At 52.3% G+C, this 57,671-nt stretch carries 43 protein-coding genes (2 of these 43 only partly in view); 33 read left to right on the top strand and 10 right to left on the bottom strand.

Annotation, left to right across the window (positions count from 1 at the left end; translation table 11 throughout):
* The 3 genes from wecB to J4E05_RS21830 form a co-directional block, all read right to left on the bottom strand.
* Positions 1–54, bottom strand: partial view of a non-hydrolyzing UDP-N-acetylglucosamine 2-epimerase gene (gene wecB / locus J4E05_RS21840; RefSeq protein WP_349600145.1) — the beginning only. The gene continues 1,098 nt to the left of window position 1, outside the view; 54 of the gene's 1,152 nt are visible here — the first part of the coding sequence; it begins with the start codon at positions 52–54; its stop codon lies beyond the left edge, outside the window.
* 561 nt (positions 55–615) lie between these two features.
* Positions 616–2,574 carry a 3-hydroxyacyl-CoA dehydrogenase NAD-binding domain-containing protein gene (locus tag J4E05_RS21835; protein ID WP_349600142.1) on the bottom strand — a complete coding sequence of 653 codons (1,959 nt, stop codon included), beginning with the start codon at positions 2,572–2,574 and terminating at the stop codon, positions 616–618.
* Between the two features lies 1 nt (position 2,575).
* The gene (locus J4E05_RS21830; RefSeq protein WP_349600139.1) at positions 2,576–3,424 is read right to left on the bottom strand and encodes a hormone-sensitive lipase; all 849 of its coding nucleotides are present in this window, start codon (positions 3,422–3,424) and stop codon (positions 2,576–2,578) included.
* 217 nt (positions 3,425–3,641) lie between these two features.
* Here J4E05_RS21830 and J4E05_RS21825 point away from each other — a divergent pair, with 217 nt between their 5' ends.
* From J4E05_RS21825 to J4E05_RS21780, 10 genes are read left to right on the top strand one after another with little or no spacing between them, the layout of a single operon-like run.
* Positions 3,642–5,936 carry a bifunctional salicylyl-CoA 5-hydroxylase/oxidoreductase gene (locus J4E05_RS21825; protein WP_349600136.1) on the top strand — a complete coding sequence of 765 codons (2,295 nt, stop codon included), beginning with the start codon at positions 3,642–3,644 and terminating at the stop codon, positions 5,934–5,936.
* Between the two features lie 3 nt (positions 5,937–5,939).
* Positions 5,940–6,701, top strand: coding sequence for an SDR family NAD(P)-dependent oxidoreductase (locus J4E05_RS21820; protein ID WP_349600134.1), 762 nt, complete (start codon positions 5,940–5,942; stop codon positions 6,699–6,701).
* Positions 6,702–6,703: 2 nt separating this feature from the next.
* Complete coding sequence (locus J4E05_RS21815; protein WP_349600131.1) at positions 6,704–7,195, top strand: MarR family winged helix-turn-helix transcriptional regulator; 492 nt, start codon at positions 6,704–6,706, stop codon at positions 7,193–7,195.
* Positions 7,188–8,000, top strand: a complete 813-nt coding sequence (locus J4E05_RS21810; protein WP_349600128.1) for an enoyl-CoA hydratase family protein — start codon at positions 7,188–7,190, stop codon at positions 7,998–8,000. Before J4E05_RS21815 ends, J4E05_RS21810 begins: the two co-directional genes overlap by 8 nt.
* On the top strand, positions 8,000–9,160 hold the full coding sequence (locus J4E05_RS21805; protein WP_503012361.1) for an acyl-CoA dehydrogenase family protein: 1,161 nt from the start codon (positions 8,000–8,002) through the stop codon (positions 9,158–9,160). The genes J4E05_RS21810 and J4E05_RS21805 overlap by 1 nt, the downstream gene beginning before the upstream one ends.
* Before the next feature lie 15 nt (positions 9,161–9,175).
* Positions 9,176–10,801, top strand: a complete 1,626-nt coding sequence (locus tag J4E05_RS21800; protein WP_085591310.1) for an AMP-binding protein — start codon at positions 9,176–9,178, stop codon at positions 10,799–10,801.
* Positions 10,798–11,991, top strand: coding sequence for a kynureninase (kynU, locus tag J4E05_RS21795; protein ID WP_349600125.1), 1,194 nt, complete (start codon positions 10,798–10,800; stop codon positions 11,989–11,991). The genes J4E05_RS21800 and kynU overlap by 4 nt, the downstream gene beginning before the upstream one ends.
* On the top strand, positions 11,988–12,833 hold the full coding sequence (gene kynA, locus J4E05_RS21790; protein WP_349600122.1) for a tryptophan 2,3-dioxygenase: 846 nt from the start codon (positions 11,988–11,990) through the stop codon (positions 12,831–12,833). The genes kynU and kynA overlap by 4 nt, the downstream gene beginning before the upstream one ends.
* Entirely contained in the window at positions 12,833–13,321 is a 489-nt protein-coding gene (locus J4E05_RS21785) for an acyl-CoA thioesterase (protein ID WP_349600119.1), read from the top strand. The genes kynA and J4E05_RS21785 overlap by 1 nt, the downstream gene beginning before the upstream one ends.
* The gene (locus J4E05_RS21780; RefSeq protein ID WP_349600116.1) at positions 13,311–13,709 is read left to right on the top strand and encodes a RidA family protein; all 399 of its coding nucleotides are present in this window, start codon (positions 13,311–13,313) and stop codon (positions 13,707–13,709) included. Before J4E05_RS21785 ends, J4E05_RS21780 begins: the two co-directional genes overlap by 11 nt.
* A gap of 488 nt (positions 13,710–14,197) precedes the next feature.
* Here J4E05_RS21780 and J4E05_RS21775 read toward each other — a convergent pair whose 3' ends face one another.
* The 7 genes from J4E05_RS21775 to J4E05_RS21745 all read right to left on the bottom strand — a co-directional run bounded on the left by J4E05_RS21775 (position 14,198) and on the right by J4E05_RS21745 (position 23,452).
* On the bottom strand, positions 14,198–15,892 hold the full coding sequence (locus tag J4E05_RS21775) for a hypothetical protein (RefSeq protein WP_349600113.1): 1,695 nt from the start codon (positions 15,890–15,892) through the stop codon (positions 14,198–14,200).
* A 180-nt stretch (positions 15,893–16,072) separates the two neighbouring features.
* On the bottom strand, positions 16,073–17,125 hold the full coding sequence (locus J4E05_RS21770) for an ABC transporter ATP-binding protein (RefSeq protein ID WP_349600111.1): 1,053 nt from the start codon (positions 17,123–17,125) through the stop codon (positions 16,073–16,075).
* Between the two features lies 1 nt (position 17,126).
* Positions 17,127–18,428 (bottom strand): MGH1-like glycoside hydrolase domain-containing protein, encoded by a 1,302-nt coding sequence (locus tag J4E05_RS21765; protein WP_349600108.1) that lies wholly within the window; start codon positions 18,426–18,428, stop codon positions 17,127–17,129.
* A gap of 3 nt (positions 18,429–18,431) precedes the next feature.
* Positions 18,432–19,661 (bottom strand): carbohydrate ABC transporter permease, encoded by a 1,230-nt coding sequence (locus J4E05_RS21760; RefSeq protein ID WP_349600105.1) that lies wholly within the window; start codon positions 19,659–19,661, stop codon positions 18,432–18,434.
* Between the two features lies 1 nt (position 19,662).
* Positions 19,663–20,979, bottom strand: coding sequence for a carbohydrate ABC transporter permease (locus J4E05_RS21755; RefSeq protein WP_349600102.1), 1,317 nt, complete (start codon positions 20,977–20,979; stop codon positions 19,663–19,665).
* Between the two features lie 66 nt (positions 20,980–21,045).
* On the bottom strand, positions 21,046–22,392 hold the full coding sequence (locus J4E05_RS21750) for an ABC transporter substrate-binding protein (RefSeq protein ID WP_349600100.1): 1,347 nt from the start codon (positions 22,390–22,392) through the stop codon (positions 21,046–21,048).
* 1 nt (position 22,393) lies between these two features.
* Positions 22,394–23,452, bottom strand: coding sequence for a LacI family DNA-binding transcriptional regulator (locus tag J4E05_RS21745; RefSeq protein WP_349600098.1), 1,059 nt, complete (start codon positions 23,450–23,452; stop codon positions 22,394–22,396).
* A 1,627-nt stretch (positions 23,453–25,079) separates the two neighbouring features.
* Between J4E05_RS21745 and tssB the strand changes: the two genes are divergently transcribed.
* From tssB to J4E05_RS21630, 23 genes are all read left to right on the top strand, one after another.
* Positions 25,080–25,607 (top strand): type VI secretion system contractile sheath small subunit, encoded by a 528-nt coding sequence (gene tssB, locus J4E05_RS21740; RefSeq protein WP_085591336.1) that lies wholly within the window; start codon positions 25,080–25,082, stop codon positions 25,605–25,607.
* A gap of 66 nt (positions 25,608–25,673) precedes the next feature.
* Positions 25,674–27,155: a type VI secretion system contractile sheath large subunit gene (tssC, locus tag J4E05_RS21735; RefSeq protein ID WP_085591338.1), complete on the top strand. Its 1,482-nt coding sequence runs from the start codon at positions 25,674–25,676 to the stop codon at positions 27,153–27,155.
* Entirely contained in the window at positions 27,155–27,610 is a 456-nt protein-coding gene (tssE, locus tag J4E05_RS21730; RefSeq protein WP_085591340.1) for a type VI secretion system baseplate subunit TssE, read from the top strand. The genes tssC and tssE overlap by 1 nt, the downstream gene beginning before the upstream one ends.
* Positions 27,611–27,612: 2 nt before the next feature.
* Positions 27,613–29,385, top strand: a complete 1,773-nt coding sequence (gene tssF / locus J4E05_RS21725) for a type VI secretion system baseplate subunit TssF (protein ID WP_085591342.1) — start codon at positions 27,613–27,615, stop codon at positions 29,383–29,385.
* Positions 29,349–30,368, top strand: coding sequence for a type VI secretion system baseplate subunit TssG (gene tssG, locus J4E05_RS21720; RefSeq protein WP_349600093.1), 1,020 nt, complete (start codon positions 29,349–29,351; stop codon positions 30,366–30,368). The genes tssF and tssG overlap by 37 nt, the downstream gene beginning before the upstream one ends.
* A gap of 14 nt (positions 30,369–30,382) precedes the next feature.
* Positions 30,383–31,810: a type VI secretion system-associated FHA domain protein TagH gene (gene tagH, locus J4E05_RS21715; RefSeq protein WP_085591346.1), complete on the top strand. Its 1,428-nt coding sequence runs from the start codon at positions 30,383–30,385 to the stop codon at positions 31,808–31,810.
* On the top strand, positions 31,807–32,334 hold the full coding sequence (gene tssJ, locus J4E05_RS21710; RefSeq protein WP_085591347.1) for a type VI secretion system lipoprotein TssJ: 528 nt from the start codon (positions 31,807–31,809) through the stop codon (positions 32,332–32,334). Before tagH ends, tssJ begins: the two co-directional genes overlap by 4 nt.
* Before the next feature lie 8 nt (positions 32,335–32,342).
* A complete protein-coding gene (tssK, locus tag J4E05_RS21705) occupies positions 32,343–33,686 on the top strand; it encodes a type VI secretion system baseplate subunit TssK (protein WP_349600090.1) in 1,344 nt (447 codons plus the stop codon).
* A gap of 5 nt (positions 33,687–33,691) precedes the next feature.
* Positions 33,692–34,555, top strand: coding sequence for a type IVB secretion system protein IcmH/DotU (gene icmH, locus J4E05_RS21700; RefSeq protein WP_349600087.1), 864 nt, complete (start codon positions 33,692–33,694; stop codon positions 34,553–34,555).
* Positions 34,555–37,335, top strand: coding sequence for a type VI secretion system ATPase TssH (gene tssH, locus J4E05_RS21695; RefSeq protein WP_349600084.1), 2,781 nt, complete (start codon positions 34,555–34,557; stop codon positions 37,333–37,335). The genes icmH and tssH overlap by 1 nt, the downstream gene beginning before the upstream one ends.
* Before the next feature lie 2 nt (positions 37,336–37,337).
* Positions 37,338–38,894 carry a sigma-54-dependent transcriptional regulator gene (locus J4E05_RS21690; RefSeq protein ID WP_168184885.1) on the top strand — a complete coding sequence of 519 codons (1,557 nt, stop codon included), beginning with the start codon at positions 37,338–37,340 and terminating at the stop codon, positions 38,892–38,894.
* Entirely contained in the window at positions 38,873–39,682 is an 810-nt protein-coding gene (locus J4E05_RS21685) for a type VI secretion system-associated protein TagO (protein WP_349600080.1), read from the top strand. Before J4E05_RS21690 ends, J4E05_RS21685 begins: the two co-directional genes overlap by 22 nt.
* A 13-nt stretch (positions 39,683–39,695) precedes the next feature.
* A complete protein-coding gene (gene tssM, locus J4E05_RS21680) occupies positions 39,696–43,331 on the top strand; it encodes a type VI secretion system membrane subunit TssM (protein ID WP_349600078.1) in 3,636 nt (1,211 codons plus the stop codon).
* Positions 43,328–44,719, top strand: a complete 1,392-nt coding sequence (locus tag J4E05_RS21675; protein ID WP_349600075.1) for a WD40 repeat domain-containing protein — start codon at positions 43,328–43,330, stop codon at positions 44,717–44,719. The genes tssM and J4E05_RS21675 overlap by 4 nt, the downstream gene beginning before the upstream one ends.
* 1 nt (position 44,720) lies before the next feature.
* Complete coding sequence (locus J4E05_RS21670) at positions 44,721–46,100, top strand: type VI secretion system domain-containing protein (protein ID WP_085591361.1); 1,380 nt, start codon at positions 44,721–44,723, stop codon at positions 46,098–46,100.
* A gap of 337 nt (positions 46,101–46,437) precedes the next feature.
* Positions 46,438–47,811 carry a DUF4123 domain-containing protein gene (locus J4E05_RS21665; protein ID WP_349600071.1) on the top strand — a complete coding sequence of 458 codons (1,374 nt, stop codon included), beginning with the start codon at positions 46,438–46,440 and terminating at the stop codon, positions 47,809–47,811.
* Between the two features lies 1 nt (position 47,812).
* A complete protein-coding gene (locus tag J4E05_RS21660; RefSeq protein ID WP_349600068.1) occupies positions 47,813–50,560 on the top strand; it encodes a toxin VasX in 2,748 nt (915 codons plus the stop codon).
* Positions 50,560–51,405: a hypothetical protein gene (locus J4E05_RS21655; RefSeq protein WP_349600066.1), complete on the top strand. Its 846-nt coding sequence runs from the start codon at positions 50,560–50,562 to the stop codon at positions 51,403–51,405. The genes J4E05_RS21660 and J4E05_RS21655 overlap by 1 nt, the downstream gene beginning before the upstream one ends.
* A gap of 97 nt (positions 51,406–51,502) precedes the next feature.
* A complete protein-coding gene (locus tag J4E05_RS21650; RefSeq protein WP_349600063.1) occupies positions 51,503–54,238 on the top strand; it encodes a toxin VasX in 2,736 nt (911 codons plus the stop codon).
* The gene (locus J4E05_RS21645) at positions 54,238–55,101 is read left to right on the top strand and encodes a hypothetical protein (RefSeq protein ID WP_349600060.1); all 864 of its coding nucleotides are present in this window, start codon (positions 54,238–54,240) and stop codon (positions 55,099–55,101) included. Before J4E05_RS21650 ends, J4E05_RS21645 begins: the two co-directional genes overlap by 1 nt.
* A 109-nt stretch (positions 55,102–55,210) precedes the next feature.
* Positions 55,211–55,711 (top strand): toxin VasX, encoded by a 501-nt coding sequence (locus J4E05_RS21640; protein WP_349600170.1) that lies wholly within the window; start codon positions 55,211–55,213, stop codon positions 55,709–55,711.
* A gap of 376 nt (positions 55,712–56,087) precedes the next feature.
* Positions 56,088–56,603, top strand: coding sequence for an Hcp family type VI secretion system effector (locus J4E05_RS21635; RefSeq protein ID WP_085594625.1), 516 nt, complete (start codon positions 56,088–56,090; stop codon positions 56,601–56,603).
* 235 nt (positions 56,604–56,838) lie between these two features.
* A protein-coding gene (locus J4E05_RS21630; protein WP_085594627.1) for a type VI secretion system Vgr family protein crosses the window boundary here: on the top strand, positions 56,839–57,671 show its beginning. The gene runs 1,273 nt beyond the window's last position; the window shows 833 of its 2,106 coding nt (coding positions 1–833); its start codon is at positions 56,839–56,841; the stop codon falls past the right edge of the window.

Here is a 57,671-nt window from a genome sequence, read left to right as displayed (position 1 = left end):
CATCTTGATCGCTTCCGGGCGGGTGCCAAAAACCATCATGATTTTTAATTTCATTTGTCTCTCAATTATTGATTGCGACACTGTATTTTTTGCAATCATTGCAATTTCAGGAAGTATCGATGTTTGTATTTAAACCTGTGTTGATTCGTTAATTTGATACGGGCACCAAAATTGATTGGTTCAATTTAACGGGTTTAAATATTTATTGTTCCATGTTCGGCGAAATAATGGCGATAACCGACTTTAAATTGCCAAATTCTTGGCAACCTTAAGTTTGTATCGGTAAATGTGATTTTTCTGATGTATCGCGCAGGATAAGGATTTTGTCAAAATAGCAATTCTGACAAATTATTACAAAAGTATCGCTAAAATTTGAGAATCCGAATTTATTATTGGAACAGATGTTCCTATATGGCAGCTTTACACGGAATACATGTATTTTTATTTCTATTTTTTGATGGTGTTCCGTGGTTCCAAAACTTTATATTCGATCTAATACTATTTAAGGTTTCGGGGGCTTCGCCTGGCCCTGTTTTGTCGGGCCGGCAGTTTTTAATCGGCTACCTGCAGGGGATTCATCTTTGCCCGTGGTCGCAAAAACCGAATTGGGGCAAATCATAGCTCCATAAACATCGGGCCGCCCCGCCAACGTGGAAAGCCGTAACCATTGATCATGACCACATCGATTGCGTCGGGGCTTGAGGCGATTCCTTCTACCAATATTTTGTGCCCTTCGTTTTGCATGGCCCCAATAATGGTTGTCATGATCTGATCGTGGGTAAAATGACGGCGGAGAATGCCTTTTCTAGCTGATTCCTGTTCGATCATTTTGGCAACATCAGGGTCAGGGACAGGAGCAGCTTTTGGACTGTTATATAAAAACCAGCCCGCACCGGATTTGCGACCAAACCGGCCCCGTTCACACAGATAATCGCCCAGTGCGACATAGCGTTCGTTCGGATCGCGGGTATTGGATTGTCGTTTGCGGGTATTCCATGAAATTTCCAGTCCCGCCATGTCTTGCATGGCAAACAGGCCCATTGGAAAGCCAAATTCTGTCATGGCGGCATCAATTTGTTCGGGATAAGCGCCATCCTCGATCATATATTCGCATTGTTTGCGATAGGCCGACATGATGCGGTTGCCAATGAAGCCGTCACAAACACCGGTAGGAACTGCAATTTTGCCAAGGGAACGGGCAAAGGCCAATGCTGTTGCCATTGTTTGCGAATTGGCCGTATCGGTGCGGACGACTTCCAGCAATTTCATGATATGGGCGGGTGAGAAAAAATGCAGGCCAATGACCCGTTCCGGATGGTTGACCATCGCCGCCAGCGCATTAATATCAAGATAGGATGTGTTCGATGCAATCAGGGTTTGAGGGCTGACAACTGCATCAATGGCGGCAAAAACCGCTTTTTTGATCTCGAAATCCTCAAACACGGCTTCGATAACCAGTTCGCAGTTTGCCAGTGCCGTATAATCAATGCTGCCCCGAAACCGGCTTAGGTGCTGGTCGTAAACCGTGTCGGAAATAATGTTTCGATTCCGGCTGCTTTGTAAATGGTGTGTCACCATTTGCCGCCCTTTTTCAAGGGCATTTTCGTCGCATTCGATCAGGGTGACAGTGTAACCTGCCAACAGGCACGCGGTGGCAATACCTGCCCCCATCATGCCGCCGCCGATAATACCAACGGCGTTCATTTGCGCCGGTTTGATGCCGTTAAGACCGGCCAGTTTACCAACACTTCGTTCAGCCATAAAAACATGGCGCAAGGCACGGGATTGCGCGCTATCGCGCAGCTTTAGAAATTGTTGGCGTTCCTGGGTTAAGGCATCATGTTCTGGCAGGGACAAACCGTCACGGATGGTTTCGATCGCTATTATTGGCGCATGTGCACCACGCGCTTTGGATGCTGTTTTTTCCAAAAGCTGGTCCCAGTTTATTGGGGTATTCGACGTATCCGGGGTCTCGCGGTTTGTTAATGCCGGGGGTAATGGTGCGTTGGCGATTGTTTGTGCGAAGGCAATGGCTGCCTGCCGTAAATCCTGATCCGCGATTTGGTCAATCAAACCCCAGTCTTGCGCCTGGGCGGCGGAAACCGGTTTACCTTCGGCAATAAGGGTGCAGGCATGTTGTGCGCCAATCAGCCGGGGTGTCCTTACGGTACCACCAGCACCGGGAATTAAACCCAGCTGAACCTCGGGAAATCCAAGTTTTGTGCTGGCCGCCGCGATGCGATAATGGCAACCAAGGGCAATTTCCAGTCCGCCGCCAAGAACGGTTCCGTGTAATGCAGCGACCAGCGGGACTTGCAAGGTTTCCAACTGCAAAATAACATCGGGCAATAGCGGTGGCTGTGCCGGTTGGTTAAATTCGGTTATGTCGGCCCCTGCGATAAAGGTTTTGCCGGTGCAATATAAAACGGCAGCCGTAACGGTGGTGTTTTGCGCAATCTGGTTAATCGCATCCATCAAACCTGCCCTTACTGCATGGCTCGTGGCATTGATGGGCGGGTTATCAATGCAAATAAGTGCAACAGATCCTGAAAACTCTACCGAAACGACAGTCATTTTATTCTCCATCCTCGATAATTCCGGCCAAAAGGCAGCAAGTCATGTCTGATTGCGGGTCGGCAAGGTCATCAATGACATTGAAATGGTGCTTGTCCGGGGCATGAATGCTTTGGGTGGTTGCGCCAAGGCCGGTCCAGATATTTGCGAGAAGGTCATTCTGACGGATAAATTCGGGGCGTTCGTTTGCCCCGACCCAGCAGGTTATTTGTATTGGCTTGCCCGGTGGTTGTGCAGGCCTCAGCAAGGCTGCACTTTCAGCATTTGCTTCGTAGTCATCAATTTTCAGGGTGTCATTCATTGCTGTTCGGCACAGTGGGCGTAGATCGTGAAGGCCGCTGATCGACATGACATGGCCAATGCGCGCCAGTGTTGTCAATGATACGGGGGTGTTGGCGCAAACCATGCGGCTTACCAGATGCCCGCCCGCCGAATGACCGGTTAAATGAATGGGGCCATTGATCGTGCCTGCGACATGGTCAATCGCGGTGCCGATCTGACGGGTTATGTCTGACAGTCGCGCCTCGGGAGCCAGACTGTAACCGGGCAGGCAAACCGCCCATCCCTGTTTAAGGGCGCCATTCGCGAAATGGGACCAGTATGATTTGTCAAACGCCTTCCAGTATCCGCCATGCACAAATACAACTACGCCTTGGGGTGTCCCGGCGGGTAAAAACAGGTCGTATTTTTCGCGATCACTGATGCCATAGGGTACATCCAGCCGTGCCTGATTGCGCGTCAACATGTTGGTGCGAAAATCGGCCGCCGCCGTTGCCCATGCGGGCGGATAGCTGGCAGCGTCTTCAATATGGTCACCGTTGGCATAGGCGTCGTCCCAGTCCGTAATCATGGCGGGTCCTTAATTTTTATATTACTTACGATGGCATCTGCTGGTGGCACTGCGTGACACTGGTAATTTTGCCTATTCGCATTTGCCCTGTTGCATACAGCCTAGCCAGTTCTGAAATTAGTTTAAACATAAAATATTTATGCTTGAACTAAATAAAATCCGGGCGTACCGTATTTTCATTCATCCCGCATCATAGCGACAACAAAAGGGGGATCAGGTGAGGATAGCATGTCTGGGTGGCGGTCCGGCGGGGCTGTATTTTGCTATTTCAATGAAGCTGCGCGATCCTTCGCACGAGGTCGTTGTTTTTGAGCGTAATCAGCCCGATGACACTTTTGGCTGGGGGGTCGTTCTGTCGGACGAAACCCTGACCAATCTGGCGGAAAATGATGCAAAAAGTGCGGCCGCCATTCGGGAAAATTTTTCCTATTGGGACGACGTTTCTGTTCATTTTCGGGATCAGGCCATTGTTTCAACCGGGCACGGGTTTTGTGGCATTGGCCGTAAAAAACTTTTGATTTTGTTACAGCAACGCGCCCGCGATGTGGGGGTTGACCTGCGCTTTGGCGCCGAGGTTGAAAGTGCCCGTACTCTGGCTGCGGAATATGACCTGGTTGTGGCGTGTGACGGCCTGAATTCGCGTACCCGCACCGAACTGGCCCCGCATTTCCAGCCCGATATAGATACCCGGAAATGCAAGTTTGTCTGGCTTGGCACTCATCAAAAATTCAACGATGCCTTCACCTTCATTTTTGAAGAAACCGATAAAGGCTGGGTGTGGGCGCACGCCTATCAGTTTGACGACGATACAGCGACCTTCATTGTTGAATGTTCCGAGGAAACCTGGGCCGCCTATGGCTTTGCTGCCATGAGCAAGGAACAATCCATTGCGACCTGCGAAGCAATTTTTGCCAAACATTTGGGTGGCAATGCCCTGATATCGAATGCCAACCATATTCGCGGGTCGGCCTGGCTGAGTTTTCCGCGTGTGTTGTGCAAAAGCTGGTCGCACGAGAATATCGTTTTGATGGGTGATGCAGCGGCAACCGCGCATTTTTCCATCGGATCGGGCACAAAACTGGCATTGGAAAGCGCAATTGCACTGGCGCAATATGTACACACCGAAGCCGATTTGCCCGCTGCCTTTGCCAAATATGAAGATGAAAGACGGCTGGAGGTTTTGCGTCTGCAATCGGCGGCCCGCAATTCGATGGAATGGTTCGAAGAAATCGAACGTTATTTCAGCCTTGATCCGGTGCAGTTTACCTATTCATTGCTAACCCGGTCCCAGCGTATTAGCCACGAAAATTTGCGCCTGCGCGATCCTTCATGGTTGGGGCAGGCCGAAAACTGGTTTCAGCATTCAGCCGGTATTACCACGGTTGAAGCCCCGCGCCACCCGATGTTTGTGCCCTTCAAGCTGCGCGACATGATGCTTAAAAATCGCATTGTTGTATCGCCCATGGCCCAATACAAGGCGGTTGACGGTACCCCGACGGATTGGCATCTGGTGCATTACGCAGAACGGGCCAAAGGCGGGGCCGGGCTGGTTTATACCGAAATGACCTGTGTGTCGCCCGAAGGCCGCATTACACCGGGTTGCCCGGGCCTTTACGACCCCGCTCATGAAACGGCCTGGGCCCGCATTGTTAATTTTGTTCACGCAGAAACCGATGCAAAGATATGCGCGCAAATTGGCCATTCCGGTGCCAAGGGGTCAACCCAACTGGGTTGGGAAGAAATGGATGCGCCGCTTTTAAGCGATAATTGGCCGATTATGGCCGCCTCAGACGTTGCATGGTCGGCGCGTAATCAAACCCCGCGCGCCATGACCCGCGATGATATGGACCAGGTGCGTGACCAGTTTGTGGCATCGGCGCAAATGGCGGATCGTGCCGGGTTTGACATGGTCGAAATTCATGCCGCGCACGGTTATTTGCTGTCATCCTTTATAACACCGCTTAGCAATCGTCGGGATGATGCCTATGGCGGTAGCCTTGAAAACCGGATGCGTTATCCGCTGGAGGTTATCCTGGCGGTGCGCGCGGTTTGGCCCGATCATAAGCCGCTTGCAGTACGTATTTCGGCCAATGACTGGGTCGGTGACGCCGGTATTACGCCTGAAGACGCAGTTGAAATTGCCAAAATCCTGAAAGCAAACGGCGTTGATATTTGCGATGTTTCTGCCGGACAAACCACCACGGATGCTCGTCCGGTTTATGGCCGCATGTTCCAAACCCCGTTTTCCGACCGTATCCGCAATGAAGCCGACATTGCGACAATGGCGGTGGGTAATATTTATGAACCGGACCATGCCAATTCGATATTGATGGCCGGTCGGGCAGACCTTGTATGCCTTGCGCGTCCGCACCTTGCCGATCCGTATTGGACCTTGCACGCTGCCGCACAACTTGGCAACCGCACCGAAGAATGGCCCAAACCCTATCACCCGGGGCGCGATCAGATGTGGCGTTTGGCCGAACGCACCGATCAAATGACCGGAAAGGTGTAAGTGATGGCTGATCTGGCCGTGAAAACAGCCCTGATAACGGGCGGTGGCAGTGGTGTTGGTGCCGAGATGGCTCAATTTCTGGCCGCTCAGGGTATGCGGGTGGTGATTACCGGGCGCAACAAAGATGCGCTTGGCAAAATTGCCGCCTTACATGATGCCATTGTGCCGATGGTGGCCGATGTGACCGACCAGGCATCGATGGTCAACCTGTTTGACGGCGTGGTAAAACAGGTTGGTATGCCTGATGTGGTGGTTGCCAATGCCGGTATGGCGACAAGTGCCCCTTTTGGTAAAACCACATTTGATAGCTGGCAGGAAACCATCAACGTCAACTTGACGGGAACATTCCACACGTTTCAACAAGGCCTGCGGGTGATGGACAAAGCCAAACCGGGCCGGTTAATTGCCATTGCGTCAACGGCCGGGCTTAAGGGGTATGGCTATGTTGCGCCTTATTGTGCGGCCAAGCATGGTGTTGTCGGTTTGGTGAAGGCATTGGCGGCCGAACTTGCGGGCAGTGCCATTACAGTTAATGCTGTTTGCCCCGGTTTTACCGATACGCCGATGCTGGCACAGTCGATTGCCAATATCGCGCAGAAAACCGGTATGAGCATGGATGATGCTCGTGCGAACCTGGCAAAAATTAATCCACAGAATCGCTTTATCACGCCTCGCGAAGTTGCCGAAACCGTGCTGTGGCTGTGCCAGCGTGGGGCAGGGTCGATGACCGGGCAGGCGATTTCGGTGTCAGGGGGGGAAATATGAAAATGGATGATCCGAACCTTTCGCGCCCGGAAACAGGCGAAGAAACCAGCGACCTTTCAAAGGCGCGTTTGCGGGCCTGGTTGCAAATATTGCGGGTTTCGCGCCAAATCGAAGGTGAGTTACGCGAAAAAATGCGGGTGGAATATGACAGCACCCTGCCCAGGTTTGATGTGATGGCCGCCCTTTACCGCGCCAAAGACGGCCTGCGCATGAGTGCGCTGTCAAAATCGCTCATGGTGTCGAACGGTAATGTCACCGGCATTGTCGAACGGCTGGTGAATGAAGGCATGGTGACGCGCGTGGCGGTGGAAAATGACCGTCGTGCCCTGATTGTAAAACTGACCGACGAAGGCCGTGCCGATTTTGCCCGCCGCGCCCTGGTGCATGAAGGCTGGGTCAGCGATTTGTTTGACGGCATGAATGCCGAGGATGCCAACGATTTGATTGCCATTTTACGGCGTGTGCAAAGCCGAAAGGGACAGACCCATGACTGATATGAGCCATTTTCAGCCCCTCCATTTTAGATGGCGGATGGAAGGTGATGTTGCGGTGGTGTCGCTGGACCGGCCGGATCGCAAAAACCCGCTAACATTTGAAAGCTATGCCGAACTGCGCGACATGTTTCGCGCTTTGCCGCAATGCGATGATGTGAAGGCGGTTGTTTTTGCCTCGAACGGGGGCAATTTTTGTTCGGGTGGTGATGTTCACGATATTATCGGCCCGCTGATCGACAAGGATATGAAGGGTCTTTTGGCCTTTACCCGGTTAACGGGCGATTTGGTTAAATCGATGGTGGCTTGTGGCAAACCCGTAATTGCGGCGGTGGACGGCGTGTGTGTGGGGGCGGGCGCGATTATTGCGATGGCGTCGGATCTGCGGCTGGCGACGGTCAATGCCAAAACAGCGTTTTTGTTTACCCGTGTTGGCCTGGCGGGCTGTGATATGGGCGCATGTGCCATATTACCGCGCATTATTGGCCAGGGTCGGGCGGCAGAACTGCTGTATACCGGACGTTCCATGAGCGCCGAAGAAGGCGAAAAATGGGGGTTTTATAACCGGATTGTCGATGTCGAAATACTGGAAAGCGATGCCATTGCACTGGCGAAGCGCATTGCCGCAGGCCCCAATTTCGGCCACATGATGACCAAAACCATGCTGGTGCAGGAATGGAATATGGGCATTGAACAGGCAATAGAGGCCGAAGCCCAGGCGCAAGCCCTGTGTATGCAAACCGCCGATTTCAAACGCGCCTATGATGCTTTTGTTGCCCGCGAAAAGCCGGTTTTCAAAGGGGACTGATGATGGGCGATACATCATGGCGCGATTGGCCGTTTTTTAACGATACCCACCGGGAATTGGCCGAAAGGCTGGATGTTTGGGCAATCGAAAATCTTCAAGCGGTTGATCATGGTAATGTGGACGACAGTTGCCGCGCCCTTGTTGCCAAGCTGGCACGGGGCGGCTGGTTAACCAACGCCACAATAAACCCCGATGATGCGCAATCGCGCCTTGATGTGCGCAGCCTGTGTATCATCCGCGAAACATTGGCCCGCCATGATGGTTTGGCCGATTTCGCCTTTGCCATGCAGGGGCTGGGCAGCGGCGCGATTTCATTGTTTGGCACGGATGCACAAAAGGCCGAATGGCTACCACAGGTGCGCAATGGCACGGCATTGGCGGCCTTTGCCCTGACCGAACCGCAATCGGGGTCGGACGTTGCAAATATCACCTTATCGGCCACCCGTGATGGCGACAGCTTTGTGTTGAACGGTGAAAAAACCTGGATTTCCAATGGCGGCATTGCCGGTTTTTACGTTGTTTTTGCGCGCACGGGCGAAGGGGACGGAGCCAAAGGGCTGTCGGCTTTTATCGTGCCGGGTGATACGCCAGGGCTTGAAATTGCCGAGCGACTGGAAACCATTGCCCCGCATCCATTGGCGCGGTTGAAATTCACCGATTGCCGCATTCGCGCAAGCAACCGCATTGGCGCGGGCGGGCAGGGCTTTAAAATTGCCATGTCGGTGCTTGATGTTTTTCGTTCAACCGTTGCTGCGGCGGCCCTTGGCTTTGCCCGGCGTGCGTTAGATGAAACCGTAAATCGCGTGCAAAACAGGCATTTGTTTGGTGCGCCCCTGTTTGATTTGCAAATGGTGCAGGGGCATGTGGCCGATATGGCCCTGGATGTCGATAGCAGCGCGCTTTTGGTGTATCGCGCCGCGTGGCTAAAAGACAGCGGGGTCGCGCGCATCAGCCGCGAAGCCGCGATGGCGAAACTTTTTTCAACCGATCATGCTCAAACCGTCATCGACAAGGCGGTGCAAATTCATGGGGGCGATGGTGTGCGATCAGGGCACATCATTGAACGCCTGTACCGGGAGATCCGTGCCCTTCGGATTTATGAAGGCGCATCTGACGTCCAAAGAATAATCATCGCACGGCAAACGCTGGCACAGACATAATTCAGGGGCTTCATCATGCTTGGACCATCGGCGCATACAGATACCTTCACCCGCGATAATTTACCGCCAGCAAGCACCTGGCCGGAATTTTTGCTGGATGGCTTTGACTATCCCGACCATATCAATGTCGGGGTCGAACTGACAGACCGCATGGTTGATCTGGGATTTGGCGATAACACTGCCCTGATCGGCAATGGCCGCCAGCGCACTTACAAGGAATTATCGGACTGGACCAACCGTATCGCCCACGCCCTGGCCGAGGATTACGGGGTTGTACCGGGCAACCGGGTGTTGATCCGCTCGGCCAATAATCCGGCAATGGTGGCGTGCTGGCTGGCGGCGACGAAAATTGGCGCAGTGGTGGTTAATACCATGCCGATGTTGCGTGCAGGTGAACTTGGCAAAATTGTTGATAAGGCCGAAATTGCCTTTGCCTTGTGCGATACAAGGCTGATGGATGAAATGGTTGCCTGTGCCAAGGACAGCCGGTTTTTACAAAAGGTGATCGGCTTTGACGGCACCGCCAACCACGATGCCGAGCTTGACCGCGTTGCCCTGACCAAATCGGTGAAATTTACCGCTGTGAAAACCGGGCGCGATGATGTGGCCCTGCTGGGTTTTACATCCGGCACGACTGGCGACCCCAAGGCCACCATGCATTTCCATCGCGATCTTTTGATCATTGCCGATGCCTATGCCAAAGAAGTTCTGGCAGTGACGCCCGATGATGTGTTTGTCGGGTCGCCGCCCCTGGCCTTTACCTTTGGCCTGGGTGGTTTGGCAGTATTTCCATTGCGTTTTGGGGCAACCGCAACGCTTTTGGAAAAGGCATCGCCACCCAACATGATCGAAATTATCGAAACCTATAAGGCGACCATTTGCTTTACAGCACCCACGGCCTATCGGGCGATGTTGGCGGCAATGGAAGACGGGGCTGATTTGTCGTCGTTGCGCGCCGCCGTTTCAGCGGGCGAAACCTTGCCCGCCCCGGTTTACAAGGCATGGATGGAAAAAACCGGCAAACCGATGCTTGATGGCATTGGGTCGACCGAGATGTTGCACATCTTTATTTCCAACCGGTTTGGCGATAGCCACCCCGCCTGCACCGGGCGGCCGGTGACGGGCTTTCAGGCCCGCATCGTTGACGAAAACATGGATGATGTTGCGGTGGGGGCGGTGGGCCGCCTTGCAGTGCGTGGGCCAACCGGGTGTCGCTATTTGGCTGATGACCGACAGGGCGATTATGTACGCGATGGCTGGAATGTGACCGGGGATTCATTTTATTGCGATGAAGACGGTTATTTTCATTTTGCCGCACGCAGCGATGATATGATTATTTCAGCGGGTTATAATATTGCCGGGCCGGAAGTTGAGGCCGCATTGCTGGGGCACCCTGATGTGGCCGAATGTGCCGTGGTTTCGGCAAATGATGCCGATCGCGGGCAGATTGTGCAGGCCCATGTGGTGTTAAACGCCGGGGCCAATCCCTCGCCGGAAATGGCAAAACTGTTGCAAGACTATGTTAAGGCGACGATAGCGCCCTATAAATATCCCCGATCCATAATTTTCACCGACGCCCTGCCAAAAACGGCAACCGGCAAAATTCAGCGTTTCAGACTAAAACAGGAGCCCGCAGCATGACGGACTTTGCTGCCAGCAAGGCACTTTTTCATATGCCATCCGATGTGATTTATCTTGATGGCAATTCCCTTGGCCCGATGCCAAAGGCCGCGATAGAACGTGCGCGCGCCACCATTGCCGATCAGTGGGGCGAAATGCTTATTCGCGGCTGGAACGATGCTAACTGGATGGCCCTGCCGGGACGGGTGGGCAACCGCATTGCCCGCCTGATCGGCGCGCCAAATGGCAGCGTTGTCATGGGTGACACCTTGTCAATCAAGGTCTATCAGGCGCTGGCAAGTGCGCTGGAGCTTAATCCCGGTCGCAAGGTGGTTTTGTCTGATAACGGCAATTTCCCAACCGACCTTTATATGGCCCAGGGCCTGATTGACAGTTTGAAACAGGACCATGTGTTAAAAACGGTCAATCCCGAAGATGTGGTTGAAACCTTAAGCACCGATATTGCCGTGTTGATGTTAACCCAGGTCGATTATCGCACCGGGCGTATGCACGACATGGCGGCAATAACCAAGAAGGCTCAGGCGCTGGGCATTGTTGTCATTTGGGATCTGGCCCATTCCGCTGGGGCGGTGCCGGTTGATTTGACCGGGTGTAACGCCGAATTTGCCGTTGGCTGCACCTATAAATATTTTAATGGTGGCCCCGGTGCGCCGGCCTTTATTTATGTGCGCCCCGATCTGGTTGATCAGGTGCGCCCGGCCCTTTCGGGTTGGTTGGGGCACGCGGCTCCCTTTGCGTTTGAGTGCGATTACAAACCGGCCCCGGGTATTGAACGGATGCGCGTGGGTACGCCGCCGGTTATTCAACTGGCCATTCTTGATGCCGCACTTGATGTTTGGGATGATGTGGAAATGGCCGACATTCGGGCCAAATCCATTGAATTATGCGAACAGTTTATTGTCGGTGTTGAAAAAAGCTGCCCGATGCTTGAACTGGTTAGTCCGCGAAATGCCGAATGTCGCGGATCGCAAGTCTCTTTCCGGTGTGATGATGGTTATGCGGTGATGCAGGCCCTGATCGCGCGGGGTGTGATCGGCGATTTTCGCGCCCCCGATGTGATCCGTTTCGGGTTCACACCGCTTTATCTTGATGAAGCGGATGTGGAAGCCGGGATTAACATTTTGGCCGATATTATGGAAAACCGCCTGTGGGATGTTGCAGAATATAAAAAACGTCAGGCTGTGACATGAAAACCAAAAACACCCCCTATGATCCGTCTTCCGAAGGGGCGGAAACCGAGTTTTCCCGCAAAATGTCCTATGGCGATTATTTGTCGCTCGATGCGATTTTGACCGCGCAGCACCCCAAAAGTGACGCCCATGACGAAATGCTGTTTATCATTCAGCATCAAACGTCTGAGTTATGGATGAAACTGGCCATTCGCGAAATTGATGCGGCCCGCACGGCCATGCGGGCCGGGCAGTTGCAGCCGGCCTTTAAAATGCTGGCCCGAATATCGCGCATTTTTGAACAGCTTAATAACGCCTGGGATGTTTTGCGTACCATGACGCCCAGCGATTACACCACCTTTCGCGATGCGCTGGGGCCGTCATCCGGGTTTCAGTCGTGGCAATATCGCATGGTTGAATTCATGCTGGGTAACCGTAACAAGGCGATGCTAAAGCCCCATGCTCACCGGCCCGATATTTTGGCGATACTGGAAGCTGAATTGGCGAAACCCAGCCTGTATGACGAAGCGTTGTTGCTGCTCGACCAGTCTGGTGTTGCGGTGCCCGAGCTTGTTTTGAAACGTGATGTATCCGATGCTTATCAGCCCTCCGACGATGTGATTACAGCCTGGCAACAGGTCTATCAGTCGCCGCAAGATCATTGGCAATTATACGAGCTTGCCGAGAAGCTGGTCGATTTCGAAGATTATTTTCGCCGCTGGCGTTTTAACCATGTCACCACGGTGGAACGGGTTATTGGCTTTAAACGCGGCACGGGGGGCACAGGCGGGGTGTCCTATTTGAAACGGATGTTGGAGGTCGAACTGTTCCCCGAATTGTGGCGTGTGCGGACGGTGTTGTAATGGGGCAAAAGCTGGCTGGTGCTTCCATCGCTACATCGTCGTTTCGGTCCGCTTTTTGCTGCCGTCATAAGGTTGGGTTTGCGCATTGCGACCCGGCGGGGATTGTTTTTTATCCGCGTTATTTTGAAATGGTTAATGCCACGGTCGAAGAATGGTTTGAAACGGCATTGGGCTTCAGCTTTGCCAAAATCCACGGCGATATGGCCGCAGCAGTGCCAACCGCAGCCATCAATATCGACTTTCGGCATCCCAGCCGGTTAGGCGATGTGCTGGAATTTCGGCTTTATGTGACGCGGTTGGGGCGCAGCAGCATCGATTTATACATCACGGCGGCACCGGCTGATGACCAGGATGGACCGGATCGTTTTACCATGACATCGACGCTGGTTTTTACCCGCAAGGATGTTGCCGGGTCGGCACCCTGGCCCGCCGATTTGCGCACAGCGTTGCAACATCACATTAACAAACAGGACCAACATGATACATAAAATCGTGCAGCCCGAAGGCTGGACCGCACCGAAAGGTTATGCCAATGGCGTGCTGGCAAGCGGCAAAACCCTGTTTGTCGGTGGGCAGATCGGCTGGAACGAAAAGCAGGTATTTGAAGCCAGTGATTTTGTCGGCCAGATGGAGCAGGCCCTGCGCAATATCATGGCGGTAGTTGAGGCCGCAGATGGACGAGCTGAACATATTTGTCGCCTGACCTGGTATGTCACCGAAAAGCAGGATTATCTGAGCCATCAGCGCGAAGTCGGCGAAGCCTATCGCCGGGTTTTGGGCAAGCATTTCCCGGCCATGACAATGGTGGTGGTACGCGCTTTGGTTGAGGATGAGGCGTTGGTCGAGATCGAAGCAACGGCGGTTGTTCCCGACTAAAGCGCGTCATATTGCGAAAATGAAAATCGATACCGGCAATGGCAGGATATGCTTTTGCCGGTATTTTTGTGTTTGGCTCTGGATTGGGTGTGAAGGACATAAAAATTTTATCAGATAATTTTAAATGATCTTAAATGAATACTTTTGCAGAAAATATGCGCCGGAATTGCCTATTAGGCCGCTCGCGACGTGTCTAACGAGATTTTCAGGTTGTGTCGCCGTCACGACAGGCGTACGCAACTGCAATTGTTGTTTTAACCGTATTTTTGTTTCGTAATTAAATTGAAAACCACTGTCTTGCAGCAGGCGGCTTTTGCGGTCGTGCGCTACATTCTTGTTAATCAACGTTAGAACTGCTGTATTTCCGATACCGTTTCGATATCGATTCTATAATCGGCGTTGTTTGCTCGCGGCTTTTCCTTGTGCGGGCAAACTGTCGGCAAGGTTAGATTTTCGACATATGTTGCCATCGCTCTTAAAATGCCGGGTTATGTGCCATCCGGCTTCGGGACCTTGATTGTAAACGTCGCAGATTTTCCGGCCTTGTCGACCAGCATGAACGTTTGGATTGTTTCTTCGCCGATGCCTGCCTGATCCAGTTTCAGGGTGATCGGCTGGTCATTTATGGCGGTGCCATATGCGTACTCGGAGAATTTATCGCCTTGTTTTCTTTGCAAGCCAAAACCGGTTTCGTCACCCTGATAGAAAAGGTGAAATGGGGGCGTGCTTTCACCTTGGTTAGTCAGGGTAAATTCATCGCCGTTTTTCAGGGTGAATTCTGTTTCAGCCAAGGCAAGGCCGGGCGATAATTTCAGCAGCAGCACATTTCCCGCACCATGATCATCAATGAACCGGACTTGATAGTCGCCATATTGGTTGCCTGACCCGTTCCAGCCAAAAGCAAATTCAGTGTCGCCGTCTTCATTGAAACTGCGATCAATGGTTAATCCGTTCGGGCGGTGTGTCATGGTTGCACGGATGGGACGTTGGCCGCCAATGATGCTGACATTGGCAACCTTGCCAGCTTGCAATGAAACTTCGCTTTCGGTGAGGATCAACTGCGTTTCGATGCCGAGATTATTGCAATTGGCGAAATTAAAACTGTATGGCGTGAGCAGCGCTGCTTGCAATTTTTCGTGCAGTTCTTCCATCTCGGAATTCAGGGCATTGTATTCGTAAATGATTCCTAAAACTCTAGGCGCCGTATCTGCTGGGTTTGTGCCATCCTTTTGTGCTGTTAGCCTCTGGATATTGGTTTGCAATGCAGTTGAAACATCTAACGCCTTGTTTTCAAATCCTGAAAATGATGTGGCACGCGTCAGATAGCTTGTGGTGGTTCCTTGTACAGTTTCAAAAATTGTTGCCGGGTTAGGAAGGGTTTGATCCAAAAGGTCGCGCAGCTTGTCATCAAGCTCGATCAATGATTGGCTTATTTCCATGGCAGCTTTGTTGCCTTGCACATTGTGTTCGTCAATTGCACTTTGATCTTTGGCAACGGCTGTTTCAAAGTCGTTCATTTTTTGAGTAAGCGGCGTAAGTTCGTCGCGTAACGTCGGATATGATGTGATGATACCTGAGACTTTGTTTTTAAGCTTGGTATGTTTTGCAATAATATCAGATAGTTGTTGTTGATACTCTACGACTGGATCAGCCAGCAATCCGTTCGCACGGCGCATGATGCAGGCGGCGGCTTTGGCGCCGGCGCGGTAAATTTCGCGTTTTTGTTCGGGGGCCAGGATACTGGAGCCGGAATACAGCACAGCCGTACCTATGCCCAGCCCGGCAATCAGATTGTTGGAGTTATCGTCAATCGCCGCCCAGATGGTGCCTGCCGCAAGTCCGAGAATGCCCATATTAACAATGGTTTCACTGGTCGTGATGTCGTCGGCAGCATCGCGATAGCGTTTCCAGGTGATCAGGGCTGAGGCAAAGGCGAGACAGCCTTGTTGCGGGTACAGATCAGCAAGAATAATATTCCTGGCTTTGGTTGGTTGCTCGGTCCTGACACCACACAATTTGCGTTCCCACAAAGTTTCTTTTTTGCCAATGCCAACATTATCTGAAATGGGGGTATCGACGTTAGAAATCATTGCACAGCCCGAGACAGATAAAACTGCCAAAGTAAAAGCACTGCTGCGGATAAGCCGTGATCTATGCATGATATTCCCCTGTAAGTAGATCAACCCCAAGGTGTATTATTCCGGATTTTAATTCTTAAATAAACAAAAAATAGATTGAATAATGGATCTAATTTGAATCAATTGGAATTGGGGTAGTTAGCAGCAATTGGGGTTAGTCTGCTCACCTGCCTACATAATACAGGGCTGGCAGGTGAGTGGCATCAACATGCAATGCGCCATCCGCTACAGGATCGCCTGTGCTTTGCTGTCAAACAGATGCAGGTTCTCGGCATAAAAGGACAGGCCGACAGTTGCGCCGCTTTCAAGTTCGGAATAGCCGACAATGCGGACGGTAAACAGGCCGACATTTTCGATTTGGATATAGGCAAAGCTGTCTGATCCCAGATGTTCCATTACTTCGATTTGGCCGGTCAGAACGCCGTTGGCGGGGTCGGTCAGGGTGATATGTTCGGGGCGGATGCCAAAGCGGGTGGCGGTTTGTGCATTGCGCCCGGTGGCAAAGCGGCCACCCCCGGCAAAGATGATGGTTTCGCCCTCACCTTTGCATTCCGCGACATTCATTTTGGGCGAGCCGATGAATTGCGCGACAAAGAGATTGGCCGGGTGCCGGTACAGTTCCAGCGGGGTGCCAACCTGTTCGATCTGGCCTGCCTGCAATACAACAATTTTGCTGGCAAGGGTCATGGCCTCGACCTGATCATGGGTCACATAGATCATGGTGGCGGCCAGCTTTTTGTGCAGGCGGGCAATTTCCAGGCGCATTTCAACCCGTAACCCGGCATCCAGGTTTGAAAGCGGTTCGTCAAACAAAAATGCCTTGGGTTCACGCACGATGGCGCGGCCAATGGCAACGCGCTGGCGCTGCCCGCCGGAAAGTTCCTTGGGTTTGCGATCCAGCAACTGGTCGAGTTGCAAGGTGGCGGCGGCTTCATCGACCTTGGCTTTAATGTCGGCCTTGGCCATATGGGAAACTTCCAGCGCAAAGCCGACATTTTCGCGCACGGTTTTATGCGGGTAAAGCGCGTAAGACTGAAACACCATCGAAAGTTCGCGTTCTGCCGGCGGCTTGCCGGTTACATCATCGCCATCAATCAGGATTTGGCCGTCGCTGGCTTCCACAAGGCCGGCAATAAGGCGCAACAGGGTAGATTTGCCACAACCCGACGGGCCGACAAAAATCATCAAATCGCCTTCGTCGATGGTCAGGTCAATGCCCTTGATCACCTCGACATCGCGGAAGGATTTGCGCACATTGCGAAGTTCGATCTGACCCATTTTAGTGTGTCTCCGTTTGTTGCCGGGTATTGGGCGAAGCCCAGTAAAGCCACATGGCGGCGGTCCATGAAAAATCCTTGCCGCCGCCACCCTTGCCGGTGACGGGGCTGAAATATTCGCGAAAAGCGGATTGTTCGATTAAGGCGGCGGTATCGTCGGCCAGTTGGTCAGCCAGGTCGGGCCGGCCATGTTCGGCAAGGCCGGTCGCGATCATCCAGTTGATCATGGCCCATACCGGGCCGCGCCAATAACGAATGTCGTCAAAGGCCGGGTCGCCGGGGGCAAAGCTGGGCATGGTAAAGCGAACTTTTTGCCGCCATTCCATTAACGTCGAATAATGAATTTTCGCCCGGATATCGTTTTCCGGACCTCCGTATAATGACAACCAACTACCTGATGATAAACGATGTTCTATTTTATTTTTCCGCAAATCAAGTGTGGTATAGCCTTGGGCGATGTCGGACCATAACTGGTTAAAACCGTGATCAAGCCGGGCCAGACGCGTATTGGCCCGGGTGGCAATGTCGGGCAGGTTAAAGTGTAATGCCAGGGCAACCAGATCGCGTTCTGCACGGCGTAAAATGGCATTCATGCCCGGTTCGGCCACCCAGAACGGGCATTTTTCGGCAATGGTTTTAACATCCCATTGGCAGTCCCGACCAAATTGCACCAGCGCCATATAGTGATCATAATCGTGGTTCAGCGGGCGTTCGGCCGCGTTTACCAGTTGGGTGTCACGGCGCATAAAGGCACGAACATTTGATGTATCAACCTGGGCCAGTGGCGCGTCCCAGTCCGGAAGGTTGTCGCGTCCGCTTTCCCACGGGTGCATAATGGCAACCACGCCAATGCCGTCGGGGTCGCGGGCATCGGCAAACCACTGGTGCCAACGGTCAAGCGCACGAAGCATCGGTGTTACCCGCGTACGATGATCACCGGGCAGGAAGTTTGTCAGTTGGCGTACAACCGTTGCCGCCACGGGCGGCTGGGTGATGCCCGATGTTGGCGGCGTGCGCTCGCTTTGCCATTCGCTTGGGCCGGGAAAATAGCCTTCTTCATGCTGCCAAAATACAATATGGGGCACCATGCCGTTATCCCACTGTGCGGACAACAGTTTTTCAATTTCCTGCCATGCACGATCAGCATCAAAACAGGCAATGCCCAATGTAGTAAGGGCTGAATCCCAGTTCCATTGAAACGGGTAAAGCCCTTTGGTGGGGACGGTATAGCCCCCTCTGTCGTTGGCGCGCAAAATTTGCTGTGCCTGGGTATCAAGCCGGGCAACTGTTTCGGCGTCGATCATGGATTATCCTTTCACGCTGCCAGATGTCAGGCCCTGAACCAGAAACCGTTCGAACCACAAAAAGATCACCAAAATCGGGATGGTGGCGACAACGGCACCGGCCATCAGGTGCTGGCGGGGGACTTCGGATGAATTAAGCGAGACAACGCCGCGTGACAGGGTGAAAATGTTGGGGTCGTCAAGGAACATGAAAGCAAATAAAAATTCGTTCCAAGCGATCATGAACACATAAAGCGAAACGGATGCCAAAGCGGGCAAAGCAAGCGGCAGGGTAATTTTCCAGATCACCCCCAAACGGCCCAAACCATCCATCAACCCGGCTTCTTCAAGTTCAACCGGCAAACCGCGGAAATAGCCCTGCAACATGTAAAGGGCCACCGGGACGGTGGTGGCAGGATACACAATCAGCAAGCCAATGATGGAATTGCGCAGGCCAACCTGGCTGAAAACCGAATAAAGCGGAATCACCAGCACGATCATGGGCACCAGATAAATCAGCAAAACCGATTTTGACAGCACGTTTTGCCCGGGAAAGCGCAGCCGCGCAACGGCATAGGCCCCGGGAATGGAAAATGCCAGCGTGATCAGAACGGTAGAGACCGAAACAATGGTCGAAATCAGTAAAAACCGTCCAAAATGGAACTTGGTAAACAGTTCGACATAACTGTTAAACAGGCTGCCTGTTCCTTGAGACAGATCGACCGATAAATCCAGCGGGTTTTGAAACAGGCTTTGCTGGCTTTTAAGGCTGGTCATGACCATGACGTAAAAGGGCAGAACCACGATGACAGTAAAAAAGACAAACCCGAAACCGTGTAATACCCGCACAATGACAACATCAAGCGTATAGCGTTTAAGCATACCGCTTTCGATGCCATCCAGGCAGGCACGGTTTGCAAGCGTGACGGCCCCGGCGATAACAGCAATAGCAATGGCCTGTCCCACCGGGGCCGTTGCGAACGGTTCGGTAAAGGGGGTGGCAAACGATGCGGCCAGCATGGCGATAATGGCCCCCATAAAGGCCGCCAGATAAAGTCCGTTTGTGCGTAATTTGGGCGCGCGCAGCATGATAATGGCAGCACTGACCGCCCCGGCAATGGCCCCGGCGGAAAGTACGGGGGCAGATGGCAAGCCGGAAATCAGCGTTAACGATATGCCCGCAATGGCAATGGCGATTATGCCCCACAGCAACCCGGAAAGAATGGCAAGAAGAAAACCGGTTCCGATACGCATGTCAGGAATCCTCGCGGTGGACGAAACGGAAATAAACAACGGCGAAAACCAGCAGCATCAGGAAAATCACCACAGCCACAGCCGCCCCCGCGCCCAGGTTGGACAGTGCAAAGCCCTGTTCATAGACATCAACCGTTAAGGTACGTGTGCCTGCCGCCCCGCCAGTGAGCAGGAAAATGTCGTCGAATTTATTAAACGTCCAGATAAAGCGCAGCAGGAACAGGGTTGATAAAATACCAATCAGTTGCGGCATGGAAATGTGCCAGAATTGTTGAAGCGGTGTCGCCCCATCCACCTCGGCGGCTTCGTACATGTCTGATGAAATGGACTGCATCCGGGCCAGAATGAACAAAAAGGATAGCGGGAAATAGCGCCATGCCTCGAACGCGATAACAGTGGCAAGGGCGAGGGGGAATTCAAAGGTGATGCCAAAAAATGTTAGCGGAACTGATCGGCTGCCAAAGAAATTGATGCCTTCATTCGCGATATTCATTTTTTGTAAAACGGCGTTAAACGTGCCAGAGAACGGGTCCAGCAGGATCAGCCAGGTGAAAGCCACGGCAATAACCGGGGCGACATAGGGAAACAGAAATAATCCGCGTAATATTGACCGACCGGGGAATTTTTTATTGAGCAACTGTGCAGCAAACAAACCCAGGATCAAGGCACCGCCCGTGCCAAAAACCGTATAGGCAATCGTTACCCATAATACGGACCAGAATTCACGTGAGTTGAACACATTAATGAAGTTGTCAAAGGTGAATTCAAAATTGGTCAGGATGTTATCTGCTGTACCGGTCAGTGTGGGGTCGCTGTCTCGTGGTTTGACGGGATTGTCGATATAGGCCTGTTCGGCCTTGACCCCGATTGAAAAGCGTTCCCGGCTGCCCCCTTCCCAGTTTCCCAGTTCGCATAAAATTTTACGGTCTGTTACCCGGCAATGGGAATCCGGTTTGGTCAGGGTTAATCCTGCCGGCAGGGTATCAGACAGGGTAACGTTGTTTATTTCTTCGGTTTGTGACGAATTGCGCACCCGGTATTCGATGCGGGCCTCATCACCAGCTTTTTCCAGATCGCCGCGAAGCCGTTCGGACGCAATAATGCGCGGCGGTCGCAGGTCGCCAAGCGTGACCGGCTTTGCCGAGATCCAGAAATTGGCGATCAGCGGAAACAAAACAATGCCTAGTACAATGGCAAAGGTTGGCGTCAGCAGGCTGTAAGCCAGCCGTGCTTCACGTCGCTCCATCGGGCCGATGCGGCGTTTTTTACGTTGCGGGGTATGGCGTTGTGGCGGGGTATCGGATGTTGCGGTGGTCATGCTGGCCTGCCTGTTCATACCGGTCAGGGATGTCCCTGACCGGTTGGTTGGCGCAAAACGGATCGCTTATTGAATTTTGGCGATTTCTTCGTTGATCATGTCGGCGGTGGCATCAACATCGCGTTCGCCATCGATAAATTCGCGTGTCAGGCGGTTAATTACCTGCGAGTTTATAATGCGCGATGCCTGTGCCAGTTCACCTTCCTTGACCCCCCAGCGGTCCGCGTTATCCAGACCCTCCATGATGTTATCAATCACTTCTTTGGCGTAAATATCGGCCAGCGGTTTTTTGCGATCGACCCCCGCAGGCAGCGTCATCCATGCCTTGCGAAATTTCTCGGGGTCGTCTTTGGTGCCCGGGCGCACGGGGAACTTGCCTTCGGGCGCAATCGACAGGGTTTGGGTGTATCCCTTATCAAGCGAGAACTTGACAAATTCCATTGCCGGGTCGGTATCGGCATCGGCTGTGACGCCAAAATAACGCACATCGCCCCATGCGGCGCCATCCTTGTTTGACGGTCCTGAAAGGCGGGTCACAACTCCGGTTTTCTCGGCCAGTTCGGTCGATGTCGGGTCGTCATTGATGGTGGGCGGGTTGCTGTCACGCAGGCCAGCCAGTTCATCCAGAATAAACGGCGACCAAATGATCATGGCTGCTTGACCGGCAAAATATACCTGACGCGATTGTTGCCAGTAAAGGTCGCCAGGGGGGGATGCTTCGGCCAGTGTTTTATAAAAATTCAGGGCCTCGACCAGTTTCTTTTTATCAAAACCGATACTGCCGTCAGGCTTGATCGGGGTGGCACCATTGGCCAGAAACACATGTTCGAGAACCTGGCTCATGAAGTTTTCATCAACCTTGGTCGCGGCGACAAAACCATACATATCTGGCGGATTATTCAGCGCCTTGATCGCAGCCTCGATATTGGCGTAGCTGGTAGGCGGCTCCAGCCCCTTTTCTTTAAACAGGTCCTTGCGATACAGAACCATCTGGGTCCAGCCATCGGACGGGACTGCAGCCGTTTCACCGTCAAAATCGGCCATTTCAAGGGCTTTTTGGGTGAAGGTTTCAGGGCCCAGTTCCTTGACAATCTCGTCATTGGCAACCGTATCCAGGATGCCAGCTTCCGACCAGGGCAGCACATATTGCAGGGTCAGATAAATCACATCGGGTAAATCGCCTGCGGCAAAGGCGGCCGTCGCACGTTTGCCAAGGTCGGTTTCCGTGACCGGAATAACTTCAACGGATGTTCCGGTTTCCTTTTCAAACTCCTTGGCCATTTCCTGCTGCTTTGCCAGCCGGTCGGGTTGTTCCTCGGTGGTCCAGAAGCGAAGCTGGGCATTGGCAATGCTGGTACTGGCCATCAGGCCAATCGCGGCAACTGCCAGAATACGGGGAAATTTCAATGTCATTTTAGCCTCCCTGGTTTTGTTGGGCCGGGCTTGTGCCCGGCGGATTGACCGACGCACGAGGCGTCAGTTTGGCTTGCCACAAGGTTTGTCGGGGCGACGGGGAGGGAGACGTTGCACTGCTGGTGCAAAGTTCCAAAACCATACGCCCGGCTTCGCGGCCGATTTCATAACTGTCCTGGTGAAGGGTGGTCAGCGCTGGCTGGACGGCCAGGCCAATGGGCAACCCGTCAAATCCCATCACCGACATATCGCGCCCTACCGTTAGTCCCGCGCCATTAAGGGCCTGCATCGCGCCGATGGCGACGGCATCGGTGACGCATAAAAGGGCGGTGGGGCGGTCGGATTTCGAGATGGAAAGTAGGTGGGCTGTGGCATTTTTCGCCGAAACCGCATCAGTTATGCCGTCAATCAGATAGCCCACACCAATATGGCCGCCCTGTTGCGCCATGGCGCGCAAATAACCACAGCGGCGTTGCCATGCGAAATTCATTTTCGGGTCGCCACCCAGACAGGCAATTTTGCGATGGCCCAAACCGCGTAAGTAGGTAACGGCATCAACAAAGGCCTGTTCGTTATCGATATCAAGCCAGGAATAATCAGACGGGTCATCGGTTCGGCCCTGCACCACGAAGGGAACATCGCTTTGGCGGAGATAATCTACCCGCGCATCCTGACGGTAGGTTCGGGCTATAACAAACCCGCCAACCTTGCCAGAGCTTACCAGCCGGTCGATTACTTCTATCTCGTCCTGGCCCTCTGGTACGGCGGATACCAGCAAGTCCCAGTCATGGCGGGCCAACTCGGAGGCAAGGCCGTTAAGGATTTCGGCCAGAAACGGGTCTGAATGTTGGGTGCGGCAGGTGGGCAACACAAAGCCAATGGTTTCGATAACGCCGCGCGCCAGGCGCCTTGCACTGGATGACGGGCGATATCCAAGGTCGCGAGCGGCCTTTTGGACACGTTCACGGGTTTTTTCGGCAATGTCGGGATAATTGTTTAACGCACGTGAAATAGTCCCTTCCGACAGGCCAAGATGGCGGGCCAGTCGGGCGATTGACATGGTTTCATTCCGTGGTGTTGAACGTGACACGCAACCTCCTGATCGGATGAAAAAGGCAACCTACATCTTGACGCGTATAAAATTTGCGCTTGTCTCCGATAACGCGCATTACGCTACCGAAAGCGCTTTCGGAAGTCAAATAACTGTATTTTTTTGGTTTTGTTCCCGCCGTCCGACTATTTTTTATCTGATAAGGATCGAAAGATGCATTTCGAGACGGTGGCATCCGCATGGATGAGGCAGCAAAACCGGCACCAAACGCTATGAAGAGAAGTTCGGGCTGAGGGAGAGCGAAATAGCGGCGGTGGCATATCAGCTTTCGGCGAGATGATTTGTGTTGATCTGGCCAATCGTGAAAGACGTGATGCGATTGGGGGCAACTGGCAATGGTTCGATAAGGTCGCCCGCCGACACATCCCCCAGGGACTGGTCGCGATCAGTGAGGGGTGGAATAACGGAAATCCTGACGAAAATATGGAGCCCTTACATAAGGGCCGTTTGCGTGGTGCCAGCCTGACAAATTCCTTGTGCGCACGACACGATTTTACACCGCCAGCCGAGAATGCGCGCAGGATATATGACGGAATCGATGGAACAGCTGTTGCTATCTCTGGTGGCATATGACGAATCCTGACCCGGATTCGACGTATTTGCATGCGGGAGTTTGTAAATTTCCCGTTTACGATGCATTTTTATTCGCGGGTGCCCGTTTGGCAGATTTTATACAATATTGATCGGCACTTAGCGGTTGCTGTGGTTTCGGTTGGTCTGAAACCTAATGAATTCTGCGCGTTTCAGCGATGGAATACCCATTCCAGAATAACTAAGTATTGGTGAGGTTTTGTGTTGCCGTTGCGTTATAAATCTACGGGATTCCACTAGTTTCAGCAATAATTCGAATTTCATCACATTTTGGACATAAAGTTTGAACATTAAAGTATTGTCCAGACGAGTTAAATGCTTGTAGGTTCATATACAGAACGATCTGTCACGAGTTCTTGTGAATGGATTGTCTATAAAACAACGGAAAAAATTCCGTAGAATATTTGGTTGGGAAAAGACGGGTTAACAAAGTTGGATGGGAATAGGTTATCTAGACTTATACATATGATGTCCTACACTTTTAGACTTTCCATTAGGATTGTTAACTAACCGTTTGAGTGGGTTCTAATACTATCTTCGGTTAGTTTAGGTTTTATTGAAGTTTAACGGTTCTGACATCACATCCGGCATGTTGCCAAACATATAACCGTAAACCGGTATCGCACAGGTTGAGTCAATTGCTTGACCTGTCGGTGAGGGCTGACGGCTGACGTTATCTTGGCTTGTGACCTTTGGTCATGCCGCAACAGGATGATGACGACGTGTGTCCGGGTTTTCGGGGTTTGATGATTTTTGGTGAAAACTGAAAACATGCAGGCCGAATTGTGCGTAAACCGTGAGATTGCAGGATTTGCTGTGTCCGGTTTTCCGTCTGACTAACCAATCGCGATTACGGGGGGCTATGGCTGTGATGCTGTGTCCCTTGGTCCGAAAGGACTGAAATAGTGGCTGTCCTTACTTATCGCTGTTTTCAGCGCAAAGGCAGCGCCAGCCACGAGGTTTTGTGTTCGAGATTGGAGACGGCATGAGAGATTCTTCTGTAGCGCCTAAAGAGCGCATTAACGTTAAATTCGTACCGGCAACGGGGGACCAGAAAGAAGAAGTCGAACTGCCGCTTAAGATGGTGGTGATGGGGGATTTCGCCGGCAAAGCCGACGATACACCCCTTGAAAGCCGGAAAGCGGTGGAAATTGACAAAAATTCTTTTGGTAATGTTCTGCGTGAAATGAAACTGGAGCGCACGCTTCAGGTTGATGATGTTTTGCGCGGTGATCCTGATGCCACACTTAGCCTGAAGCTGAAATTTGAATCCCTTCAGGACTTTTCCCCTGATTCCATTGTCGAGCAGGTGCCCGAGCTTAAGAAGCTGGCGGATCTGCGTGAAGCATTGACGGCTTTAAAAGGCCCGTTGGGGAATTTGCCGGCATTTCGCCGTGCGCTGAGTGAAATCGTCGATGATCCGGAAAAACGCGACGCCCTGCTGGCCGAACTTGACGGTGCAGACAAGGCAGAAGCAACCGCCGAAGGCAAAACGCCCGGCGACAAAAGCTGATCATCCCAAAACATGACAAATGCCAGGCGTTAAAACGCCGAACATAGTGTTGGAAAGACGAGAACCATGAATACCGAAACACTTGATCCTGTTGCCCAAAGTCATGGACATGCTGAAGATTCACTTCTGGATCAGATCATGGCAAAAAGCAATCTGGTCCCTGAAGATGATGGCTATGATGTTGCGCGCAAGGGTGTTGAAGCCTTTATTGCCGAACTTCTGGCTGGCGACAGCACCGCTGAACCGGTTAACAAGGCCCGTGTTGATCGTATGATCGCCGAGCTGGATCGCAAGATTTCCCATCAGATGGATGAAATTTTGCATCACCCGGAGTTTCAGGACCTTGAATCAACCTGGCGCAGCCTGAAACTTTTGGTGGATCGCACCGATTTTCGCGAGAATATCAAAATCGAACTGCTGTCGATCCGTAAGGACGAATTGCTGGAAGATTTCGAACTGTCACCGGAAGTTCCGCAATCGGGCCTTTATAAACATGTTTATTCCGCCGGTTACGGCCAGTTTGGTGGCGAACCTGTCGGGGCCATGATCGGCATGTATGCGTTTAACGCTTCCTCGCCGGACATGAAACTTCTGCAATATTGTGCGTCGGTTGGTGCAATGGCGCATGCGCCGTTTATTTCGTCGGTTGGGCCAAAATTTTTTGGTGTTGATTCCTTCACCGAGATTGGCGAAATCAAGGAATTGTCGTCGCTGTTTGAAGGCCCGCAATACGCCAAATGGCGCGGCCTGCGTGAATCAGAAGATTCCCGTTATGTTGGCCTGACGGCACCCCGTTTCCTGCTTCGCACCCCTTATGACCCGCTGGAAAATCCCACCAAAACCTTCCAGTATCGCGAAGCCGTTGAAGACAGCCATGAAAATTACCTGTGGGGTAATACAGCGGTTCTGTTAGGTGAGCGTATCAATGACAGCTTTGCCAAATTTCGCTGGAGCCCGAACATCATTGGTCCGCAATCGGGCGGGGCTGTGAATGACCTGCCGGTTCATGTTTATGAATCCTTTGGTCAGCTTGAACAGAAAATTCCGACTGAAACCCTGATTACTGACCGTCGCGAATTTGAACTGGCCGAAGAAGGCTTTATTGCGCTGACCATGCGCAAAGGTTCGGATAATGCGGCATTCTTTTCGGCAAATTCGATCCAGAAGCCCAAACGCTTTCCCAATACCAAGGAAGGCAAGGAAGCCGAAACCAATTACAAATTGGGCACCCAGCTTCCTTATATGTTCATCATCAATCGTCTGGCTCATTACATCAAGGTGCTTCAGCGCGAACAGATCGGGGCGTGGAAAGAACGGTCTGATCTGGAACGCGAACTGAATGCCTGGATTGTTCAGTATGTTGCCGATCAGGAAAACCCGCCTGCTGATGTGCGTTCGCGCCGTCCGCTGCGTGCCGCCAAAATCGAGGTTTCGGATGTTGCCGGTGATCCGGGTTGGTACCGGGTTGGCATGTCGGTTCGTCCGCATTTCAAATATATGGGCGCGAATTTCGAACTTTCCCTGGTTGGCCGGTTGGATAAAGACTGATGAATCATCCCCTGGCACGTCAACATGTTGAAGCGGTGCGGTCGCGTTCCTTGATGGAACGCATCCGTGCCGACGATCTGGGGCAGACCTCGCATGTAAGCGACAGGTTTGCCGCCCGCGTCGCATCGATCAAACATAACCTTTTACAGGTTTTGAACGGTCGTAGCGGCGGGTCACAAAGTGCGCCGGGTTATGGGCTTGCCGATTTTAACGATGCCTCGGTCGGATCTTCCGACATGTTGCGCATTGTCGCCAATGATATCCGTACCGTGATTGAAACCTACGAGCCACGTGTAAGTAACGTGGCCGTTCGTTTCGATCGTGAACAGGAAAGCGGGCTTGAACTGTTTTTCCAGATATCGGCGCGAACCCAGATCGGTACAGCACGTGAGCAGGTCACAATTGATCTTGTTTTGTGTGAAGGTCGTTCCTTCGCCTTGAGAATGGGTAGGTAGTTTTGTCTACAGCACGTTATTTTCAGGACGAACTGGATTACTTGCGGAATTCCGGGCAAGACTTTGCCCGGCATTTCCCCAAGCTGACAAATTATTTGTCCGAACGCAGTACAGACCCCGATGTCGAACGGTTACTGGAGGGCTTTGCCCTTCTGACCGGCCGCCTGCGTGAGAAAATTGACGATCAGTTACCCGAAGTCACCCAATCCCTTTTGATGTTGCTGTGGCCTAACTTTTTGCGCCCGGTGCCGTCAATGGTGGTTCTGCAAATGAACCCGCGACAGGGCGCCATTAACGAAAGTCAGACATTACCCGCCGGGCTGGAAGTTGAAAGTATTCCTGTTGGTGGCACGGTTTGCAAATTCCGCACTGCTTATGACACTGAAATCCTGCCCATCGGAATCCGCGATGTTCATCATGGTGTCTCGAAGGAAAAATCGGTTATCACCATGCAGGTTGAAAGCCTGGCCGAAGAAGAAATTCGCGGCATTAATCTTACCAAATTGCGGTTCCATCTTGGCGGAAGTGACTATTCGGCCTTAACCCTTGGCCTGTGGCTGCATCGCTATTTAAAGATGGTGAAAATTCGCGATCGGGCAACCGGTAATGAAATTGCCCTGGGTAAGGACTGCGTCCGCCAGGTCGGGTTGCAAAAATCCGAAGAAGTTTTGCCCTATCCCGATAACAGCTTTGTCGGCTATCGCCTGTTGCAGGAATTTTATGCCTTTCCGCAAAAGTACTATTTTGTCGATCTTTTAAATATTCCGACCGCGCATCTGGGGCAGGATGCCACACAGTTTGAAGTGGTATTTGAATTTGAACGTCCGCTTCCGCCTGATGTGCGCATTGGAAAACAAAGTTTTCTGTTGCACTGCGTGCCAGCGATTAACCTGTTTGAACATGATGCCGAACCCATTTTGCTTGATGGGCGGCGTACTGAATATCACATTCGCCCCACCCGGCGCGATGCTGGCGAGATCGAGGTCTTTTCGATTGACGGCGTTACCGGCTGGCGGCCCTCTGAAGAAGGGCATTCAGGTGGCATTTCACGCGAATTTAGCCGTTTTGAATCCTTTATGCATGAAATTGAACGGGTTGATGGCCGGGCTGCGGTTTATTTTCGTGAAAAGGTGCGTCAGTCCCTGTCGGGGGAAAAACTGGACCGGCTGATATCGTTTGTACGCGAAGATGAACTTTATCAGGTCAATGACGGCGAAACGGTTTCGGTGCGCCTGACCTGTTCAAACGGGGCAACACCGCGTGATCTGGCGGTGGGCGATATTTGTATTCCGACCCATATGATCCCGTCTTTTGTAAACCCGACCAATGTGACCCGGCCAACACCGCCGCGGTATCCGGTTGTGGATGGTGCCCTGCAATGGCAGCTGATTTCGGCTTTGTCGCTAAATTACCTGTCGCTGCAAAGTGTTGAGGCGCTGCGCACCATTTTAAATGTTTTCGATTTTAACGCCAAGGTCGATCGCCAGCGCGAACGCGAAGCCGTGATGCGCCTGGAAGGGATCGCCAATATTTCATCGCATACGATTGATCGTCTGTTTAAAGGGCTGCCGGTGCGCGGCATGCGTTCGACGATTGATATGCGCGAAAGCAAGTTTGCCAGCGAAGGTGAAATGTATCTGTTTTCGACCGTGCTGGCCGAGTTTTTTGCGCTGTATGCCACCATCAATTCGTTCCACGAACTTGTCGTACGTGGACTTGAAGCAGGGGAGGAATACCGATGGACGGCCCGTATCGGCAACCAGCCCCTCATATGATTGATGATTTAAAGGCCAACCCGCAGCGGTATTCGTTTTTCCGGGCTGTCGAGATCCTGTTGAAGGCATCAGGACAGCAGGTAGAAGAACGTGCCTTGCAAACCCAGCGCGTAGAAGACCTGATTTTTCGGGTCGCACCGGGCCTCGGTTTTCCGGCATCCGATGTGGTGTCGCTGCGCCCGGTGGATGAAGACGGTGATTGTAGCGAACTGGAAATGACAGTCTCGTTTCTGGGGTTGCATGGTCCATCTTCCCCCTTGCCGTCGCATATGCTGGAAACCGCCGCCTGGAGCGAGGGCGAAGAAGGTGTTCAACAGGCGTTTAACGACTTTTTCTCGAACCGGCTGGTGTGGCTGTTTTATCTGATCTGGCGCAAATACCGGTATTACGTGCGCTATCACGCCGGTGCATCGGATCAGTTTTCGGACTGGATGTTTTCTCTGATCGGAATTGGCGGCGATGAAAGCCGTGGCAAGGCCGATGTGCCCTGGGCAAAACTTTTGACCTATTTGGGCGTTGTGGCCGGGCGGGTGCGCTCGGCGGAAATGGTTAGCGGTGTTATCGCCCATGCTTTTTCCCTGCCTGATGTATCGATCCGCCAGCTTGAACTGCGCAAGGTTGAAATTCCGCAAGATCAGCGCGCCCGGATGGGGGCCACCAACATGTCGCTGGGGCAGGATTTTGTTATTGGCCGGTTTGTCGAGGACCGCGCAGGCAAGTTTACGGTGGTTTTGAAAAACCTGACATTTGAGCGTTTTCGCGACTTTTTGCCTAGCGGCAAGGATTTCGCCCGCTTGAAGGAACTGGTCGAGTTCTTGCTGAAAGATCAGCTTGCCTATGACGTTGAACTGAATTTGCAACGTAACGAAGTCCCGGCATTCAAGCTGGGCTGCCCCCGGACGGCCAGTCTGGGATGGACAACATTTATCGGAAATACGCAGCGCGAGGGGCTTAAGCCCGTGGTGTTGCAGGCACGAGGGTAAGAACGGGACAAACGATGAAAGCAAAGTTTCAAATCGAAAATGTGCATGACGCGGTACCCGCATTTCCCGTCAGTTTTGTGTTTTCACAGCGCGGCGGCCTGATTGGGTCGGCATCCGATGCTACCTGGCGGATTCAGGATAGCGAAGGGGCCATTCCGGAAACGGCGGCGCGTATTATGGTATCGGACGGGCATTTTACCATTGAACGGGTGTCGAATGCCAATATCCGGGTTAACCGGGCCAAAGCACCGATCCCCACCGGGCGGCCGGTGATTTTATCTGACAAGGATGAAGTGCAGATCGAAAATCTGAAATGCACTGTTAGCACCGGACAAACGGAATATCTCGACGCCCGCCCGGTAAGTGTTCATTCCATGGTTGGGGCCGATCATGGCAAGCGTGACCGTCTGGTGCGCGATAGTGTTTATGTTGAAGCCCGGCCGGTAGACGAAGCCCCGGCCCGCGAAACCCGTGATGACCCGCTTGATGTTCTTGATGAACGCCGGGTTTCCCGCCAGCAAACAGACCCGTTATCGGCGTTTAGCGATGCCCAGCGCGCCCGCCAGACTGACGATGAAATCCTGCTTCAGGACGATGTTAATCTTCATCGCGGTGCCGAGCCACGGGTTACCAACAGCCAGCAGGATGATGCCAATATGCATTTTGCCTCGATGCCTAATACCCGCATCCGGCGCGACCGTTATGGTTTTGAAGAACCGGTTCAGTCTGACAACACCACATCAGCACGATCATCGCGCGCCAGCGAAAGCCCGATTGACGCCGTTTCGGTGGATTTGCCCCACGCGGTTGATCATGTGGCACTACGCCCCCTGGCCAAAAGCCTTGGCATTCATCTGGGTGAAATGAGCACGGAGCAAGCCGCCCGGGTCCTAAGCGATATTGGTGCGTCCCTTCGTGCGGCTCTTGAAGGTTTGAACCAGATTTACAAAAGCACGTCGGAACGGTCGGCCAATTTCCCGCTTGCAACCATGCATTTGCACGCGCTGGAAGATAACCCGATCCGTTTTAGCAGTGACACCGACGAAGCACTGCATGCGTTTTTTTCCAAGCGCGGGCCGGTTCACCTTTCAGCCCCCGCGGCAATGCAGGAATCACTTGATCATTTGAACTCCCATCAGGCGGCAACGGAAAAATCCATTGACCGTGCCCTTGATGCTGTTTTGGCAGCGTTGTTGCCCCGCGCGCTTGAACGCCGGTTCAAGGCCTATGACGCCGCCGGTGTGCCTGAAAGCCAGGAAGCCTATGACGCGTGGTGCTGGCGAATGTACCGGGCTTATTTTTCGGAATTGCGGTCCCAGCGTCAGCAGGGGTTGCAGATGCTGTTTTGGGAAGTTTTTGGCAACGAATACCGTGCGACGCGCCGCCACGAACAGATGCAGCGCGATCTGGGTGAAGAAAACGAAAGGGATATCGAACAATGAAGCGTTTGGCGGGCTTTTTTCTGGTGGCCGTGATGGGATTGTCGCTGGCTGCATGTGAAACGTCAGAAAAGATTTATGACGTCATTTCCGACCCTGACATTCAGGTGGGCGCTGCGGAGGTACAACCAACCAAGGTTTCGTTGCAGGCCTATGCAGCAGCCGATGTGAACAAAAACTTTGAAGGTGAACCCTCGCCGGTTGTGGTGCGGGTGCTGGCGTTAAGCAGTGATCATCGGGTGTTTAGCTATGACTATTTCTCGCTGACGGACTCAATGGAAAAAACCCTGGGATCGACGCTGAAGGCCGATCTGGGGGAAACCATGATCAAGCCTGACAGTTATCAGGTGCTTGGCCCCTATGAGGTTCCCGAAGGGACCAAAAAGATTGCTGTGATTGCTGAATATCTCGATCTGGAAAGTGCCGTGTGGCGAACTTCGGTCAGCGTACGCGACCTTGGCGACAATGATCAGTTTTTGTTGTTGTTGCTTGATGAAGAAGTTCGTCTGGTCAAGCAGGAAGGGTAACCGCGTTTATGGCTTCGAATAATAAAGTGGCATGGTCTGACGGCCTGTTTGTCAAACCCCATCATTTCCAGCAGCAGACCCGCTATCTGGAAAACCTGGCGCAACGTTACGCGTCAGGCAGTGAGGCCCACAATTTTGGCTTTCATCAGCTGATCCTGAACGAGGAACTTTTGTCCCTTGGCAAGGTGGCCGTGGTGAATGCCAGTGGCATCATGCCCGATGGTACGGTGTTTGATATTCCCGGGAATGACGTGTCGCCGCCGGTTCTTGATATTTCCGAAGGTTTGACGGCCAACGAAATTATCTATCTGTGTGTGCCATTAATGATTGATGGCGGCATTGAGGTAGACAAGAACCGCAAGTCGACCACCGGGGTTGGCGCACGTTACGTGACCGATGAAATTGCCGTGCGCGATAATACCGTGCAGGCAGGCGAACTTGCCGCCATCGATATCGCCCGTGCCTGCCCGGTGTTGCTGCCCGGGTCGCAAGACCTGTCGGCATATTCGAAGCTGGCGGTTGCCCGCATCGTCGATAAAACCGGCGAAGGGGCCATTGTGATCGACAAGGGGTTTTACCCCACCATGCTGTCAATCTCGGCGGCCCCTTCACTACGTCGGTTTTTAGGTGAACTGGCCGACGGGGTTGAGCAACGTGCAGCCACCATTGCCGGGCGCATTGGCAAACCGGATCAAAACGGCGTTGCCGAGGTAGCCGACTTTTTGTTGCTGCGCGGGTTAAATTCGATGTCACCCTTGTTGCGCCATTACGTGCGCATGTCGATGGTGCATCCGCGCCCGGTTTATGAACTTTTGCTGCAAATCATTGGTGAATTGTCGACTTTCCTTAACGAAAGCAAAATTTGCCCGGACCTGCCGGTATATGACCACGCCTTGCCCCATCAATGCTGGCCGACTGTAACGCAACATTTGCGCCAGCTGGTCACGGCAACATTAGTGGCCAATGCCATTCCGATCCCGCATGAACATAAATTGCATGGTTATGTGGTGGCACCGGTTCATGAACGTGAACTGATCCGCACGGCGGAATTTGTGTTGGCGGTGAAGGCCAACGTACCGCAAGAACGCCTGCACCGCGATTTTGTCGCGCAATCCAAAATCAGTTCGATCGAAAAAATTCGCGAACTTGTTCACAAGCAGCTGCCGGGTATTCCGCTGCGTTTGATGCCGGTTGCCCCGCGTCAGCTGCCTTATCATGCCGGATATTCCTATTTTGCGCTCGAACGGTCTTCGCCGCGCTGGGGACATCTGGAAAATTCCGACGGATTTGCATTTCACATCGCCGGGGAGTTCCCGGAACTTGAACTGCAATTCTGGGCAATCATGGGATAATGCAAATGACCGATATTGCCGTATCACCATATGATTCAAGGCGTTCGGCGGCTTTGCCTGCCAATGCCGGCGGTGTGGCCGCAGCAAGACCCTATGGCAACAAGTCCGATGACATGATCGATTCACTGATGTCGTCGCGCGAAACGATGGATTTTCAACTGTCGGCCAAGGGTAAAAACCGTTTGCTGGAAGCGGCGGTGCCGTTGCTGGGCCTTAGCGTGCGTATTCGTAACCTGCACGATTTTGACGATATCGAAAGTCTGCATAGCCGCCTGGTTAATGAAATTCCGGTTTTCCAGCAGGAACTGGAAAAGATGGAATATGACGAGGCAACCGTTTTGGCAGCCCGTTACATTTTATGCGCAACCCTGGATGAAGCGGTGCTGTCGCAGGTTTGGGGGGCCGAAAGCCTGTGGCCGGAACGGCCGATGTTGTCAATTTTCCATAACGAAACCTGGGGCGGGGAAAAGGTTTTTGCCATCCTTGACCGGGTAATGGACGAAGCGCACCGCTTTCTTGATTTGCTGGAGCTGCTTTATTACTGCCTGGCGTTGGGGTTTGAAGGCAAATACCACGTGATGCACAACGGGCAAGCCAAGCTGGAACAGCTGTTGCTGGCTGTTCATGGCATTCTTGAAAAGCATCGTGGCGAAGCGCCCGACAAACTGGTGAATCCGGAACCCAATATTTACGACAGCAAGGAACGCATGGGATGGCGTTTCCCGGTGTGGGGCGTAGTGCTGGTTTGTGTCGTCATTCTGGCGGGCGTTAACATTGTCTTTAATCATAATTTATCCGCTCAGATTGACCGGATCGGGGCAGAGATCGAGGCCTCCCTCGGTGGTAACAACATGGCAGGGAGGCCCTGATGTTAAAGGTTTCCAAAGAACGTATTCTTGCAAAACTGAATAATTACAGCCGTGAGGCCCTGAAACGGGCCAGCGAAATGGCGATTGAACAAAACCAGTTTGAAGTCACCGTCAGCCATTTATTGTTGGCGATGATGGAACAGCCCGGCGGCGACATTGGCAAACTTTTGTCGGTGCTGCGCATTCAGCCTGAACGGCTGGAAGCCAAACTACGCAAATCGCTGGATCATGCACGCCGGGGCGCACAGGACCTGCCCGAATTTGCCACCTTGTTGCTTGAATTATTGCAAGACGCCCTGATGCTGGGCAGTGGCGAATTGGAAGAAGAAACAATTCGGACCGGGACCATTTTTGCCGCTATCGCGCAAAACCCGGATCGGTATTGCCATTTTTATGCATTTTCCGAATTTGAAGCCCTGGATAGCCGCGCCATTCTGGCCGGGTTTTACGACCTGGTAAAAGGCAGCATGGAAGGCAATGGCGACCCCGACAACCCCGCGAACGACGCCCGCAATAACCGCGCCGAGGCGGCGGCCATCCAAAGCGAAAGCGCGCTGGCAAAGTTTGGTCGCAACATGACGGAACAGGCAAAAAACGGTGAAATTGACCCCGTTTTTTGCCGCGATACCGAAATTGCCCAAATGACTGATATTTTGTCGCGTCGGCGCAAAAATAACCCCATTCTGGTGGGGGATCCTGGCGTTGGTAAAACGGCCCTGGCCGAAGGGTTGGCCCTGAAAATTATCGAAGGTGATGTTCCTGCTGCCTTGCAAGGGGCTGCATTATGGGAACTTGACCTTGGCGCGTTACAGGCCGGTGCATCGGTTAAAGGTGAATTTGAACGGCGACTGAAAGCGGTGCTGGATGAAGTGATCAGCGCGCCTGAAAAAATTGTTCTGTTTATTGATGAAGCCCATACCCTGATTGGCGGGGGTGCTGCAGCGGGCAGTTCGGATGCAGCCAACCTGCTGAAACCTGCACTGGCACGCGGACAAATTCGCGCTATTGCGGCAACCACCTGGTCGGAATACAAAAAATACTTTGAAAAAGATGCTGCCTTAACCCGGCGCTTTCAACTGATCAAGCTGGCGGAACCCACCATTGATCAATGTGTGACGATTTTGCGTGGCCTGCGCCCGCAATATGAAAAACAGCACAATGTATATATTTCCGATGTTGCCCTGCATGCTGCGGCTTCCCTGTCGGTGCGCTATCTGACCGGTCGGCAATTGCCCGACAAGGCGTTTGATGTGCTTGATACTGCCGCTGTTCGTGTGGCTGCCGGGCAATCGGCCCAGCCGCGCGAACTGGACTGGTTAAACAAACGCATTATGATGCTGGAACGTGAATTATCAGATCGGGATCGTGACAGCCGCATGGCTGCAATTGGTGCGCTTACCGGCAGCGACCAGATCGAGGAAACCATTGCCCGCTTAAAGGCCCAGGCCGAAAAATTGCAACATCGCTGGCAGATGGAAAAGCAAAAGGTTGATCGCGTGATCGAGCTGCGCACCCTGATTAGCGATGGCCATAATGCCGCCAATGATGACACCATTGTTGATCCCGCGCAGGATGATGACGCCGCAGAAACGAGTGTCGCAGAAGAAGCACAACATGACCCCGATGTGTTGCGTGCCGAGATTGTGACCCTGCTGGCTGAATTGCGTGATGCACGACGCAATGAAACTGCTTTGGTTGAATTTGAGGTTGGCGAAGCCGTTATTGCCGATGTGATTTCGGACTGGACGGGTGTTCCTGCATCGGCCATGTCAGATGACGATGCCGACCGTATCCTTGGTTTGGGCGACGCCCTGCGCGGTGTGATCAAAGGGCAGGCCCTTGCGATTGACGTTATTCATGACCGCATGAAAGCTGCCCGGCTTGATCTGGTGCGCGATACGGCACCGCGCGGCGTATTTTTGCTGGTTGGCCCATCGGGTGTGGGTAAAACCGAAACAGCTGAACAGGTTGCCCTTCACCTTTTCGGCGGGCGCCAGTTTTTAAGCGTTATCAACATGTCCGAATATCAGGAAAAACACACGGTTTCGCGGCTGATTGGGTCGCCTCCCGGTTATGTTGGCTATGGCGAGGGCGGTATCCTGACCGAAGCCATTCGCAAAATGCCCTATTCGGTGGTGCTGCTTGATGAGGTTGAAAAAGCCCATCCCGATGTGATGAACATTTTCTATCAGGGCTTTGACAAGGGCGTCATCAATGACGGTGAAGGTCGTGAAATTGATTGCCGCAATGTTGTGTTTTTCATGACATCAAACCTTGGCTCCGACGCCCTGATGCAGAACCGCGAAACGGTCGAGGATGCCTCGATGGAAGCGTTGGAAAAGGCCCTGCGCCCGCATTTGCAGGAACATTTCAAACCGGCCTTGCTCGCGCGGATGCGTATTTTGTGCTTCAAACCGCTTTCAAGCGAAAGCATTCGTCAGATCATTGATTTGAAACTGAATGCCCTGGCACATCGCCTGCAAAAAGTACGAGGACTGGAACTGAGCTGGAACGATAATGTTCTGGCCCTGATCGAGGATCTTTGTTCGCACGCGGATAACGGTGCCCGTATGGTCGAACAGGTGATTGATCGCTGGATTTTACCCAGCATTGCCGAGGAAGCCCTGCAACGCATTTCGCTTCATGCCAGCCTTGATGCGCTGGAACTTGATGCGGCAGATGGCGGCTTTGTCATGACATTTCTGCCTGAACTGGAAACGGCCGCCACGGAACAGGCTGAGGATGCCGTGTTGCCTGAAAAAGAGGCCAGGGCAGGATGAACATGATCGATCAGTTCAATATTCGGGATCACTTTGTTTCGCTGTGCAATCTGGTGAACCAGACACGGCTGGACGGGGTGCTGGTCCAAAGCGGTGAGCTGGTCGCGAATATGACCGGTGGACGGATTGCGCTGATTTATCTGCTCGATGCGACGGGGCGTAATTTTGTGCTGTCGGGCGGGTATGCTCATGGTTTTTCGACATGGGCACCCAAATCGCTGGTGCATCCTTTGCAAGGCAGTGGCGGGTCGCCTGTCTGCCCGTTAACCCAGGTTGCCTTTACAGGTAAAACCCTGTGTCTGGATAACGGGATGGCAGGTTATGACATATCGCCCGTTACGGCTGCGACCGATGGTTTGTCGTTACCGTCGCATATGGTGGTATTACCCCTGGCACGCGCCAACGAGGACTTTTTGGGTGTTGCCGTCGTTTTGTCCGACGGTGCCATTGCACCGTGGTTGAACCGCAGCGTTACCCGCCAGATTTTACGTGCGGTTTCATCCTCTATTGAAACCCGGCAATTTGTGGCAGGACAGGAAACCGAAAAAGCCGCCCTGGAAAAATCGCTGGCCCGTGCCGAAGGCGACCGTGTGTCGTTGCGTCGCCGGGTAACGGGGCGTTTATCCAAACGGTTGATTGGCCGGTCCCGCTCGATGCAAATTCTGCGGGAGAAGGTGGCCCATCTTGCCGGTAAAACCGGCCCCGTCATGATTTTGGGCGATGACGGTGTGGGGAAGGAAAAGGTTGCCCGTGCCCTGCATGAACATTCCGTGCAGGCAGGTGCGCCGTTTGTGTATGTTAATTGCGCGACCTTGTCGGCCGATATTTTTGCCCCCGAATTGTTTGGTCATAAACGTGGTGCAATCAAAGGGGTGGCCAGTGCGCGCAAGGGATTGCTGCGCAAGGCGGGCAATGGCGTTTTGTATCTTGATGGCATTGACCGGCTTTGTGGTCCCTGTCAGGAAATGTTGTTGCGCCTGCTTGAAACCCGGCAATATCGCCCGTTGGGCAGCGAGCGCGACATGCCGCTTTCGGCCCGGATTATTGTTTCGGCCCGCTCCGACCTGGCGACACGTGCACAGGACAATACGTTCCTTCCGGGCCTTTATTACCGGTTGCGTGAAACGACATTGGCGGTGCCTTCGCTTAGCGAATGCCGCGAAGACATTGGTGATATTGTTCATGCCGTTCTGGCCGGTATCGAACGCGAAGAAAAACGTCATCTTAAATTGCATCCTGCGGCGTTTGCCTTTTTGGCACAGCGCCCGTTTACCGGCGATCGTCGGGAACTGGAAGGGCTGACACGCCTGGCTGCCAGCAATGCCGAAGACGGGGCGATGTTGACGGTGGCACATTTTCAGGCGGTGGATGCCGATGCTGTACCGGAAAATGCATCTTCGACCGGAATTTTGCCGTTACCCGAAGCAATTGCACTGTTTGAACAGGACCTGATCACCCGCGCGTTGGCGCAAACCGATGGCAACCGTGCCACGGCGGCGCAAATGCTGGGTGTTCCCAAAAGAACACTGGCTGATAAATGCAAAAAATACGGACTGTAAGCGTGATGGCGTTAATGATGGTGTGTGGTGGCATCAGCGTTGATGCGCAGGCGCAAACTGTAATTGATGATACGGCCCTTGGGGCCTGTTTTGCCAAGGCGAACCGGCTGGATCGGTTAGGCTGTTATGACAGCCTGTTGGGTCGTCCCAATACCGGGGACGAAGGTATTACTGTGTCCCGTGCGGTGGTGGAAGAGGATGAAAAAACACCGGTTGCCGTTTCGTATGTGAACGGTTTTTTACGATCAGCCGATGTTACGCCACAAGGTGTCGCTGTGACCCTGCTGGATCATAAAAGCGGCGCGAAAATAACCGGTGGCAAGGATGGCAGTTTGCTGGACCGTATTAATCCGCCCCGTGATCGTGCCGCGTTTGATGCGTTGCGCCGTAAGGCAGATTTGTATCTGGCGTTGTCATCGCTGGCTGATGCCGGTGAACAGGGCGCGATGCTGGTAAGCTGTGAAAACAATATCACGCGCCTGCGTCTGATGTGGAAAGACGCCTTTTCCGGGCGAACGGCTGATGCGCGATTTTTGTATGGCGGCAGCATCGCGCAGGAAAATGCCACCGGCACGGTTTTGCGGGTAAATGGCCAGGGACATATCCTTGAAACGCCGCGCGGGCTGGAAAGCATTCGGCTTTTAAAAACGATATCGGACGGCAGCAGAATACAGGTGTCGGTGGATGCCGGGCAGGAACAGCGGTCGCTGTTTTTTGATGCTGACGCATTGCGTGGCGCGCTTCCAATGATGGGGCGGCACTGCGCATGGAAAATGGATAGCAGGTAGGCAGGTCAGAAAAATGATTAGGCGATTATTCACAATTCTAAAAAAACTGCTCAAGCCAATGGTGCTGATCGCAGTCTTCAGCCTTATTATGGCGCCGGTCATCTTCTTTTTCGGCGAACGCATTGGAACGCACGGCGTTTATCCTTTTAAGGATGAAGGTATCCGGTTCGTTGTGGCGGTCGGGTTGCTTATCCTGTCGATTTGCCTGTTTCTGTTTATGGCGGTCCGTGCGGCCATTCGCTGGTGGTTGTCTCGCCGTAATGCCAGTGCGCGCCAGCCCTCGGAAGAGGAAATGGAAAAGGCGGCCATGGCCCAGATGTTTGACCGGGCAATGTCGGTTATTCGCAATCGCTGGTCGGGCGAGGGGCGCGGTGTGTATAGCCTGCCTTGGTATCTGGTGTTGGGCCAGCCTGGCAGCGGTAAAACCAGCCTGATCGAAAATGGCGATCTGCGGTTTCCGATTGATCATGAAATCGATATGGAACTGCGCCAGTTGCCCTCTCGTCAGGCCAATAGTTTCTTTACCTGGCGTGTCGCGGGGAACGAGGCCGTTTTGCTTGATATGAACGGGATGTATTTCCGTCCGCATCAGCGTCGGTCTTCGGTCGAAAATGCCCTGTGGGATGCCTTTTACAGCAATTTGCAGCGCATTCGCCCACGCCGCCCGGTAAATGGCATCATTCTGGCGATTGACCTGTCCGAATTTATGGGCATGTCATTTAACCAACGCGAAAACTATGCCCTGGAAACGCGGCGCGTCATTAACGATATGGTCGACCGTCTTGGCACGCGTATGACCATTCATCTGGCCTTTACCAAACTTGATCAGGTTGCCGGTTTTAGCGATTATTTCGCCACGTTAAGTGCGGCTGACCGCGAAATGCTGTATGGGTTTCACTTCCTGTATGAAGGGCGCCATACCCCGGACTGGCTGGACCAGTTTGACAAGCAATATAGCGAATATCTGGACCGTCTGCATTTGCGCCTGAAAAAGCGGGTTCTGGAACTTAAATCCGCGCATAGCCGCCAGGAAGCATTTTCGTTTTACCGCACCTTTTTGGGGCTTGAAGCACCGTTACGGTCTTTTCTTGAAGGCGCACTTTCGCCAGATAAATTTACGACACCGCCTTTGGTGCGCGGCCTGTATTTCTTTAGTAACCGTCAGGAAAACGCACCGCGAAACGTGTTTCTTGAAGCCGTTGGGCAGCGTTATGCCTTGCCTGCCCCGCTTTATGGGACCAGTCAAAACACGTCCTATCCCTATTTTGTAACCGCGTTTTTGAAAAAGGTTGTTTTCCCCGAAGCGGGCCTTGCGGGTAACAATGTGCGCGTTGAAGAACGCTATCGTCGTCGTATTTTGATGTCGTTTGGGGTCGGGGCTGCGGCCTGTCTGGTCGGGGCGTTTTACTGGAACGACCGCTACCAGGTTAACCTGGAACGGGCCGAGGATGTGCTGGCAAAAACCCAGGCGTTTAGCAAGGTCAATACGCAAGCCAGCCTGGACCCGACCGGTAAGCAATATTTGCAGCCCTTAAACGAATTGCGTGCTGCCATTGATGAATTCGGCGATTACCGTGATGTCGGGGCGGTGCAGGCCCAGATGACCCTGTATCAGGGGCGCGATATTGGCCCGATCGTGGATCGTGCCTATAACCTGGAACTGCACCGCGAATTTGCCCCTGCACTGGTGGCCGGGCTGGCGCGTAACCTGCGGTCCGTGTGCCCCAAAGGGGGCGACAAGGAACTCGATTATTTACGTATTTATCGCATGATGTCCGAACTTGAGGGCCGCGATAACCAGATCGTTGATGGTTACTTCAACCAGCTTTGGGAAACGCGGCTGAAACGTGACGATGCCGCACGCCAGCAATTGGCCGGCCACCTTGCCTATATGCTGAACCAGAACCCGCAAGCCTACGAGGTTGATAAGAACCTGGTCGCACAGGCCCAGCGTGATTTAAGCCAGCAAACACCTTTCCGTCGCGTTTATAGAACCATTCGCGCCCGGACCAGCCAGAAACTGGCAAAGCCGCTTGAATTGCCAATTGCGGCAGGGGCACCGTTTAACGTGGTGTATGAACCTGTTGACCTGCAGCAGGAAGCGGCAGCCGAAAATGCCGAAGGCAATGGCCTTGCTGCTGCGCGTGATTGCAGTGTGCAAAGTGTGAGCGATCCGGATCAGGGTCCGTTTGAAATCCCGCGTTTTTTCACCAAGAAGCAGTATCACGCCATGTTCGTGCCACAGCTTGAACAGGTTGCCAAGGTTGCCGGTGACGATTTGTGGGTGTTGGGAAAACTTGAAACCAGCAATGTCAGCGAAGCCGATTATGATGATATCCGCAGCCGCGTACGTGAAAGTTACGTCAATGACTATATGGGGTCGTGGCATCACAGCCTGAATTCCATGCAGGTGCGCCCGTTCGGCGATATCAGCCAGGCGACAGAAATTTTACATACCCTGGCCGATGGCAATAATCCCATTCGTCGCGTGGCTGAACTGGTGCAGGACAATACTGTGTTGTACGAGCCAAAAGAAGACCCGCAAGACAAAGGCGGGGACGGCGAAGATATTACCGACCAGGTTGATTTTGATACCCCCGAAGACCCCAACCGTGTTGCCGCGCGCGATATCAAACGCGAGTTCGCCGATATCCGTGAAATGCTGGTGGAACGCCCGGATGGTGGGCCATCCAATATGGATGAAATCGAAGATGCGTTGGGGGCTGTGTATCAATATATGAAATCGGTACGCGATGCGTCTGATCCCAATGCCAAATCGCTGGAAATGGCGATTGAACGGGCCAAACTGGCCGGAGACGACCCCATTTTTGTGCTTGAACGGGTTGCAGAACGTACGCCTGAACCATTTGGTAAACATTTGCAGTCGGTTGCAAACCAGTCCTGGGGTGTGATCATGCAGGGGGCATCGCTTGCCTTAAGCCGTAAATGGCATGATCAGGTTTATGGGGCTTATCAGCGACTGATTGCCGGAAAATATCCGTTTAATCGTAAATCCGGCAATGATTTGCCCTTGCAGGATTTTGAAGAATTTTTCCGTCCCGGTGGCATTCTCGATGCGTTCTACAAGCAGGAACTTCTGACATTTGTAGATGAAAACAGCGGAAAACCCAAAGTGATCGATGGTCAGTCCATTTCGGTGGATCGCAACTTTACCAACCAGTTGCGCGCCGCAATGAACATCACCAAAAGCTTCTTTAATCAGACAGGAGACCTGTCAGTTGAATTCAGCGTCGCCCCGGCAGGCATGAATGCCAATATCAGCCGTGCAGTTCTGAATTTTGAAGGACAGCTTGTGGTGAGCAGCCACGGCCCCAGCCGCCCGATTACGGTTTTCTGGCCCAATATTATCGATGGTCCGGCTTCCTCACGGGTGGATATGTCTGCTCTTTCGGGTTCGGGGCGGTCGATGGCCAAACAGTTCGATGGTCCGTGGTCGTTCCTGCATTTGTATGACAGTGCCAAAAAATCGAACCTCGGAAATAATTCTGTCGACATTACTTTTGCCAATGCCAACGGCCAGACTGCGACATTTCGTGTTCGCCCGGAAGCCCGTGTGAATGCGTTTTTCAACAGTCCGCTCAGCGGCTTCTCATTGCCCAGAAATCTCCATGGGGGACTATCTTCATGACCAGAACCGGTATTTCTACATTAACGGCTGTTGCGACGGTGATGATGCTTTCGGGCTGTGCCAGCCCGGGATCATCCATCCCTCAGGCGGGTAAAACCTATACCGGCCCGCTTAGCGCCGACGCAGAAGCCAAATTACGCGCCAAGGGTTTTGGCATGAGCGATGCCGAACGCGACAAACTGGAAAATATCGACCGTACCCGGCTTGCCGCACAGTTCGATTTTCAAAAACTGGGTCAGCCGGTTGAAAGCCCGTTTGCCGGGTTTGGTTTTGTCGGCGCCGAAAACATGCCCTATGCCGTTTATCGCAATGGCAAGGCTGTGACCTTTACCCCCGAAGGTACAGATACCGAACTGGAACAGGTTGCTCCGCGCCTGAGTGGTGTTGTTCTGGCGGGTGAAGAACATGAACGTATTGTTGGCGAAAGCCCGCGGGGCACCATGATGTCATGGAATACAAAGGATTTAAGCCAGCAAGTGGTGTTACGACCGCAAAACAGCACCTTTGGCCTGACCAACGTGTTTGATGTCGGCACCATCGAAAATTCGCCCTACCTGGCGATGGCGGTTGAAGGGGGTCGGGTTGAATTATGGGATCTGGCCGCCGGTGAAATGGTTGAGTTCACGGAAAACAAGGTGTCGCAACCGCGCCAGATCATGGATGGCAGCGCCTATGACGATGTGATCTATGGCACCAATCGCGGCGAGATCGAGGAATGGAAACCCGCTGTTGATAGCACCAAACTTTATGCCCATGCCGGGCCGGTGCTTGATATCGTGAGTGTCGGCGGGCGGGATCTGATTGTGTCGTCGGCCAAGGACGGCACGGTAACGATTTATGATCGTAAAAAAGGCGAGATCGTTCATACGCTCGAATTTGATACCGTGGTTTACAACCTTGTTGTTGCCCCAAACAACCGCTATGCCGCGATATTCCAGACCTTTGGTTCGCCGTACTATATCGATTTTGACGCAATGGAATCCCGTCGCCTTTATGTCGGCTCGGGCGCGCATATGACGCAGGGGCGCTTCGCTAAGGATGGCACCTTGTTGCTGGCGCGCGAAAACAACGACATGATCCGGGTCTGGAGCATGGAGCGTAACAGTCTGGTTGCCAGGATCAGCCCCGAACAGGGCGGTAACATTGTGGGCTTTGATGTCTCTGATGCCCTTAGTTTGATTGCAGTGGCAACCACCGAAGGCAATGTCGAATACTGGAACCTCGACACCGGACGTTACATTCGTACGGCGTTCCATACCGATACGCCGCTAATTGGTGTTGAAATTAGTCCTGATGGCACCCGGGCAGTGGTGGCGCAGGCAGACGGGCAATTGGCACGCTGGCGCGTGATGGCCGATAAACCCGAAAAAACCTTTATGTTTGAATAAGATGAAGTTTCCAATTGACGATATTCTTGCCAGTATTCCCGGTCCTGACCGGGAATTTGGCGAGATTGATGATACCGTTCAGGATGCCCTTGATCAGATCGACAACGAACTGATGAAACGCGGCACGTTGAACGCCGAAGGACTGGATTGGGCCAGCGTTGCCGAACAGGCAGCGGTGGTTTTAAAACAATGTGCCCATTTAAAAGGGTTTCACGCCGCCATACTTGCATTGACCCATCAGCCGTCATCGGGTGATCTGGCAAAGTCCTTGCAACTGGCAACCTATATGTTCGCCCAGGCGTGGCAGGAAATGCACCCAAAATCCAAACGGGCGGGGCGACTGCGCGACGTTTGGGTGGGCGATATTGTCGGTAACCTTGCCGGTGCCATAGGCTATGTGTGCAAGGCAGAACGTGCCATACCCGAAGAAAGCCGGGTTAAGGCGCTGGCTCTTGTTGAACTGGCATCACCGCACGGGGTTGATGTTTCGGACCTTAACGAGGCGTTGACGGCCGCAAAAACCCCACCGGCACCGCAACCGGAAAAACCAAACGGCAATACGTCATCGGGCGAGTTTATTCCGCGTGAACTTAATGCGCGGGATCGTGCCGTTTTGCGCAAGGATATTCGATCGGTTGCCGATCGGATCACACAGTTTGACCCTGACGCACCGGTAGCATACCTGATGCGTGGTTATGCCGCCTGGCTGGAACATAAAACCTTACCGGAAAACACGGATGGCGTAACCGGCCAGCAGGCTATGCCCGCTTTTATTCTGGATGAACATCAGGCAGCAGCCAGTGACCCGGATGATGCGAAACTTGCCAAACTTGAAGATCGCCTGTTCATGAGCCCGGACTGGTTTGAAGGCCAGAAACTGGCCGATAAAATGGCCCGTCGGCTGGGTCGTGAAAATGTTGCCAATGCCATTTGCCAGCGGTCGGTCGAACGTGTGCAGTCCTTGCCGGGGCTGGACAAGCTGCAATACGCGAATAACAAACCCTATGTGTCGCCCGATATTGCCAAATGGCTGGAAAGTGCAGCCCAAACCGGGCCGGGAAAAGGGCAAAAAGACAAGGGTGATAAAACTCCTTCGCAATCGGTTTTAAGCGATACGGGCGACGGCGATGAAGCCAATACCAAACCATCACTGGAAAAGGTATTGCGCGATACAGATGATGCGGTGGCAAAAAGCACCTCGGGGCGCGAAACCGCCTTGGCGAAATTTGCCCTGGCACAGGAAATGGCCGGTCACGGGTTAAAAAGCCATGCACGGCTGATTTTTGACGAAATTCTGCATGAATTTGGCGTGGCAAAACTGGGCGAATGGGACAAGTCGCTTTTGCGTGATGTCCAACAGGCTCGCAGCAAGGTGGGATGATTAATATGCAGCGCACCAGCTCATATCATGTTGGCAACTTTGTATATCGGGTGTTTTGCCGCCGGCATCGGGTTTTGGGCGGGATTTCGCCCGAACTGGCGAAAATCCGCCCGGTTAGCGTTTCGCGGTCGTTTTCGATTTTGCAGAAATCTTTTTAGTAACAAGGTGTTATCGAAATAACCATTTCATGCCCAAGTGCCGGAATTTTTCAAGATTCTGCCCAATGGTTTTGGGCATGGTGATGATGCGGCATTGTGCTTTGCCAGGGATGTAAAGGCAACTGGCTGGACGCTGCATTGGGCTGTTGTGACACATTAAAAACGGAACCTGATAAGTTATGTCAGTTGATCTGATAAGCGATACGACCGTTGCGGCGACCGAACCATGGCTGGCCCAATGCCATTTTGTCCGGCGTCATTCCGTCCTGCAGGATGGCGCCGGTTTGGCCGTTTCGGCGGAAGATAATGATCGTTCGTCTGTACCTGATGACGACACTGCTTTTGAGTTTTCCAGTGAAACCGGCGACCAGTGCCACGGGCTTGTGGCGGTTTTAACGACTGAACGTGCAGGTTTTGAAGAAGCACTTGAAAAGTACTTGAACGACCAGCCGCTGCGGTTGTTGTGGTGTGAGGATATCATGCCGGCAACACGCTGGATGATGCGCCATCCCAAGGATAAGGCTGCGATTGATCTGGCGCGCAGCGTTCATGATTACCGACCGGTCGAAATTGGACCGCTAAGTACTGTGGACGGCAGCCTTCATCATGACAATCCGGACGCCATATGGGCCGATTTTATTGTTGGTATTACACCGCTTGATGACCAGTTTGGTGTCTGGCCGCGCAAGATGGTGCCCGATGATTTACAGGGTTTTCTGTTTGGGCCATTGGCAAAAGGCGGGCAAGGCGACCTTAAAACCTATGCGGTTATTGATGCTTCCAAACTGCCCAATCTGGTCGAAACGCTGGCGTCTTCGGAGTTGAAATATCGCTGCCTTTTCACGGGTGAGGCCGGTGATAATCTGGTGGATGTCGCACCGTATCTGGTTGAGTTGTTGGAGGATCACCGTTTCACCTGCAATCTTTTGTCGCAGGGCGATCAACCCTGGCAATATTGGGATCGCGAAGCTGCCATGTTTGTGCGTTCTGCAGGTGGTTTCGATGATATCTGGCGCCATTTGCGCAAATTTACCAAAATTCCTGATGCAAATGGCAAGTGGTTCTTTTTGCGGTTTTGGGACCGCATGTTTGCCCATTATTTGCAGGAACATCCAACCGGCCCCTTTCCCGATGGTTTTTTCCGCCAGATCGATGCGCTGATTGTGCCGCATAAGGAAGGGTCGGTGCGGGTGGTTGGCAAAACCGGGCATGATGCCACCGCCAGCGAACCGTTTTTTGAAACCTTCAGTACCTTTGTTGCCGGTAACAAACGCAATGGCTTTATCGACCGGGTGGCGGCGTTTTTCGCCGCAAAATACGCAGAAAAGCCCGAAAATGATGTTTTGATCAGCCAGTATCAGCGGGCCCGGCAATTAACCATGGTGTCCGAACTGGCCGTTTTAAAAACCATGGAAGCACAGTTTTTACTGCACCGTGCCGGTAAATCTGCCGATGCACTTGATACCGATGCAATCCCCGATTTTGACAATATGAGCGATGTCCACCGGGCCGATGCCCTGCTGGAACAGGCAACCAATATGGCGGGCGACTGACATGGAATACGGTGATTTTTCTGCCAATGCAGATTCAGAAGAAACGTTTTTTCCTTGCCAGCGCGGCATGATCCCTATCCTACCGGTGCGTTTTTCACTGCTGCCCTATGACCTTGATAGTGTGCAGGAACCGACCTCGATCGGTAACCCTGGTTCTTACATCATTCGCACGCTGCGGCGCGGTTTCGTTTATGTTTATGTGGAAGATCCGCAGGAAACAGATGATGCCAGCGACCGTCAGGGGCCGGGTTCCTGGTACGTGTTTCGCTATGACACAAAGGGTCAAGATATTAATGGTGATTTTGTGCCTAGCGGAACCGATGGTTATCATCGTGCCGATTACAGCTTCACCAAATATGAGTGGACCGATAATTACGGCGCGAGTGCCTGGAAATATGACAGTTCGACGCCGGCTAGTAAAACCATCTGGGTGCCAAAATGGGCCAGTAAGGTGTGGCTGGCTTATAGCGAATATCGCTGGCCGCCGTCATTCTTCCGTCAGGGCCACCAGGAAAGCTTCCGCAAGCAGATCATGCAACCGGTTAATTTGCGCGGGCAAAACCAGTGGGCCGCCTATATCGGCAAGGCTGATGAGCTGGTCGAGGAATTTAAGCCAGCTGCCCAGCGTAAAAACCCGATCCTTGCCACACGTTTGAGCCTGTCTCAAACCAAGTTTGCAGCTGCCATACCACCAAAAATTTCAGATGAATGTGCTGTGATCGCAGCTTTGCATGACCCGCTGGGTGATATTCTGGAGATGAAGTTTCGATATGCCGCGAAAGTGCAGCATAAGCAGAATTTTGCCGATGCGAATACCTATCCTCTAACCATTGGTCGGTTTTGTAAGGTGATCAAGGATCAGGTGCCTGACCGCAAAGAATGGTATCAGCTTCAGAAGTCTGCCTTTACGGATGGCTGGGAAGTATCTTATGACAACCTTGTTTCAGTTATCGAGAGTATTGACCATAGTCTCGAGGAACTGATTAGCGGCGTTAATACTTTCATGAGTAATGAAAACGATCATTACTTGGGCAAGCATCTGGCTCTTGGATTTCACCAGGAAAATGATCCCGCCGGAGTCTTTTACGCTTCCTTGATGCTCGGCAGGGTTCTCGATGGCCTTGGTGCAACGGCACAGGGGCATATTGCCATTCGCAAAGGTCTGGGCGGTGCCGAAGGCATACCAGACGCTGACAGGAATAATGGTTCTGCTCTGAATACATCTTTGCGCGCCTTTTTTAAGGCATGGGACGATATAAGCCCAGATTACTATGAGCAAATACGCAAGTCGCGTTTTACATTTGATTTTACGATTGAAGCCATTGCTCTTGAGATCGCCGTAGAACCCAAAGTGCGAAATGACCCGGTACTTAGGAACGCCATCGAGAACGTCTATCGTCGTTCGTCCAATGGCACCATCATGCTGACCAAACGACAAGTCTCGTACGCGGATGCGGTAAGATTCCTGCAAGGTACCTTTGATGATGCCGAGGTCAAGGATCTTGTTGCCGGTATTAGCCGGTCCGGAAAGCTGCATTTGTCGGCCATTGATAGCCGGATGCCAACAGTAGATTTGCCCGCGGTCGAGATCAATGGTGACGTTAAGCTTTTGGGTGGTTTGCGAACGGATCGCACCATTCACACGTTGGAGGGGGGGGCTGCTGGTATCTCGCTATTGCTGGGTTTTTGGGCCCTTTCTGAAACAGCGCAGACGCACGAAAAAGCATATGAATTATTCAAAAAGGGAGAGTTGACATCGGTTCTTACCAGTAAGGCCTTTAACGTAACGACAATAGCGGTCTCTGTTGTAGATGCTGCGTTAACTTTAGGTACGAAAACAGCCACGGCATTTGCGCCTACCGAGCAAATTTCGCAAAACGCCCTGCGCGTTTTGTACCAACGGGTAATTCCCGAAGGAGCGGTAGATCTGATGTATGCCCCGCGCCTTGCATCCGTAGCGGGGGTTGGCCGGGTTGTGTCGCTGGGGTTGCCCAGACTGTCTATAGTGTTGACTCTTTTGTCTTCGTTTGGAGGTTTTGTGCGGGGTTTTGAGCGGTACGATAATGCTCAATCGTTCGGCAATCTTACAGTTTTGGTTGGCTCACTGCTTTTGCTCAATCCATCTGCTGCGATCGTGGGTGCAGTGTTTTTGATAATTGGAACCGGTATTACGTTCTTGAGTTATTCCGATATTGAGGACGTCGTGCGTAAGTGTTTTTGGGGAAGTCATACTCCATATTGGGGGCTAATAAAGCGTGTAAATTTACTAGAGAAAACACGCAATCTGTATGCGCCCTGGAATAAGCGTCTTGAAACAGAAATTCACTGGTTTGAAGATTTATTGTGGACAATCAAAATTGAGAATTCAGTTGACGATGATGGATTATTTTTCATCGAAAGCCCGGCATTTTCCGAGAAAAAACCCGGAATAGTCGATTTAACTGTTCGTGAATTGCGTGGGCGTTCCTGGCAAGTGAAATATAATTTGGCAACTGGCCAACTTAGTGGCGATGATCATAAACAACAGATCCATGTCAGGATGATAGCGGGATCATCTGCAATTGTGGTGAGAATTGACCCGGGCCCGGATTTTCGCAAGATAAGAGGCCCGAACATTGCGGGGCGGCGACACGAGCTTGAAGAGGGATATTATATTAAGGCCCAATATACGCGTGGTATTAAAAAATACACGGGTGGAGATACGCCAATGACGTTCACAGACGAATTAACTGATAAAGGGAGTATCTAATGGTGGTCGAGAATATAAGATCTCAAATTGAGGGTTTTTCTCGCCCCTATGAAGATGCTTTAAATGTAGAGCGTTACGAATTCGGTCGTTTGAAGATGATTGCGGGTCTTGCTGCAGTTGCAGGTTGGATCGGTACAATTCGAGATGTAATTCTGCCTTATTTGAACGGCCGATTTGAGAGGATTGATCATTTTTTAGGTATGATAGGACGAGGATACTTGTGGGGTGTGGATGACAGTTGGGAAAAATCTTATTTAAATGATTGTCTGCAGGAACATGTTCTATCGTGTGCCAACAACACAACCCCATTCGAATATATCGCTATTCAGTTTTATGCAGATCCGAAGTCCTATCTTATACCAATTTTTTCTCTTTTGATTGTATTGTTGACTTTGTTTACCTATTTCTTCATCCGTCGTCCGGCGCCGTTCAGAGTTAATCGAAAACTTGGTGCTATTTATGGCTGGGATTTGGGACAGCTCTGGATCTTGCCGGCTTCTGAGTTTGAATTTATATATAAGGGCGAATGGGACCCGCTATCATTCCGGTTCTTTACCAGTGGTCCAATGGTTGTTCGATTAAAGAACGCGAAAAACCCGAACAAGACGCGTAAATTTAAACTGGGTGGATATCCCCACCGGGATCGATTGCATGGCAAGGTTTTGGGAAAAGCGATCACTGCATTCCTGAAAACATCGCGAACGCCGGACATTATTGAAAATGCGCCCAAGAATTTGCATCTGGCATGGTGGAAATGGGCCATTTTTCCTGTGGAAAAACTGCCGGACGATATTGATCAACGTGCGGAAGAATGGTTGCGGTCACAACATAAAAAAAAGTGCTGATTTTGGCCTGTATCGGCGATTGTAAAGACAATGAAAGTGCAGATTAAACTGCGCGGATTAATGCCCGGTTGGAACACGCAAAAAGCGAGCAAACGAGATGGAATACGGCGATTTTTCTGCCAACGCAGATTCAGAAGAAACATTTTTCCCCTGCCAGCGCAGCAGCATTCCCATTTTGCCGGTGCGGTTTTCGCAATTGCCCTATGACCTGGAAAGCGCACAGGAGCCTTCATCGATCGGAAGCCCGGGGTCGCGTATTATCCGCACACTGCGGCGTGGCTTTGTTTATGTTTATGTCGAAAATCCGCAAGAACCTGGTGATGCCAGCGACCGGCAAGGGCCCGGTTCGTGGTATGTGTTTCGGTATGATACCAAGGGCCAGGACATTAATGGTGATTTTGTACCAAGTGGAACAGACAGTTACCACCGGGCGGATTACAGTTTTACCAAATATGAATGGACCGATAATTACGGTGCCGATACCTGGCGCTACGACAGCTCGACCCCGGCCAGCAAAACCATCTGGGTGCCGAAATGGGCCAGCAAAGTGTGGCTGGCCTATAGTGAATATCGCTGGCCGCCTGCATTTTTCCGTCAGGGCCATGAGGAAAGCTTTCGCAAGCAGATCATGCAGCCGGTTAACTTGCGCGGCAGCAACCAGTGGGCGGCCTATATTGGCAAGGCTGAGGAACTGGTCGAGGAATTCAAGCCATCTCCGAGCCGGGTTGACCCTACCCTGGAAGCGCGACTTGCGCTGTCGCAAACCAAGTTTGCCATAGCAACACCGCCACAAATTTCGGACGAATGTGCTGTGCTGGCCGCTTTACATGACCCGCTGGGCGATATTCTGGAAATGCAGTTTCGTTATGCGGCAAAGATTGACCACAAACAGAATTTTTCCAAGGCGAATGTCTATCCGTTAACGATTGGCCGTTTTTGTAAGGTAATTAAGGAACAGGTACCTAAACGCGATGAATGGTACCAGATGCAGGACCCGGCCTTTGCCGAAAACTGGGAAATTTCATACGACAACCTTTCCTCCATCATCACCAGCATTGACAGTACGCTTGATGAACTGATTACCGGGATTAATACCCATATCGGCAATGAAAGCGATCATCATCTGGGCAAGCATCTTGCGCTTGGTTTTGGTCAGGAAAATGATCCGGATGCGGTGGGTTACGCGTCCCTTTTGCTGGGCCGCGCCCTGGCTGGTCTGGGTGCTACGGCACGTGGGCATATTGCCATTCGCAAAGGACTGGGCGGTGCCGAAGGCATTGCCAATGCTGATATCAACAAGGGTTCTTCGCTTATTAAACCGCTGCGCCTGTTTATGAAAGCCTGGAGCGGGTTTAGCCCCGGTGTATTTGAGCGTATTCATCGCTGGCAGTTTTCTTTTGATATTACACTCGAAGCGATTGCATTGGAGATTGCAGCCGAACGCAAACTTCTTGATGGGCCGGAACTACGGAATGCGATTTCTAATGGCTATCGCCGGTCTGCCACTGGCACCGTCATGATGACAAAGCGCACTGTTTCCTATGTAGATGCGGTTAAATTCCTGCAAGGGGCGTTTAATGATGGTCAGGTCGAGGATTTGATCGCCGGGATCAGCCCGTCAGGACAAATGCATATGTCGTCGCTCGATACGCGAATGCCGACAGTTGATATGCCGGCTGTTGAAATGAACGGCAAGGTCGAACTGATGGGCGGTTTACGTGCAGACCGCACCATTCGGTCGATTGAAGCTGGTACGGCGGGAATTGGTGTTTTGCTGGGGGCATGGGCCTTGCTTGAAACAGCAAAAGCTCATGAAAAGGCCAATGAACTGTTTGAAAAGGGGGTGGCAACATCCATCATTACCGGGAAATCGTTTACATTAACGGCAACTGCAATTGGTGTTGCCGATGCGGCGATGGGTCTTGGTTCCAAAACCATGAAGATGTTTGCTTCATCAGAACAAATTTCGCAAAGTGCGCTGGAAGTTCTCTATAAAAAGGCTATTCCCCAAGGGGCAGATAATTTGATCTATGCACCACGCCTGGCGTCTTCCGCCGGTATTGGTCGCGTTGTGACAACCTGGTTGCCACGGGTTTCGATCCTGCTGGGGATGGTGATGTCGGCGGGCGGAATTTATCGCGGGATTGAGCGCGATGACCCGGCGGAAATTATTGGCAATACAGCATTGCTGGTTGGCACAATCATGATGCTTTTCCCCGCGACGGCCTGGATTGGGGCCATTGTTTTGCTGGTTGGTCTGGGCATCACATTTTTAAGTTATTCAGATACCGAAGATGTGGTGCGCAAATGCTTCTGGGGGCGGCAATCGCCTTATTGGGAATTACAGGTACGGCCGTCTTCCAATGAATTGATTGAAGAAACCCGTAATCTGCCAGGGCAGTGGAAACAGCACCTCGAAGAGGAAATCCACTGGTTCGAAGATTTGCTGTGGTCGATGACGATTGAAAACAAGACCGAGGATGACGGGATGTTTGTAATCGAAAGCCCGGCCTTTACCGAGGAAACACCTGGTACCCTGGAATTGCGTATTCGCGAGCTTTATGGCCGTTCCTGGGAGCTTAGCTACGATCTTTCGACCAGACAGATCAGCGGCGATGATAGTGGACAGGTCCATGTCAATGCCATGGCGGGGTCCTCTACCATTGTCGTGAAAATTGACCCGGCAAAGGACCGCGGCCAGCAACGCATGACACCGATGACGGGTTATTATTATATGCCTGTCGATACCGGCGATTATGTCAGTGCAGAATATACCCGTGGAGAGACCGGCCAGACCTTTTCTGCACATCTCAGCGGTAAAGGAAATCTGTAATGGCGCAGCGGCCTGATACTCCGGCAATCCGGCTTGAAGGCATTACCCATCCACGCAAGGATGTGGTTGAAGTTGCCCAATATTCATTTGGACGCCTTAAAATGGTTGCGGGGTTGTCTGCACTGGGAAGTTGGGTCGCGGCCATCTGGTGGCTATTTATACCGGTTATGACCGGGCAGGCAACGCCAATTGACCATTTGCTGGGTAAACTGGGACGGGGATATTTGTGGGGGGAAGATCCCGGCTGGGCACAGTCTTATAACCGGGAATGTCTTTCAAAAAACTACTATGGCTGCTCCGCAGATACGACCCCTTTTGAATACATTGCTCTGCAATTTCATGCAGATCCTAAATCTTATATCGTTCCGCTAGTCGGGCTTGCTCTGCTGGTAATTTGCGCATTTGCCTGGTTCTTCATTCGCAGGCCCGCGCCCGTGCGCTTTAACCGCGATATTGGCGCGATTTATGGCACTCACGACGGCAAGTTATGGATTTTGCCAGCATCAGATTTTGACTATAGTTATAAGGGTGAATTCGATCTGCTTTCTGGCAGGTTTTTTAACAGCGGCCCCATGCGGATCACACTTTCTAATGCGCGTAAGCCACAGCGTAAGCGTGTGTTTTGTCTGGGGGCTTATCCGCCAGGCCATGATGAATATGGCGAACAGCTTGGCCGCGCACTGAAGAATTTTCTCGAGCGTTCAGGTACAGGCGAAATTATCGCGAATGCCCCTGGCCAAGCGCCGCTGAAATGGTGGCAGGCTTCCCTGTTTGGTGCCGCGCGCCTCCCCGAAGATATCGACGCGAAAGCCATTGACTGGCTGGCCGAACACGGCAAATTTCAGGGCTTTGTAAAGGCCTGACCGGGGATCTCGCTCGCCGCGCCGAAGTTGGCAAAAGCAAACGAACAGATGATCAAAAGGGTGGACAATGAATTACGGTGATTCCTCTGCCACGGTCGATATCTAAGAAATAGTCCTCCTGTGCGAACGGGCAACCATACCCGTTTTTCCGGTTCGCTTTTCGTTGTTGCCCTATGATCTCGATAATGTTGTCAAACCGACATCTATTGATAATCCCGGGTCATATCCGGTGCGGACGTTGCGGCGTGGTTTTGTCTATATTTATGTGGAAGATCCTCGGGAGGATGGAGCCCCGCCCGATAATCAGGGACACGGTAATTGGCATATTTTTCGATTTGATACAAATAGCAGAGACGTTAACGGAACTTACGTTCCGGAAAATACGGATGGCTATATTCGTGCTGACTTTAAGTTCAGTAAATATCTGTGGGCCGGCGCAACTGCGGATAGCAAATGGGTGTTTTTCCATACTCATGTGAAAAATATGGAAACTTCTTATGTTCGGCCAGCTACTTCCTATCGTTGGTGGGAACGTTCACTTTTGTGTCGTAAAAAACTGCCTCAAGATGCCCATGAACGCGCCGCGAAGTGGATGGCGCAGCAAGTGTAGAAATTATATCGCCTTAACAGGTTGTTGCGGTACCTAGGCTTGCTCAATTTCGAGCAGGCCCTTTTTGTTTGTACTTGGATTTCGCGCATCACGACTCTTTGCCGCAAACAAAATTCCAGGACGAGCCGTGTTTTTGTATTCAGCGCAGGGTTGCAGGCGAAACTTCGCCCGCATGGGCGGAAAGTCGCCTGATGTTTTTTAAAACATGTTTGCTAAATATCGAATTTATAGTTTTTTACCAGATAGTTAGCCTGTTTGTGAGAAAAATGAATTTTTGTCATTTTTCACGCAGACGCTGCTCAACAGGTTGGGGCATGGTTCTTTCACACCAAAACGGTGAACCAATTTTTCCAATCTGTTTAATGGAGATTTTCCCATGCCGATGCCAGCATATCTGACGATTGAAGGTGAAACCCAGGGCCTGATCACGCAGGGCGCAACCACCTTTGACAGCATCACCAACGAGTGGCAGGCTGGCCATGAAGATGAAATCATGGTTCAGGCCTTTGATCATTCCGTGATCACCCCGCGTGATCCGCAGTCTGGTAATCCGACCGGTACCCGTATTCATCAGCCGGTAACCTTTACCTGCACGCTGAACAAGGCCGTGCCGCTGATGTATAACGCTCTTGTCACCGGTGAGCTGCTTCCGAAGGTTGAGCTGAAATGGTACCGCACCCAGGCATCTGAACAGGTCCATTTCTTCACCACTTCGTTTGAAGAAGCGCTGATCGTTGATATCAACTGCGCAATGCCGCATGCCAAAGATCCGGATGCCAAGGATTATACACAGTTGGTCGATATTAAAATGACCTATCGTAAAATCATGTGGGAACACGTGGTTGCTGGTACTTCCGGTTCCGACGACTGGCGCGCGCCCGTCCAGGCTTAAGGTCTGTCTCTCCCAACCAGACCTGCCGGACCTGTTTATCGGGTCCGGCTTCCTTCGTTTGTACTGCTTTGTTCCATAGGGGGTAGAATTGAAGGAATTTGTCACGTTTTTGCCATTTCTACACGTCACAGTTGCGGGCGTGGGGCGGCAACAGGGAAGCGGGCTTATGTCTTTCAGGTCGTTTGGCAGGATTTGTCGTTATTAGTGTTATCGCGTTTGCAGCAAGAGGCGCACCATGAACCATATCATATCGGAAGAAACCCTGTCGGGACTGGCAAAACGGTTTTTATCGCAAGATCAGGATCTGGCATTCGCCTTTAGTGGCGCGACCGGGGACTTTTCTGTGGTGGGCTTTGACGCGCGCGAAACCATCAATGCACCGTTTGAAATTTCTATTCATTTGGCGTCGGGTGACCCTTCAATAGACCTTCATGCCCTGATCGATGCCCCTGCCTGTCTTGGCATTTATAATAAATATGACGAAGTGCGATATCTGCATGGCATCGTCACCGAGGTTGAGCGCGGTGACAGTGGTATCCGCCGGACATTTTATTCCGTGACGTTGCGCCCGACCCTAAGTCGGTTAGACCATGGGTCGGACAGCCGGATCTGGCAGGCAAAAACTGTACCCGATATCGTATCAGAAGTTTTCAAGGATTACGGGATTACGGATGTTGAATGGCGCCTTAATGGTCAACATGCGCCGCGTGAATATTGTACGCAATACCGTGAAACCCACCGGGCTTTCATCGAACGGCTTTTGTCCGAAGAGGGCATTCTTTATTATTTTGAACATAGTGACAGCAGCCACAAGCTGATTTTGACGGATGCGCCATTGGCAGCCCCCATGTTGCCGGCGGCACCGAAGATTGAATATAACCCGCGCACCGGGGGGCAAAATCGCGGTAGCTGGATCAGTGCTTTTTCCCAGCGGGAAAAATTGCGTTCATCTACCTATGAAATGAACGATTATACTTTTAAAAACCCGCCTGCCAATCAGCGTCGCAATCAGGCTGCACAGGAAAATAACGGGCTGCAAGGCGATTACGCCCTGTATGATTATCCGGG

Source organism: Thalassospira sp. NFXS8, from assembly GCF_040148805.1.
In the GTDB taxonomy this organism is placed as follows: domain Bacteria; phylum Pseudomonadota; class Alphaproteobacteria; order Rhodospirillales; family Thalassospiraceae; genus Thalassospira.
Note: the sequence above shows the minus strand (reverse complement) of the source record. Positions and strands in the feature narration are given on the sequence as shown.

Coding starts and splice junctions, on each gene's coding strand:
- J4E05_RS21835 (WP_349600142.1), bottom strand. CDS start 2,574: ATGACTGTCGTTTCGGTAGAGTTTTCAGGATCTGTTGCACTTATTTGC.
- J4E05_RS21830 (WP_349600139.1), bottom strand. CDS start 3,424: ATGATTACGGACTGGGACGACGCCTATGCCAACGGTGACCATATTGAA.
- J4E05_RS21820 (WP_349600134.1), top strand. CDS start 5,940: ATGGCTGATCTGGCCGTGAAAACAGCCCTGATAACGGGCGGTGGCAGT.
- J4E05_RS21815 (WP_349600131.1), top strand. CDS start 6,704: ATGGATGATCCGAACCTTTCGCGCCCGGAAACAGGCGAAGAAACCAGC.
- J4E05_RS21810 (WP_349600128.1), top strand. CDS start 7,188: ATGACTGATATGAGCCATTTTCAGCCCCTCCATTTTAGATGGCGGATG.
- J4E05_RS21805 (WP_503012361.1), top strand. CDS start 8,000: ATGATGGGCGATACATCATGGCGCGATTGGCCGTTTTTTAACGATACC.
- J4E05_RS21800 (WP_085591310.1), top strand. CDS start 9,176: ATGCTTGGACCATCGGCGCATACAGATACCTTCACCCGCGATAATTTA.
- kynU (WP_349600125.1), top strand. CDS start 10,798: ATGACGGACTTTGCTGCCAGCAAGGCACTTTTTCATATGCCATCCGAT.
- kynA (WP_349600122.1), top strand. CDS start 11,988: ATGAAAACCAAAAACACCCCCTATGATCCGTCTTCCGAAGGGGCGGAA.
- J4E05_RS21785 (WP_349600119.1), top strand. CDS start 12,833: ATGGGGCAAAAGCTGGCTGGTGCTTCCATCGCTACATCGTCGTTTCGG.
- J4E05_RS21780 (WP_349600116.1), top strand. CDS start 13,311: ATGATACATAAAATCGTGCAGCCCGAAGGCTGGACCGCACCGAAAGGT.
- J4E05_RS21770 (WP_349600111.1), bottom strand. CDS start 17,125: ATGGGTCAGATCGAACTTCGCAATGTGCGCAAATCCTTCCGCGATGTC.
- J4E05_RS21765 (WP_349600108.1), bottom strand. CDS start 18,428: ATGATCGACGCCGAAACAGTTGCCCGGCTTGATACCCAGGCACAGCAA.
- J4E05_RS21760 (WP_349600105.1), bottom strand. CDS start 19,661: ATGCGTATCGGAACCGGTTTTCTTCTTGCCATTCTTTCCGGGTTGCTG.
- J4E05_RS21755 (WP_349600102.1), bottom strand. CDS start 20,979: ATGACCACCGCAACATCCGATACCCCGCCACAACGCCATACCCCGCAA.
- J4E05_RS21750 (WP_349600100.1), bottom strand. CDS start 22,392: ATGACATTGAAATTTCCCCGTATTCTGGCAGTTGCCGCGATTGGCCTG.
- J4E05_RS21745 (WP_349600098.1), bottom strand. CDS start 23,452: ATGTCAATCGCCCGACTGGCCCGCCATCTTGGCCTGTCGGAAGGGACT.
- tssB (WP_085591336.1), top strand. CDS start 25,080: ATGAGAGATTCTTCTGTAGCGCCTAAAGAGCGCATTAACGTTAAATTC.
- tssC (WP_085591338.1), top strand. CDS start 25,674: ATGAATACCGAAACACTTGATCCTGTTGCCCAAAGTCATGGACATGCT.
- tssE (WP_085591340.1), top strand. CDS start 27,155: ATGAATCATCCCCTGGCACGTCAACATGTTGAAGCGGTGCGGTCGCGT.
- tssG (WP_349600093.1), top strand. CDS start 29,349: ATGGACGGCCCGTATCGGCAACCAGCCCCTCATATGATTGATGATTTA.
- tagH (WP_085591346.1), top strand. CDS start 30,383: ATGAAAGCAAAGTTTCAAATCGAAAATGTGCATGACGCGGTACCCGCA.
- tssJ (WP_085591347.1), top strand. CDS start 31,807: ATGAAGCGTTTGGCGGGCTTTTTTCTGGTGGCCGTGATGGGATTGTCG.
- tssK (WP_349600090.1), top strand. CDS start 32,343: ATGGCTTCGAATAATAAAGTGGCATGGTCTGACGGCCTGTTTGTCAAA.
- icmH (WP_349600087.1), top strand. CDS start 33,692: ATGACCGATATTGCCGTATCACCATATGATTCAAGGCGTTCGGCGGCT.
- tssH (WP_349600084.1), top strand. CDS start 34,555: ATGTTAAAGGTTTCCAAAGAACGTATTCTTGCAAAACTGAATAATTAC.
- J4E05_RS21690 (WP_168184885.1), top strand. CDS start 37,338: ATGATCGATCAGTTCAATATTCGGGATCACTTTGTTTCGCTGTGCAAT.
- J4E05_RS21685 (WP_349600080.1), top strand. CDS start 38,873: ATGCAAAAAATACGGACTGTAAGCGTGATGGCGTTAATGATGGTGTGT.
- tssM (WP_349600078.1), top strand. CDS start 39,696: ATGATTAGGCGATTATTCACAATTCTAAAAAAACTGCTCAAGCCAATG.
- J4E05_RS21675 (WP_349600075.1), top strand. CDS start 43,328: ATGACCAGAACCGGTATTTCTACATTAACGGCTGTTGCGACGGTGATG.
- J4E05_RS21670 (WP_085591361.1), top strand. CDS start 44,721: ATGAAGTTTCCAATTGACGATATTCTTGCCAGTATTCCCGGTCCTGAC.
- J4E05_RS21665 (WP_349600071.1), top strand. CDS start 46,438: ATGTCAGTTGATCTGATAAGCGATACGACCGTTGCGGCGACCGAACCA.
- J4E05_RS21660 (WP_349600068.1), top strand. CDS start 47,813: ATGGAATACGGTGATTTTTCTGCCAATGCAGATTCAGAAGAAACGTTT.
- J4E05_RS21655 (WP_349600066.1), top strand. CDS start 50,560: ATGGTGGTCGAGAATATAAGATCTCAAATTGAGGGTTTTTCTCGCCCC.
- J4E05_RS21650 (WP_349600063.1), top strand. CDS start 51,503: ATGGAATACGGCGATTTTTCTGCCAACGCAGATTCAGAAGAAACATTT.
- J4E05_RS21645 (WP_349600060.1), top strand. CDS start 54,238: ATGGCGCAGCGGCCTGATACTCCGGCAATCCGGCTTGAAGGCATTACC.
- J4E05_RS21635 (WP_085594625.1), top strand. CDS start 56,088: ATGCCGATGCCAGCATATCTGACGATTGAAGGTGAAACCCAGGGCCTG.